General features: G+C 59.7%; 49 protein-coding genes (1 of these 49 running past the window's edge). 35 read left to right on the top strand and 14 right to left on the bottom strand.

The window, feature by feature from the left end:
* Positions 1 to 983 carry the 3' portion of a tRNA uridine-5-carboxymethylaminomethyl(34) synthesis GTPase MnmE gene (gene mnmE / locus ACOYXG_RS27105; RefSeq protein ID WP_414888661.1) on the top strand. It extends 388 nt beyond the left edge of the window, so the window shows 983 of its 1,371 coding nt (coding positions 389-1,371); its start codon lies off the left edge, out of view; the stop codon is at positions 981 to 983.
* Between the two features lie 41 nt (positions 984 to 1,024).
* On the opposite strand, the gene ACOYXG_RS27100 is transcribed toward mnmE, so the two are convergent.
* From ACOYXG_RS27100 to ACOYXG_RS27090, 3 genes are all read right to left on the bottom strand, one after another.
* Positions 1,025 to 3,460 carry a TonB-dependent siderophore receptor gene (locus tag ACOYXG_RS27100; protein WP_460355040.1) on the bottom strand — a complete coding sequence of 812 codons (2,436 nt, stop codon included), beginning with the start codon at positions 3,458 to 3,460 and terminating at the stop codon, positions 1,025 to 1,027.
* 117 nt (positions 3,461 to 3,577) lie between these two features.
* Positions 3,578 to 4,525, bottom strand: coding sequence for a FecR domain-containing protein (locus tag ACOYXG_RS27095; protein WP_460355037.1), 948 nt, complete (start codon positions 4,523 to 4,525; stop codon positions 3,578 to 3,580).
* Positions 4,525 to 5,031, bottom strand: a complete 507-nt coding sequence (locus ACOYXG_RS27090; RefSeq protein WP_097090232.1) for a sigma-70 family RNA polymerase sigma factor — start codon at positions 5,029 to 5,031, stop codon at positions 4,525 to 4,527. The genes ACOYXG_RS27095 and ACOYXG_RS27090 overlap by 1 nt, the downstream gene beginning before the upstream one ends.
* Positions 5,032 to 5,599: 568 nt before the next feature.
* On the opposite strand from ACOYXG_RS27090, the gene mnmG reads away from it, so the two are divergent.
* The 22 genes from mnmG (at position 5,600) to ACOYXG_RS26980 (ending at position 28,018) form a co-directional block, all read left to right on the top strand.
* Positions 5,600 to 7,498, top strand: coding sequence for a tRNA uridine-5-carboxymethylaminomethyl(34) synthesis enzyme MnmG (gene mnmG / locus ACOYXG_RS27085; protein WP_007960775.1), 1,899 nt, complete (start codon positions 5,600 to 5,602; stop codon positions 7,496 to 7,498).
* A complete protein-coding gene (gene rsmG / locus ACOYXG_RS27080; RefSeq protein WP_097090233.1) occupies positions 7,495 to 8,139 on the top strand; it encodes a 16S rRNA (guanine(527)-N(7))-methyltransferase RsmG in 645 nt (214 codons plus the stop codon). Before mnmG ends, rsmG begins: the two co-directional genes overlap by 4 nt.
* A gap of 18 nt (positions 8,140 to 8,157) precedes the next feature.
* Positions 8,158 to 8,955: a ParA family protein gene (locus ACOYXG_RS27075; protein WP_003229787.1), complete on the top strand. Its 798-nt coding sequence runs from the start codon at positions 8,158 to 8,160 to the stop codon at positions 8,953 to 8,955.
* A gap of 9 nt (positions 8,956 to 8,964) precedes the next feature.
* On the top strand, positions 8,965 to 9,837 hold the full coding sequence (locus ACOYXG_RS27070) for a ParB/RepB/Spo0J family partition protein (RefSeq protein WP_007960777.1): 873 nt from the start codon (positions 8,965 to 8,967) through the stop codon (positions 9,835 to 9,837).
* A gap of 148 nt (positions 9,838 to 9,985) precedes the next feature.
* Complete coding sequence (locus ACOYXG_RS27065) at positions 9,986 to 10,393, top strand: F0F1 ATP synthase subunit I (protein WP_003229783.1); 408 nt, start codon at positions 9,986 to 9,988, stop codon at positions 10,391 to 10,393.
* A gap of 16 nt (positions 10,394 to 10,409) precedes the next feature.
* Positions 10,410 to 11,279: a F0F1 ATP synthase subunit A gene (atpB, locus tag ACOYXG_RS27060; RefSeq protein ID WP_007960779.1), complete on the top strand. Its 870-nt coding sequence runs from the start codon at positions 10,410 to 10,412 to the stop codon at positions 11,277 to 11,279.
* A gap of 133 nt (positions 11,280 to 11,412) precedes the next feature.
* Positions 11,413 to 11,670 carry a F0F1 ATP synthase subunit C gene (gene atpE / locus ACOYXG_RS27055; protein WP_003097235.1) on the top strand — a complete coding sequence of 86 codons (258 nt, stop codon included), beginning with the start codon at positions 11,413 to 11,415 and terminating at the stop codon, positions 11,668 to 11,670.
* A 59-nt stretch (positions 11,671 to 11,729) separates the two neighbouring features.
* Positions 11,730 to 12,200, top strand: coding sequence for a F0F1 ATP synthase subunit B (locus tag ACOYXG_RS27050; RefSeq protein WP_011336718.1), 471 nt, complete (start codon positions 11,730 to 11,732; stop codon positions 12,198 to 12,200).
* A gap of 12 nt (positions 12,201 to 12,212) precedes the next feature.
* A complete protein-coding gene (locus ACOYXG_RS27045; protein WP_007911956.1) occupies positions 12,213 to 12,749 on the top strand; it encodes a F0F1 ATP synthase subunit delta in 537 nt (178 codons plus the stop codon).
* Positions 12,750 to 12,770: 21 nt separating this feature from the next.
* Entirely contained in the window at positions 12,771 to 14,315 is a 1,545-nt protein-coding gene (gene atpA / locus ACOYXG_RS27040) for a F0F1 ATP synthase subunit alpha (protein WP_047596971.1), read from the top strand.
* 50 nt (positions 14,316 to 14,365) lie between these two features.
* Positions 14,366 to 15,226 (top strand): F0F1 ATP synthase subunit gamma, encoded by an 861-nt coding sequence (gene atpG, locus ACOYXG_RS27035; protein WP_010565870.1) that lies wholly within the window; start codon positions 14,366 to 14,368, stop codon positions 15,224 to 15,226.
* Positions 15,227 to 15,253: 27 nt separating this feature from the next.
* Positions 15,254 to 16,633, top strand: coding sequence for a F0F1 ATP synthase subunit beta (atpD, locus tag ACOYXG_RS27030; protein WP_027610292.1), 1,380 nt, complete (start codon positions 15,254 to 15,256; stop codon positions 16,631 to 16,633).
* A 45-nt stretch (positions 16,634 to 16,678) separates the two neighbouring features.
* Entirely contained in the window at positions 16,679 to 17,104 is a 426-nt protein-coding gene (locus ACOYXG_RS27025; RefSeq protein WP_007954164.1) for a F0F1 ATP synthase subunit epsilon, read from the top strand.
* A gap of 116 nt (positions 17,105 to 17,220) precedes the next feature.
* Positions 17,221 to 18,588 (top strand): bifunctional UDP-N-acetylglucosamine diphosphorylase/glucosamine-1-phosphate N-acetyltransferase GlmU, encoded by a 1,368-nt coding sequence (gene glmU / locus ACOYXG_RS27020; RefSeq protein WP_460355028.1) that lies wholly within the window; start codon positions 17,221 to 17,223, stop codon positions 18,586 to 18,588.
* Positions 18,589 to 18,811: 223 nt separating this feature from the next.
* Entirely contained in the window at positions 18,812 to 19,591 is a 780-nt protein-coding gene (locus tag ACOYXG_RS27015; protein WP_460358564.1) for a DeoR/GlpR family DNA-binding transcription regulator, read from the top strand.
* A gap of 2 nt (positions 19,592 to 19,593) precedes the next feature.
* Positions 19,594 to 21,426, top strand: coding sequence for a glutamine--fructose-6-phosphate transaminase (isomerizing) (glmS, locus tag ACOYXG_RS27010; RefSeq protein ID WP_414888664.1), 1,833 nt, complete (start codon positions 19,594 to 19,596; stop codon positions 21,424 to 21,426).
* 287 nt (positions 21,427 to 21,713) lie between these two features.
* Positions 21,714 to 21,974, top strand: coding sequence for a hypothetical protein (locus ACOYXG_RS27005; protein WP_027610296.1), 261 nt, complete (start codon positions 21,714 to 21,716; stop codon positions 21,972 to 21,974).
* Positions 21,975 to 22,358: 384 nt separating this feature from the next.
* Complete coding sequence (locus ACOYXG_RS27000) at positions 22,359 to 22,586, top strand: hypothetical protein (RefSeq protein ID WP_081730173.1); 228 nt, start codon at positions 22,359 to 22,361, stop codon at positions 22,584 to 22,586.
* A 12-nt stretch (positions 22,587 to 22,598) separates the two neighbouring features.
* On the top strand, positions 22,599 to 23,588 hold the full coding sequence (locus ACOYXG_RS26995) for a hypothetical protein (RefSeq protein WP_097090236.1): 990 nt from the start codon (positions 22,599 to 22,601) through the stop codon (positions 23,586 to 23,588).
* 683 nt (positions 23,589 to 24,271) lie between these two features.
* Entirely contained in the window at positions 24,272 to 25,198 is a 927-nt protein-coding gene (locus ACOYXG_RS26990; RefSeq protein WP_027610298.1) for a LysR family transcriptional regulator, read from the top strand.
* A 102-nt stretch (positions 25,199 to 25,300) separates the two neighbouring features.
* Entirely contained in the window at positions 25,301 to 25,927 is a 627-nt protein-coding gene (locus tag ACOYXG_RS26985; protein ID WP_460355024.1) for a glutathione S-transferase family protein, read from the top strand.
* A 60-nt stretch (positions 25,928 to 25,987) separates the two neighbouring features.
* Positions 25,988 to 28,018: a pyridoxamine 5'-phosphate oxidase family protein gene (locus tag ACOYXG_RS26980; protein WP_027610300.1), complete on the top strand. Its 2,031-nt coding sequence runs from the start codon at positions 25,988 to 25,990 to the stop codon at positions 28,016 to 28,018.
* 142 nt (positions 28,019 to 28,160) lie between these two features.
* On the opposite strand, the gene ACOYXG_RS26975 is transcribed toward ACOYXG_RS26980, so the two are convergent.
* From ACOYXG_RS26975 to ACOYXG_RS26940, 8 genes are read right to left on the bottom strand one after another with little or no spacing between them, the layout of a single operon-like run.
* The gene (locus ACOYXG_RS26975; protein ID WP_027610301.1) at positions 28,161 to 29,291 is read right to left on the bottom strand and encodes a glycosyltransferase family 4 protein; all 1,131 of its coding nucleotides are present in this window, start codon (positions 29,289 to 29,291) and stop codon (positions 28,161 to 28,163) included.
* Entirely contained in the window at positions 29,292 to 30,422 is a 1,131-nt protein-coding gene (locus ACOYXG_RS26970; protein ID WP_460355021.1) for a glycosyltransferase family 4 protein, read from the bottom strand.
* A complete protein-coding gene (locus ACOYXG_RS26965; protein WP_223007067.1) occupies positions 30,406 to 31,773 on the bottom strand; it encodes a glycosyltransferase family 4 protein in 1,368 nt (455 codons plus the stop codon). The genes ACOYXG_RS26970 and ACOYXG_RS26965 overlap by 17 nt, the downstream gene beginning before the upstream one ends.
* On the bottom strand, positions 31,770 to 33,023 hold the full coding sequence (locus tag ACOYXG_RS26960; RefSeq protein ID WP_134785058.1) for an ABC transporter ATP-binding protein: 1,254 nt from the start codon (positions 33,021 to 33,023) through the stop codon (positions 31,770 to 31,772). Before ACOYXG_RS26960 ends, ACOYXG_RS26965 begins: the two co-directional genes overlap by 4 nt.
* Positions 33,023 to 33,820: an ABC transporter permease gene (locus ACOYXG_RS26955; protein WP_027610305.1), complete on the bottom strand. Its 798-nt coding sequence runs from the start codon at positions 33,818 to 33,820 to the stop codon at positions 33,023 to 33,025. Before ACOYXG_RS26955 ends, ACOYXG_RS26960 begins: the two co-directional genes overlap by 1 nt.
* Positions 33,820 to 35,262 (bottom strand): mannose-1-phosphate guanylyltransferase/mannose-6-phosphate isomerase, encoded by a 1,443-nt coding sequence (locus ACOYXG_RS26950; RefSeq protein WP_460355016.1) that lies wholly within the window; start codon positions 35,260 to 35,262, stop codon positions 33,820 to 33,822. Before ACOYXG_RS26950 ends, ACOYXG_RS26955 begins: the two co-directional genes overlap by 1 nt.
* Before the next feature lie 3 nt (positions 35,263 to 35,265).
* Positions 35,266 to 36,234: a GDP-mannose 4,6-dehydratase gene (gmd, locus tag ACOYXG_RS26945; protein WP_027610307.1), complete on the bottom strand. Its 969-nt coding sequence runs from the start codon at positions 36,232 to 36,234 to the stop codon at positions 35,266 to 35,268.
* Positions 36,231 to 37,145 carry a GDP-mannose 4,6-dehydratase gene (locus ACOYXG_RS26940; protein WP_096795454.1) on the bottom strand — a complete coding sequence of 305 codons (915 nt, stop codon included), beginning with the start codon at positions 37,143 to 37,145 and terminating at the stop codon, positions 36,231 to 36,233. The genes gmd and ACOYXG_RS26940 overlap by 4 nt, the downstream gene beginning before the upstream one ends.
* A 417-nt stretch (positions 37,146 to 37,562) precedes the next feature.
* Here ACOYXG_RS26940 and ACOYXG_RS26935 point away from each other — a divergent pair, with 417 nt between their 5' ends.
* From ACOYXG_RS26935 to ACOYXG_RS26910, 6 genes are read left to right on the top strand one after another with little or no spacing between them, the layout of a single operon-like run.
* The gene (locus ACOYXG_RS26935) at positions 37,563 to 39,122 is read left to right on the top strand and encodes a glycosyltransferase (protein WP_460355012.1); all 1,560 of its coding nucleotides are present in this window, start codon (positions 37,563 to 37,565) and stop codon (positions 39,120 to 39,122) included.
* Positions 39,116 to 40,420: a glycosyltransferase gene (locus ACOYXG_RS26930; protein WP_460355010.1), complete on the top strand. Its 1,305-nt coding sequence runs from the start codon at positions 39,116 to 39,118 to the stop codon at positions 40,418 to 40,420. Before ACOYXG_RS26935 ends, ACOYXG_RS26930 begins: the two co-directional genes overlap by 7 nt.
* Positions 40,417 to 41,571 (top strand): acyltransferase family protein, encoded by a 1,155-nt coding sequence (locus ACOYXG_RS26925; protein ID WP_460355007.1) that lies wholly within the window; start codon positions 40,417 to 40,419, stop codon positions 41,569 to 41,571. Before ACOYXG_RS26930 ends, ACOYXG_RS26925 begins: the two co-directional genes overlap by 4 nt.
* Positions 41,565 to 42,383, top strand: a complete 819-nt coding sequence (locus ACOYXG_RS26920) for a class I SAM-dependent methyltransferase (protein ID WP_027610312.1) — start codon at positions 41,565 to 41,567, stop codon at positions 42,381 to 42,383. Before ACOYXG_RS26925 ends, ACOYXG_RS26920 begins: the two co-directional genes overlap by 7 nt.
* A gap of 48 nt (positions 42,384 to 42,431) precedes the next feature.
* A complete protein-coding gene (locus ACOYXG_RS26915) occupies positions 42,432 to 43,625 on the top strand; it encodes a DUF3142 domain-containing protein (RefSeq protein WP_460355004.1) in 1,194 nt (397 codons plus the stop codon).
* Positions 43,612 to 45,744, top strand: coding sequence for a hypothetical protein (locus ACOYXG_RS26910; RefSeq protein WP_103367957.1), 2,133 nt, complete (start codon positions 43,612 to 43,614; stop codon positions 45,742 to 45,744). Before ACOYXG_RS26915 ends, ACOYXG_RS26910 begins: the two co-directional genes overlap by 14 nt.
* Here ACOYXG_RS26910 and ACOYXG_RS26905 read toward each other — a convergent pair.
* On the bottom strand, positions 45,741 to 46,370 hold the full coding sequence (locus ACOYXG_RS26905) for a LysE family translocator (protein WP_097090246.1): 630 nt from the start codon (positions 46,368 to 46,370) through the stop codon (positions 45,741 to 45,743). The genes ACOYXG_RS26910 and ACOYXG_RS26905 overlap by 4 nt on opposite strands.
* Before the next feature lie 144 nt (positions 46,371 to 46,514).
* Here ACOYXG_RS26905 and ACOYXG_RS26900 point away from each other — a divergent pair, with 144 nt between their 5' ends.
* Positions 46,515 to 46,988 carry an Lrp/AsnC family transcriptional regulator gene (locus ACOYXG_RS26900; RefSeq protein ID WP_027610316.1) on the top strand — a complete coding sequence of 158 codons (474 nt, stop codon included), beginning with the start codon at positions 46,515 to 46,517 and terminating at the stop codon, positions 46,986 to 46,988.
* Positions 46,989 to 47,145: 157 nt separating this feature from the next.
* Here the strand turns inward: ACOYXG_RS26900 and lpdA are convergent, their stop codons facing one another.
* The gene (gene lpdA / locus ACOYXG_RS26895) at positions 47,146 to 48,546 is read right to left on the bottom strand and encodes a dihydrolipoyl dehydrogenase (protein WP_096795446.1); all 1,401 of its coding nucleotides are present in this window, start codon (positions 48,544 to 48,546) and stop codon (positions 47,146 to 47,148) included.
* A gap of 210 nt (positions 48,547 to 48,756) precedes the next feature.
* On the opposite strand from lpdA, the gene hflK (ACOYXG_RS26890) reads away from it, so the two are divergent.
* From hflK (ACOYXG_RS26890) to cfaB, 5 genes are all read left to right on the top strand, one after another.
* Positions 48,757 to 50,721 (top strand): protease modulator HflK, encoded by a 1,965-nt coding sequence (hflK, locus tag ACOYXG_RS26890; protein WP_460358561.1) that lies wholly within the window; start codon positions 48,757 to 48,759, stop codon positions 50,719 to 50,721.
* On the top strand, positions 50,718 to 51,764 hold the full coding sequence (gene hflC, locus ACOYXG_RS26885) for a protease modulator HflC (RefSeq protein WP_460354997.1): 1,047 nt from the start codon (positions 50,718 to 50,720) through the stop codon (positions 51,762 to 51,764). Before hflK (ACOYXG_RS26890) ends, hflC begins: the two co-directional genes overlap by 4 nt.
* Positions 51,761 to 52,822 carry a protease modulator HflK gene (gene hflK / locus ACOYXG_RS26880; RefSeq protein ID WP_460354994.1) on the top strand — a complete coding sequence of 354 codons (1,062 nt, stop codon included), beginning with the start codon at positions 51,761 to 51,763 and terminating at the stop codon, positions 52,820 to 52,822. The genes hflC and hflK (ACOYXG_RS26880) overlap by 4 nt, the downstream gene beginning before the upstream one ends.
* Complete coding sequence (locus ACOYXG_RS26875; RefSeq protein WP_460354991.1) at positions 52,819 to 54,726, top strand: heavy metal translocating P-type ATPase; 1,908 nt, start codon at positions 52,819 to 52,821, stop codon at positions 54,724 to 54,726. Before hflK (ACOYXG_RS26880) ends, ACOYXG_RS26875 begins: the two co-directional genes overlap by 4 nt.
* A 211-nt stretch (positions 54,727 to 54,937) precedes the next feature.
* Positions 54,938 to 56,125 (top strand): C17 cyclopropane fatty acid synthase CfaB, encoded by a 1,188-nt coding sequence (gene cfaB / locus ACOYXG_RS26870; protein ID WP_460354988.1) that lies wholly within the window; start codon positions 54,938 to 54,940, stop codon positions 56,123 to 56,125.
* A gap of 38 nt (positions 56,126 to 56,163) precedes the next feature.
* Here the strand turns inward: cfaB and cls are convergent, their stop codons facing one another.
* Entirely contained in the window at positions 56,164 to 57,603 is a 1,440-nt protein-coding gene (cls, locus tag ACOYXG_RS26865) for a cardiolipin synthase (RefSeq protein WP_027610323.1), read from the bottom strand.
* Positions 57,604 to 57,671: the final 68 nt, after the last annotated feature.

The raw sequence follows: 57,671 nt of genomic DNA, 5'->3' as shown, positions 1-57,671 counted from the left end.
CCGACCTGATCGAAGCCAGTTCTGCACAGGCTGCTCGCAATGCCTTGCGCTCCCTGCAGGGGGCGTTTTCCCAGCGTGTGCATAATCTCACCGAACAACTGATCGGCCTGCGCATCTACGTCGAAGCCGCCATCGACTTCCCGGAAGAGGAAATCGATTTTCTGGCCGATGGCCACGTACTGAGCATGCTCGACAAGGTACGTGAAGAGTTATCCACCGTGCTGCGTGAAGCCGGACAGGGTGCCTTGTTGCGTGATGGCATGACGGTGGTGATCGCCGGTCGTCCGAATGCCGGCAAGTCCAGCCTGTTGAATGCCCTGGCTGGCCGCGAAGCCGCGATCGTGACCGAAATTGCCGGTACCACCCGGGATATCCTGCGCGAACATATCCACATCGACGGCATGCCGCTGCATGTTGTCGATACGGCAGGTCTGCGTGATACCGATGATCAGGTGGAAAAGATCGGCGTCGAGCGTGCGTTGAAAGCCATTACTGAAGCGGATCGGGTGCTGCTGGTAGTCGATGCCACCGCGCCGGAAGCTGCAGACCCGTTTGCCCTTTGGCCGGAATTCCTCGAAACCCGTCCGGATCCGGCCAAAGTCACCTTGATTCGCAACAAGGCTGACCTGACGGGTGAAGCAATCGCTCTGGAAGTCAGCGACGATGGCCACGTGACCATCAGCCTCAGCGCCAAATCCGCTGGCGAAGGGCTGGAATTGCTGCGCGAACACCTCAAGGCCTGCATGGGCTATGAGCAAACCTCGGAAAGCAGCTTCAGTGCCCGTCGCCGTCATCTGGAGGCTCTGCGCCATGCCAGTGCAGCGCTGGAACATGGTCGCGCACAGCTGACGTTGGCCGGTGCCGGTGAGCTGCTGGCCGAGGATTTACGTCAGGCCCAGCACTCTCTGGGAGAAATCACCGGGGCATTCAGTTCCGATGACCTGCTTGGCCGGATCTTCTCCAGCTTCTGCATCGGTAAATGACCAAATGGGCTGTGGACAATTTATCCACAGCCCCTTTGGGTTCACCAGTTGTAAGACACCGTACCGAGTAAGGTGCGATCTTCGCCCCAGTAGCAACGGCCAGCATCGTTGCATCCCGACACATATTCCTTGTTGAACAGGTTCTTCGCATTCAGGTCGACGCTCCAGTGCGTGTCGATCTGATAACCGATGGCCGCATCCACCAATGTGACATCGCCGGCATCCAGCTTGCCGTATAGCGAAGGCGAGGTGTAGGCGAAGGCACTGTCGAAGTAACGCACGCCGCCACCCACGTACAAACCTTTCAAATCGCCATCGAGGAAACGGTACTTGGTCCAGACCGACGCTTGATTACGTGGCACGCCGGTCATCTGGTGGCCTTTGACCAACGAGGTCGCCGCGTCTTTGGTAATCCGCGCGTCGGTGTAGGTGTACGCCGCAGTCACATTGAGGTTCTGGGTCAGATTGCTGTTGAGTTCCAGCTCCACGCCTTTGGAACGGCTTTCGCCGACCTGGCGATAGGTCGATGTGGTCGAGTCGAAGTAGGTGTCGTCCTTTTTGCGCAAGTCATATACCGACGCGGTGAACGCGGTATCCCAGCCGATCGGTTCGTACTTGAGGCCCACTTCGTATTGGCTGCTGGTGATCGGATCGAGCGGCGCGCCGGCATTGGATATCTGCTGCACCGGCACGAACGAGGTGGAATAGCTGACATAGGGCGTCATGCCGTTGTCGAACTGGTACATCACGCCGCCCTGGTAGGTGAACTTCTTGTCCTCGGAACTGATGTTGCTGCCCTTGGCCACTTTGTCGCGGAAATCACTGTCGACCCAGTCCTGGCGCCCGCCGAGCAAGAACAACCAGTGGTCATATTTGCTCTGGATCTGGGCATAAACACCTTTCATCTGTTGTTCGAGCAAGGTGTTCTGCACCGCAATCGGTGTAGTCGGATCGCGCAAATAAACCGGGTTGTAGATATTGATCGGCCCGACGATGCCGGCATTCCAGTCCTGATTGAACGAAGTGCGGTCGTAGCTGGCGCCGAACAGCACGGTGTTTTCCAGCTCGCCGACCTGGAATTTGCCTTCCAGTTGGTTATCCAGCGAATACACCATGGATTTGTTGAAGCGATCGTACGCGGTCATGTTCAGGCGCGTGCCGAACCCGGCGTTGTTCAGGTTGCCGGGCCAGGTCTCGTGGCGGGTGATTCGCGACTGCATGTAGCGCGAATTCTGGCGGAACTGCCAGTCATCGTTGAAGGAATGGCTGAACTCATAACCGGTGCTCCAGGTTTCCCGTTCGAAGGTGTTCCAGTCCGGATCGCCAAGCATGGTGCCTTTGGATAGCTTGCCGTTGGGATTGCTCAGCAATGTGCCGGCCGCCGGCAGACCCAGTTCCATATTGGTGTGATCTTTCTGGTAGTTGGCCAGCAGGGTAAGGGTGTTGAAGTCGTCGAAATTCAGGGTCAGCGACGGGGCGATGTAAATGCGGTCATCCGGTACGTGATCGGTCTGGGTGTCTGACTTGCGTCCGAGCATCACCACTCGTCCCAACACATTGCCGCTGTCGTTGAGTGGCCCGGACACATCGATGCCAATCTGCCGGCGATTATTCGAGCCATAACCCAGTTGCACTTCGCCGCGTGGAGCTGCGGTCGGCCGCTTGCTCACCAGATTCACCAGGCCGCCCGGTGCGTTTTCCCCATAGAGCAAGGACGATGGTCCGCGGAAAATTTCCACGCGCTCCAAACCGTAAGGTTCGGTGCTGGTGTCATAACGGTTGCCTTGCACGCGAAGTCCATCGCGCAACAGGCCGTAGCCGTAATCGGTGGCGTTGAAACCACGAATGAAAAACAGATCGCCGGCCAGGCTGTCGCCCGCTGCAAACGGTGGGGCGAAGATGCCGGGAACGTAGCCGAGTACCTCGGTGAGCGTCTGAGATTTCTGATCTTTCATGCGCTGTGCGGTGACGACTGACACAGAACGTGGTGTTTCCGACAACGGCGTGCTGGTTTTCGTACCGATCCGGCTGTTCTGCGCCCTATAGCCGACGTCGGCGGCGTAATCCAGATCCATCGGATTGGCCAATTGCCCGTTGATGTTGGTCGGGGCCAGCTCCAGCAAATCACCATTGGGCAGCGCCTGCAGAATGTAGCTACCCGGCGCTTGAGGTACGGCTTGCAAACCTGAGCCTTGCAGCAGTTGGGCGAATCCCTGTTCGACGGTGAAGTTGCCGTTCAGTCCGGTACTGCGTAAACGGTTGGTCTGCTGCGGCGAGAACGACAGAATCACGTTTGCAGTGGAGGCGAATTGGCTCAAAGCATTGTCCAGCGGGCCGGCAGCAATGGTGTAGCGCTGCGCGACCGTTGCCGCGAAGGCGTTATTGGTCATTGCCAGGCAGGACGCGGCACTGGTCATCAGTAGGCTGTAGGCAATGCAGTGGTGGGAAAAACGCTGACGGAACGTGGGAAGACGCATGTGTGGATAAGCCCTGAAGGTGGCGAAGAGCCGCGTTTATCGCGATTACCTGTAGGGCCGGGTCAGGACAAAAAAAGATAACCCTGCTTTCGATTTTTTTCCCCAGGAGATTTTCAATCAGACGCTATGGCTGATCGAGACCCAGTAACGGGTGAAGTAGCGGACGTTGATCGGTAACGAGGCCTGAAGATTGGCCAGCACGGCATCGGTGGAATCGAGCCGAAAGGTGCCGGATACGCGTAGATCCCGGGCACGACTATCGCAGTGCATAACACCGCTGCGATAACGCCCCAGCTCTTCGATTACCGCACCCAGCCGCGCATCGAGCACAATCAGCTGGCCGTTGGTCCAGGCCACTGCCGAGGATTTAAAGGGGTAAAGGACCCCGATATGCCGACTATCGAAATCCGCACCTTCGCCTGCTTTCAGGATCATCGCGCTCGTTGATCGATCAGCGGGTTGCACGCTGACCCGATCTTCCAACACGCCGACCCGCGTTGAGCCCGACAACTTATGCACAGAAAAACGGGTACCCAACGCTTGAATTCGGCCATCCGCGGTTTCGACCAAAAACGGCCGCTGATCGCCGAGCTTGCCGGTCTGAATGAGGATTTCACCCGAGCGCAAACGAATCAGCCGTTGCGTTGCGTCGAAAGATACATCGATGGCCGTATCGGTATTGATCTGAATCTGGCTGCCATCGGCCAATGAGATGTTGCGACGCTGACCAACGCCGGTTTTGTAATCAGCCCAGGCATTTCCAAGGGAGGTATGTTGTTGGGCGTTCCAGCCAAGGATCCCCGTCCCTGTCGCGAGCAGTAATAATTTCAGGATCTGGCGCCTTTGTTGGCCGGTATTCAGTGCGCGACGTTTCAAATCAAGCGGCAAAGTGCCGAGCTGACGCTGCAGTTGTTCCATCTGGTTCCAGGCCGCCAGATGCGCTGGATCGCTATCTATCCACAGCTGCCAGGCTTTTTGATCGGCGAGGGTCGGCGGATCGGCCTGAAACTGCACGAACCAACTGGCAGCCGCTTCGAAAACCTTGCGGTTCGGTGCAGTGGGCATCAACGCTGCGCCATGATCAGGGCACATTCCGTCAGGGCGCGGATCATGTGCTTCTTTACTGTGGTCAGGGAAACCTGCAACTGCGCAGCGATCTGTTGATAAGTCAAACCGTCGATCTGCGAAAGCATGAAGATCTTCTGGGTTCGCGCGCCCAGACCGGCCAAGGCTTTATCCACAGCGATCAGGGTTTCGATGATCAGCGCCTTGTCTTCTTCGCTGATGGCGGTGGCTTCTGGTCGAGCAGCCAAGGTCTGCAAGTAGGCAACTTCGATGGCCTGTCTTCGATAGCGATCAATGACGAGGCCGCGTGCAATGGTCGCCAGATAATCCCGCGGTTCGCGAATCTGCGACGCATTACGTGCCGCGAGGATCCGCACAAAAGTGTCATGCGCGACATCGGCAGCATCGCAGGCGTCGTGCAGTTTGCCCTTGAGCCATCCATACAGCCACGAATGGTGTTGCTCGTAGATTTGCTCGATCGCAGCATGATGGGCGGGTAGGGACATGGGAGAAACTGACGAGTTAATGATAATGGCTATTATTAGCCTCTGTTACGTTCTCTCACAATAGCCCTGTCACATCCCACTATCGACTTCATGCTCGTCTCCGATCTCTCGGTGGCGTTTTACTGCGTCCTGAAAAAACCGTCTGGTTGAATTTCTGTGGATTAAGCCCTGTGAATAACTGCCAATGAGGTCAGTTGATAACAGGGCGTGAAAACTGGATATAACTGCCTCTGTGGATAACCACCCCATTCATCCACAGGCTTAAACCGGTTATCCAAGGGCCTCCTGAGGACCTGATAACAGGGTTTTGAAACTCTGTACACATTGAATAATAAGGCCTGTAGCAATCTATCCACAGAAAGGTCGGTCAGTAAGAATAAGCATTAAAACAAAGGTTTTATAAATTTCTCTCTTTTTTATTCTTTTAACCTCGAGTTCTCCACAGCTGGTTAAATTTTGTGCAAAGGGTTCTTTAGGGAGGGCGAAGTCCCTATACTTGTCGACCAGGTCCAGAAACCTGATCTCAAACTATTCCTGAATACCTACTTAAGCAGGCACGAGGTGCGTGGTGGATTTCCCTTCCCGTTTTGAAGTGATCGTCATCGGCGGCGGTCATGCCGGTACCGAGGCAGCACTGGCCTCAGCACGTATGGGGGCAAAAACCCTGTTGCTGACGCATAACGTGGAAACCCTCGGTGCCATGAGCTGCAACCCGGCCATCGGTGGCATTGGCAAAAGCCATTTGGTCAAGGAAATTGACGCCCTCGGCGGCGCGATGGCCATGGCTACCGATCTGGGCGGCATCCAGTTTCGCGTATTGAACAGCCGCAAAGGTCCGGCCGTACGAGCGACCCGTGCGCAAGCCGACCGTATTCTGTACAAGGCCGCTGTCCGCGAAATTCTGGAAAACCAACCGAACCTGTGGATATTTCAACAGGCCGCTGACGACCTGATCGTCGAGCAGGACCAGGTACGCGGTGTTGTCACGCAAATGGGTCTGCGGTTCTTCGCCGATTCCGTGGTGTTGACCACTGGTACGTTCCTCGGTGGACTTATCCACATCGGTTTGCAGAATTTCTCCGGCGGTCGTGCCGGTGACCCGCCGTCGATTGCCCTGGCACATCGTCTGCGTGAACTGCCGCTGCGTGTCGGTCGCCTGAAAACCGGTACGCCACCGCGCATCGATGGCAAATCTGTGGATTTCTCGGTCATGACCGAGCAACCGGGCGATACGCCGATCCCGGTCATGTCGTTCATGGGCAACAAGGAACAACATCCGCGCCAGGTCAGTTGCTGGATTACCCATACCAACGCCCGCACCCACGAAATCATCGCGGCGAACCTCGATCGTTCGCCGATGTATTCCGCTGCCGGCGAAATCGAAGGCATCGGTCCGCGCTACTGCCCGTCGATCGAAGACAAGATTCATCGCTTTGCTGACAAGGAAAGCCATCAGGTGTTCATCGAGCCGGAAGGCCTGACCACCCATGAGCTGTACCCGAACGGGATATCCACAAGCTTGCCGTTCGACGTGCAATTGCAGATCGTGCAATCGATCCGCGGCATGGAAAACGCGCACATCGTGCGTCCGGGTTATGCGATCGAGTACGACTACTTCGACCCGCGTGACCTGAAATACAGCCTGGAAACCAAAGTCATCGGCGGTCTGTTCTTCGCTGGTCAGATCAACGGCACCACCGGTTACGAAGAAGCTGGTGCGCAAGGTTTGCTCGCCGGGGCCAACGCCGCGCTGCGTGCCAAGGGCAAAGAAGCCTGGTGCCCGCGTCGCGATGAAGCGTACATCGGCGTGCTGGTCGACGACCTGATCACCCTCGGTACCCAAGAGCCGTACCGCATGTTCACTTCCCGTGCCGAGTACCGCCTGATTCTGCGCGAGGACAACGCCGACCTGCGTTTGACCGAAAAAGGTCGTGAACTGGGTCTGGTCGATGACGCGCGTTGGGCGGCCTTCTGCAAGAAACGCGAAAGCATCGAACTCGAAGAGCAGCGCCTGAAGAGCACCTGGGTTCGCCCGGGCACCCAGCAGGGCGATGCGATTGCGGAAAAATTCGGCACGCCGCTGACTCACGAATACAACTTGCTCAACCTCTTGAGCCGTCCGGAAATCGACTACGCTGGTCTGGTCGAAGTGACCGGGCAGGGCGCCGAAGATCCACAGGTCGCCGAACAGGTTGAAATCAAGACCAAATACGCCGGTTACATCGACCGTCAACAGGACGAAATCGCCCGTCTGCGCGCCAGTGAAGACACGAAATTGCCTGTGGATATCGATTACACCAACATTTCCGGTCTCTCCAAGGAGATTCAGAGCAAGCTCGGTGCGACGCGTCCGGAGACGCTCGGCCAGGCTTCGCGGATCCCGGGCGTGACCCCGGCAGCGATTTCGCTGTTGATGATTCATTTGAAAAAACGCGGCGCGGGCCGTCAGTTGGAGCAAAGCGCTTGAGTTCTAAGGTCACTTCGCAACACGCCGAAGAGTTATCCACAGGAGCCCGCGAGCTCGGTGTCAATCTCAGCGCGGCCCAGCACGAATTGCTGCTGGGCTACCTGGCCCTGTTGATCAAATGGAACCAGGCCTACAACCTGACTGCAGTTCGCGATCCTGACGAAATGGTTTCGCGGCATTTGCTCGATAGCTTGAGCGTGATGTCGTTCATCGAAAACGGCCGCTGGCTCGATGTCGGCAGTGGCGGCGGCATGCCCGGCATTCCGCTGGCGATCCTGTATCCGGACTCGCAAGTGACCTGTCTGGACAGCAACGGCAAGAAAACCCGCTTCCTGACTCAGGTCAAACTCGAACTCAAACTGGATAACCTGCAAGTTACCCACAGTCGCGTCGAAGCCTTCCAGCCTGCCCAGCCATTCAACGGGATCATTTCCCGGGCTTTCAGCAGTATGGAGAACTTCACCAACTGGACTCGCCACCTCGGCGATGCCGACACGCGCTGGCTGGCAATGAAGGGCGTTCATCCGGCCGATGAGCTGGTAGCATTGCCGGCAGACTTCAAACTCGATAGCGAACACGCCCTGGCCGTACCCGGTTGCCAAGGCCAACGCCATCTGCTGATACTGCGCCGCACGGCATGATTGGGAACACAAGCAAGAATGGCTAAGGTATTCGCGATAGCGAACCAGAAGGGTGGTGTGGGCAAGACCACCACCTGCATCAACCTCGCAGCATCCCTGGTCGCGACCAAGCGCCGGGTGCTGTTGATCGATCTCGATCCACAGGGCAACGCCACCATGGGTAGCGGTGTGGATAAACATGGCCTGGAAAACTCGGTCTACGACCTGCTGATCGGCGAATGCGATCTGGCCCAGGCCATGCACTACTCCGAGCACGGCGGTTATCAACTGCTGCCGGCCAACCGCGACCTGACCGCGGCTGAAGTGGTGCTGCTGGAAATGCAGATGAAGGAAAGCCGTCTGCGCAGCGCGCTGGCGCCGATCCGTGAAAACTACGATTACATTTTGATCGACTGCCCGCCGTCGCTGTCGATGCTTACGCTGAACGCATTGGTTGCCGCCGATGGGGTGATTATCCCCATGCAGTGCGAATACTTTGCGCTCGAAGGCTTGAGCGACCTTGTGGATAACATCAAACGCATTGCCGAACTGCTGAACCCCAACCTCAAGGTCGAAGGTCTGCTGCGCACCATGTACGACCCGCGGCTGAGCCTGATGAACGATGTTTCGGCGCAGCTGAAGGAACACTTTGGCGAGCAGCTGTACGACACGGTGATCCCGCGCAACATCCGCCTGGCCGAAGCACCGAGCTACGGTATGCCGGCACTGGCCTACGACAAGCAATCGCGCGGCGCGCTGGCCTATTTGGCACTGGCGGGCGAGATGGTTCGCCGTCAGCGCAAAAATTCACGCATCGCCGCTGCCCAGCCAACTTAAGGAATCCCCATGGCCGTCAAGAAACGAGGTCTCGGACGTGGACTGGATGCACTGCTGAGTGGTCCGACCGTCAGCGCGCTGGAAGAACAGGCGGCGCAGGCCGATACCCGTGAACTGCAACATCTGCCGCTGGACCTGCTGCAGCGTGGCAAATACCAGCCACGCCGCGACATGGACCCGCAGGCGCTGGAAGAGCTGGCGCAGTCGATCAAGGCGCAAGGCGTGATGCAGCCGATCGTGGTGCGCCCGATTGGCGGTGGCCGCTTCGAAATCATCGCCGGTGAACGCCGCTGGCGCGCCAGCCAGCAGGCCGGCCAGGAAACCATCCCGGCGATGGTCCGTGATGTGCCGGATGAAACCGCGATCGCCATTGCGCTGATCGAGAACATCCAGCGTGAAGACCTGAACCCGATCGAGGAAGCCGTCGCCTTGCAGCGACTGCAGCAGGAATTCCAGCTCACTCAACAGCAGGTGGCCGAGGCTGTGGGTAAGTCCCGCGTGACTGTGGCTAACCTGTTGCGACTTATTGCACTGCCTGAAGTCATCAAGACCATGCTGTCCCACGGTGACCTGGAAATGGGTCATGCCCGTGCTTTGCTCGGTCTGCCGGACAATCAGCAGGTGGAAGGGGCGCGACATGTTGTCGCACGCGGCCTGACTGTGCGCCAAACCGAGGCACTGGTTCGTCAGTGGTTGAGTGGCAAACCGGAGCCTGTGGAAGCGGCCAAACCCGACCCGGATATCGCCCGGCTCGAACAGCGTCTGGCCGAGCGCCTAGGCTCTGCGGTGCAGATTCGCCACGGCAAGAAGGGAAAAGGTCAGCTGGTGATCGGTTACAACTCACTCGATGAGCTTCAAGGTGTGCTCGCACACATCCGCTGAAACATTTCCTCATGTAGCGCGCAGTCGGAAATCACTACCTGACAGTTGAATAGGGGCAGAACCGCCCCTATACTCTGCGCGCATTTTGTCGGCACAAATTATGCCAAGTTATTGAATTCTGGCAGCCGACCATTGGAGAGCAAACGTGATGGAAACCCGCAAGCCAAACCGCCTGCCGTTCCATCGCCTGGCGGTTTTTCCGGTGTTGATGGCTCAATTTGTCATTTTGCTCATTGCCGCTTTGGCGCTCTGGCAATGGCACGGAGTCGTTGCCGGATACTCGGGACTTTGCGGAGGCCTGATAGCCTTGCTGCCCAATGTTTATTTCGCTCACAAGGCATTTCGGTTTTCCGGCGCCCGAGCAGCCCAGTCCATCGTCCGGTCATTTTATGCCGGCGAGGCAGGCAAACTGATTTTGACGGCAGTGCTGTTTGCACTGGTGTTTGCAGGTGTGAAGCCATTGGCGCCGATCGCAGTATTCGGCGCTTTCGTGCTGACTCAGTCGGTCAGCTGGTTCGCTCCCCTGCTGATGAGAACAAGACTTTCGAGACCTTAGGGCGTTTGAGGCAACCATGGCAGAAACAACCGCTTCGGGCTATATCCAGCACCACTTGCAGAACCTGACCTTCGGTCAGCTACCTAACGGCGGCTGGGGCTTTGCCCATACCGCAGCAGAAGCCAAGGAAATGGGCTTCTGGGCTTTCCACGTCGATACCCTCGGCTGGTCGGTCGCGCTGGGTCTGATCTTCGTTTTCCTTTTCCGCATGGCGGCAAAGAAAGCAACATCGGGTCAGCCAGGTGCTTTGCAGAACTTCGTTGAAGTATTGGTCGAATTCGTCGATGGCAGCGTGAAAGACAGCTTCCATGGCCGTAGCCCGGTGATCGCACCGCTGGCACTGACCATCTTCGTCTGGGTGTTCCTGATGAACGCCGTCGACCTGGTACCGGTCGACTGGATTCCTCAGCTGGCCATCCTGATCACCGGCGACCACCACATCCCGTTCCGTGCCGTGTCGACCACCGACCCGAACGCGACCCTGGGCATGGCGTTCTCGGTTTTCGCACTGATCATTTTCTATAGCATCAAGGTCAAGGGCATCGGCGGCTTCATCGGCGAACTGACCCTGCACCCGTTCGGCAGCAAGAACATCTTCGTTCAGGCCCTGCTGATCCCGGTGAACTTCCTGCTGGAATTCGTGACCCTGATCGCCAAGCCGATCTCTCTGGCCCTGCGTCTGTTCGGCAACATGTATGCCGGCGAGCTGGTGTTCATTCTGATCGCTGTGATGTTCGGCAGCGGCCTGCTCTGGCTGAGTGGCCTGGGCGTTGTTCTGCAGTGGGCGTGGGCTGTGTTCCACATCCTGATCATCACCCTGCAGGCGTTCATCTTCATGATGCTGACCATCGTCTACCTGTCGATGGCGCACGAAGAAAACCATTAAGAGCAGCCTCGGCTGATCTGATGTCCCTCCCGGTCAAACGGGAGGGGGCTCTTAACCGGGCCTCTGAAACGATTTGTTTTACCGCTTTAATCTAAAAAACCTAAACCATACGACGTAAAAGTCGGGAGGAAAGATGGAAACTGTAGTTGGTCTAACCGCTATCGCTGTTGCACTGTTGATCGGCCTGGGCGCACTGGGTACCGCAATTGGTTTCGGCCTGCTGGGCGGCAAGTTCCTGGAAGGCGCAGCGCGTCAGCCAGAAATGGTTCCAATGCTGCAAGTTAAAATGTTCATCGTTGCCGGTCTGCTCGACGCCGTAACCATGATCGGTGTTGGTATCGCTCTGTTCTTCACCTTTGCGAACCCGTTCGTTGGTCAGATCGCTGGCTAATTACCCGGATTCTTCCGAGTAATTTGGTGTGATGGACAACGTAACTGCGAGGTGTTGGCGTGAACATTAATGCGACCCTGATTGGCCAGTCCGTTGCGTTCCTGATTTTTGTACTGTTCTGCATGAAGTTCGTATGGCCTCCGGTCATCGCTGCTCTGCACGAACGTCAAAAGAAGATCGCTGATGGTCTGGACGCTGCCAGCCGTGCAGCTCGCGACCTGGAGTTGGCCCAAGAGAAAGCGGGTCAGCAACTGCGCGAAGCGAAAGCTCAGGCAGCTGAAATCATCGAGCAAGCCAAGAAACGCGGTAACCAGATCGTTGAAGAGGCTGTTGAAAAAGCCCGTATCGACGCTGACCGTGTGAAGGTTCAGGCTCAAGCCGAGATCGAACAGGAACTGAACAGTGTCAAAGACAAGCTGCGCGCCCAAGTGGGCTTGCTGGCTGTCGGCGGCGCCGAGAAGATCCTGGGTGCCACAATCGATCAAAACGCGCACGCAGAGCTGGTTAACCAACTGGCTGCTGAAATCTAAGCGAGGGCGATCATGGCAGAACTGACCACGTTGGCCCGACCTTACGCTAAGGCGGCCTTCGAGCACGCTCAGGCCCACCAGCAACTGGCCAATTGGTCAGCCATGCTCGGCCTGGCTGCAGCGGTGTCGCAAGACGACACCATGCAGCGCGTGCTCAAGGCCCCGCGACTGACGAGCGCAGAAAAGGCCGCCACGTTCATTGACGTGTGCGGCGACAAGTTTGATGCCAAGGCACAGAACTTCATCAATGTCGTTGCCGAAAACGACCGTCTCCCGCTTCTGCCGGAGATCGCCGCTCTGTTCGACCTGTACAAGGCCGAACAAGAGAAGTCGGTAGACGTTGAAGTGACCAGTGCTTTCGCATTGAACCAAGAACAGCAAGACAAACTCGCCAAGGTTCTCAGTGCACGACTCAACCGGGAAGTGCGCCTGCAAGTTGCGGAGGATGCTGCCCTTATAGGGGGTGTCGTTATCCGCGCCGGCGACCTGGTTATCGATGGCTCGATTCGCGGCAAAATCGCGAAACTTGCCGAAGCATTGAAATCTTGAGTTTGAAGGGGCAGCAGAGCAATGCAGCAACTCAATCCTTCCGAAATAAGTGAAATTATCAAGGGCCGCATCGACAAGCTCGATGTGACCTCCCAAGCCCGTAACGAAGGCACTGTCGTCAGCGTATCTGACGGCATCGTGCGGATTCACGGTCTGGCCGACGTCATGTACGGCGAGATGATCGAGTTTCCGGGCGGCGTCTACGGTATGGCCCTCAACCTGGAGCAAGACTCCGTAGGTGCCGTTGTACTGGGCGCATACACCAGTCTGGCTGAAGGCATGAGCGCCAAGTGCACCGGCCGCATCCTCGAAGTTCCGGTTGGTAAGGAACTGCTGGGTCGCGTAGTCGATGCACTGGGTAACCCTGTTGACGGCAAAGGTCCACTGGGCAACACCTTGACCGACGCGGTCGAGAAAGTTGCACCGGGCGTGATCTGGCGTAAGTCGGTAGACCAGCCTGTACAGACTGGCTACAAGGCTGTCGATGCCATGATCCCTGTCGGCCGTGGCCAGCGTGAGCTGATCATCGGTGACCGTCAGATCGGTAAAACCGCTCTGGCGATCGACGCGATCATCAACCAGAAAGACAGCGGCATTTTCTGCGTCTATGTAGCGATCGGTCAGAAGCAATCGACCATCGCCAACGTGGTTCGCAAGCTGGAAGAAAACGGCGCCCTGGCCAACACGATCATCGTGGCTGCCAGTGCTTCGGAATCTCCTGCGCTGCAATTCCTGGCACCGTACTCCGGTTGCACCATGGGTGAATTCTTCCGCGACCGCGGTGAAGACGCGCTGATCGTTTATGACGATCTGTCCAAGCAAGCAGTGGCTTACCGCCAGATTTCCCTGCTGCTGCGCCGTCCACCAGGCCGTGAAGCTTACCCAGGCGACGTGTTCTATCTCCACTCCCGTCTGCTGGAGCGCGCATCCCGCGTTTCGGAAGAATACGTAGAGAAGTTCACCAACGGCGCAGTGACCGGCAAAACCGGTTCCCTGACCGCACTGCCGATCATCGAAACCCAGGCTGGCGACGTTTCCGCGTTCGTTCCGACCAACGTGATTTCCATCACCGACGGTCAGATCTTCCTGGAATCGGCCATGTTCAACTCGGGCATCCGCCCTGCAGTGAACGCCGGTGTTTCGGTATCCCGTGTGGGTGGTGCCGCTCAGACCAAGATCATCAAGAAGCTGTCCGGTGGTATCCGTACCGCTCTGGCTCAGTACCGTGAACTGGCGGCATTCGCCCAGTTCGCTTCTGACCTGGACGAAGCGACCCGTAAGCAACTTGAGCATGGTCAGCGCGTTACCGAGCTGATGAAGCAGAAGCAATACGCACCAATGTCGATCGCTGACATGGCGCTGTCGCTGTATGCCGCTGAGCGTGGGTTCCTGACTGACATTGAAATCGCCAAGATCGGCAGCTTCGAACAAGCGCTGATTGCTTTCTTCAACCGCGATCACGCCGATTTGATGGCCAAGATCAACGTTAAAGGTGACTTCAATGACGAAATCGACGCTGGCATGAAAGCCGGTATCGAGAAGTTCAAGGCCACCCAAACCTGGTAAGCCGCAGCGGGAGCCGCAAGGCTCCCGCTTGCTAACCTGATAGGTGTTACATGGCAGGCGCAAAAGAGATTCGCAGTAAGATTGCGAGCATCAAAAGCACGCAAAAAATTACCAGCGCCATGGAAAAAGTGGCGGTGAGCAAAATGCGCAAGGCACAAATGCGCATGGCAGCCAGCCGTCCTTATGCGGAGCGTATCCGCCAGGTAATTGGGCATCTGGCCAACGCCAACCCGGAATACCGCCACCCGTTCATGATCGACCGTGAAGTAAAGCGCGTCGGTTATGTCGTGGTGAGCAGTGACCGTGGTTTGTGCGGCGGCTTGAACACCAACCTGTTCAAGGCCCTGGTCAAGGACATGGCGGTAAACCGCGAAAACGGCGTCGAGATTGATCTGTGTGTAGTCGGTAGCAAGGGTGCGGCCTTTTTCCGCAACTTCGGCGGTAACGTCGTTGCAGCTATCAGCCACCTGGGTGAAGAGCCGTCGATCAATGATTTGATCGGCAGCGTCAAGGTGATGCTGGATGCCTACCTGGAGGGCCGTATCGATCGCCTGTCCGTGGTATCCAACAAGTTCATCAACACCATGACACAACAGCCTACCGTGGAGCAGTTGATTCCACTGGTGGCAACCCCGGATCAAGAACTCAAGCACCACTGGGACTACCTCTACGAACCAGACGCCAAAGAGCTGCTTGACGGCTTGATGGTGCGCTACGTGGAGTCGCAGGTGTACCAGGCGGTGGTCGAGAACAACGCGGCTGAACAAGCTGCGCGGATGATCGCGATGAAGAACGCTACCGACAACGCCGGTGATTTGATCAGCGATTTGCAGCTGATCTACAACAAGGCGCGTCAGGCTGCGATCACCCAAGAGATCTCGGAAATCGTCGGCGGCGCTGCCGCGGTTTAACGGTTCAAATATTCAGAGGATCCAGCTATGAGTAGCGGACGTATCGTTCAAATCATCGGCGCCGTTATCGACGTGGAATTTCCACGCGACAGCGTACCGAGCATCTACAACGCGCTGAAAGTAGTCAGTGCGGCCGAAACCACTCTGGAAGTTCAGCAACAGCTGGGCGACGGCGTGGTTCGTACCATTGCGATGGGTTCCACCGAGGGCTTGAAGCGCGGTCTGGAAGTTACCGATTCCGGCGCAGCCATCTCCGTACCGGTCGGTAAAGCGACTCTGGGCCGGATCATGGACGTTCTGGGTAACCCGATCGACGAAGCTGGTCCAATCGACACCGAAGAGCGCTGGGGCATTCACCGCGCAGCACCTTCGTTCGCTGAGCAAGCAGGCGGCAACGACCTGCTGGAAACCGGCATCAAGGTTATCGACCTGGTTTGCCCGTTCGCCAAAGGCGGTAAAGTCGGTCTGTTCGGTGGTGCCGGTGTAGGCAAAACCGTAAACATGATGGAACTGATCCGTAACATCGCCATCGAGCACAGCGGTTATTCCGTGTTCGCCGGTGTGGGTGAGCGTACTCGTGAGGGTAACGACTTCTACCACGAGATGAAGGACTCCAACGTTCTGGACAAAGTGGCACTGGTTTACGGTCAGATGAACGAGCCGCCGGGAAACCGTCTGCGCGTGGCCCTGACCGGCCTGACCATGGCCGAGAAGTTCCGTGACGAAGGTAACGACGTTCTGCTGTTCGTCGACAACATCTACCGTTACACCCTGGCCGGTACTGAAGTATCCGCACTGCTGGGCCGTATGCCTTCGGCAGTAGGTTACCAGCCGACCCTGGCTGAAGAGATGGGCGTTCTGCAAGAACGTATCACTTCGACCAAAGAAGGTTCGATCACCTCGATCCAGGCGGTATACGTACCTGCGGATGACTTGACCGACCCGTCGCCAGCGACCACCTTCGCCCACTTGGACGCCACCGTCGTTCTGTCCCGTGACATCGCTTCCCTGGGTATCTACCCAGCGGTAGATCCACTGGATTCGACTTCGCGCCAGCTGGATCCGAACGTAATCGGTCAGGACCACTACGACACCGCTCGCGGCGTTCAGTACGTTCTGCAACGTTACAAAGAGCTGAAAGACATCATCGCGATCCTGGGTATGGACGAGCTGTCGGAAGCCGACAAACAGTTGGTTAACCGTGCTCGTAAGATCCAGCGCTTCTTGTCGCAGCCGTTCTTCGTGGCTGAAGTCTTCACCGGTGCTTCGGGTAAATACGTTTCCCTGAAAGACACCATTGCTGGCTTCAAAGGCATCCTCAACGGTGACTACGACCACCTGCCAGAACAAGCGTTCTACATGGTTGGCGGCATCGAAGAAGCGATCGAGAAAGCCAAGAAACTGTAATCCCGGCGCCCGGCAACGGGCGCTAATTTAGGTTGAGGCAATCAGATGGCTATGACAGTCCATTGCGATATCGTCAGCGCGGAAGGGGAAATCTTTTCCGGCCTGGTCGAGATGGTGATTGCGCACGGTGCACTGGGTGATCTTGGTATCGCTCTGGGTCACGCGCCGCTGATCACTAATCTGAAGCCAGGTCCGATCCGCCTGATCAAGCAAGGCGGGGAAGCCGAGGTGTTCTACATCTCCGGTGGTTTCCTCGAGGTTCAGCCGAACATGGTCAAGGTGCTTGCCGATACCGTGCAACGTGCCGCCGACCTGGATGAAGCTCAGGCTCAAGCAGCTCTCAAGGCTGCCGAAGCTGCTCTGCACGAGAAGAGCGCAGATTTCGACTACGGAGCTGCGTCCGCACGTCTGGCCGAGGCTGCAGCTCAGCTGCGCACCGTCCAGCAGATCCGCAAGAAGTTTGGTGGTTAATCCGTCAGCCACTTGTTGTGCGATTGATAAAAAAGGGTAGCCTCGGCTACCCTTTTTTCTTTCCGATTTTTACAACCCGGTCGCAGTTGCTGACCACCCAGGATTGGTAGCCAGTCATGTCTCTCGAAATCGTTATCCTCGCGGCCGGTCAAGGCACCCGTATGCGTTCGGCGTTGCCGAAAGTGCTGCACCCGGTAGCCGGCAATTCCATGCTTGGGCATGTTATCCACAGCGCACGGCAGCTCGATCCACAGCGCATTCATGTGGTGATCGGCCACGGTGCCGATGTGGTGCGTGAGCGTCTGGCGGCTGACGATTTGAATTTCGTGCTGCAGGACAAGCAATTGGGCACTGGTCATGCAACGGCTCAGGCTGTGCCGTTCATCAGCGCCGACACGGTGTTGATCCTCTACGGTGACGTGCCGTTGATCGAAGTTGAAACCCTGCAGCGCCTGCTTAAACATGTCGTACCGGGCCAGATGGGACTGCTGACCGTCGAGCTGGAAGATCCGACCGGTTACGGTCGCATCGTGCGCAACGCTGACGGCAAGGTCGCTGCCATCGTTGAGCATAAAGATGCCAGCGAAGCCCAGCGCGCAATCACCGAAGGCAATACCGGCATTCTCGCCGTCCCGGCCAATCGCCTGGCCGACTGGATGAGCCGCCTGTCGAACAACAATGCCCAGGGCGAGTACTACTTGACCGACGTGATCGAAATGGCGGTCAGCGATGGTTTGGTGGTGGCCACTGAACAACCGCACGACCCGATGGAAGTGCAGGGCGCCAATGATCGTAAGCAACTGGCGGAACTGGAGCGGCATTACCAGCTGCGCGCCGGCCGCCGGCTGATGGCGCAAGGCGTGACCCTGCGTGACCCGGCGCGTTTCGATGTGCGTGGCGAAGTCACCGTCGGTCGCGATGTGCTGATCGACATCAACGTGATTCTCGAAGGTAATGTTGTCATCGAGGACGACGTGGTGATCGGCCCGAACTGCGTGATCAAGGACAGCACCCTGCGCAAAGGCGTGGTGATCAAGGCCAACAGCCACATCGAAGGCGCCATTCTTGGTGAAGGCAGTGATGCCGGTCCGTTCGCCCGTCTGCGTCCGGGCACAGTGCTAGAAGCGCGCGCGCATGTGGGTAACTTTGTCGAACTGAAAAACGCGCGCATGGGTGAGGGCGCCAAGGCCGGGCATCTGACCTATCTGGGCGACGCGGAAATCGGCGCCCGCACCAACATTGGCGCGGGCACCATTACCTGCAACTACGATGGCGCCAACAAGTGGAAAACCGTGTTGGGCGAAGATGTGTTCATCGGCTCCAACAACTCGTTGGTCGCACCTGTGGATATCTCGTCCGGGGCAACTACCGCGGCTGGTTCGACCATCACCCAGAATGTGGATAACGCCCAGTTGGCCGTTGGTCGGGCGCGGCAGAAAAATATCGACGGCTGGAAGCGGCCGGAGAAGATCAAGAAAAGCTGAGTTATCCACAGCTGCACTTAATGCTTGAATCCAAATGTGGGAGCGGGCTTGCTCGCGAATGCGGTGTTTCAGTTTCACATTTCAGTGACTGACCCTTCGCATTCGCGAGCAAGGGCTCCCATATTCGTCTGTATCGTTTCTAAAATTTTCGATCTGTCGCTTGACGATTTATGGCTGATAGGTTTTGATTGCTTCCGTTATCTTTCGAATCGAAACTTAGACCATCATGTCGAAACGCAATACACCTCAGCGCCGACACAATATCCTCGCCTTGCTCAATGACCAGGGCGAAGTCAGTGTGGATGAACTGGCCAAGCGCTTCGAAACTTCTGAAGTTACGATTCGCAAGGATCTGGCCGCACTGGAAAGCCATGGTCTGTTGCTGCGCCGTTACGGCGGGGCGATCACCATGCCGCAGGAATTGGTCGCTGAACCGGGCCAAAGCGTTTCAAAGTACAAACAGGCGATTGCCCGCGCCGCCGTCAAACGTATCCGCGAGCACGCCCGCATCATCATCGACAGTGGCAGCACCACTGCGGCGATGATTCCCGAGCTTGGCCAGCAGCCGGGTCTGGTGGTGATGACCAACTCCCTGCACGTGGCCAACGCCTTGAGCGAACTCGAACACGAACCGGTGCTGTTGATGACCGGCGGCACCTGGGATCCGCATTCGGAGTCCTTCCAGGGCCAGGTGGCCGAGCAGGTACTACGCTCTTACGACTTCGACCAGTTGTTTATCGGCGCCGATGGCATCGATCTGGTGCGCGGTACCACCACGTTCAACGAGTTGCTTGGCCTGAGCCGGGTGATGGCCGACGTGGCGCGTGAAGTCATCGTGATGGTCGAGGCCGACAAGATCGGTCGCAAGATTCCCAACCTGGAGCTGCCGTGGAGCAGCGTCCATACCCTCATTACCGATGATCGCCTGCCTGAAGATGCGCGCGATCAGATTCAGGCCCGCGGTATCAGCGTGATTTGCGCGGCTGTCAGTCAGGAGAAATAAGCATGTGTGGAATTGTCGGCGCAGTTGCTGAACGTAATATCACCGCCATCCTGCTCGAAGGCCTCAAGCGCCTTGAATACCGCGGCTATGACAGCGCCGGTGTGGCAGTTTTCACCAACGATGAAAAGCTCGAGCGCATGCGCCGTCCGGGCAAGGTCAGCGAGCTGGAAGCGGCGCTGGCCGCACAGCCGCTGGTCGGCCGTCTCGGTATCGCCCACACCCGTTGGGCGACCCACGGTGCACCTTGCGAGCGTAACGCGCACCCGCATTTCTCCGGTGATATCGCCGTGGTGCACAACGGCATCATCGAGAACCACGAAGCCCTGCGTGAGCAACTGAAAGCGCTGGGTTACGTGTTCACTTCGGACACCGACACCGAAGTCATCGCGCACCTGCTGAGCCACAAACTCAAGGATCAGCCTGACCTGACCGTCGCGCTGAAAGCCACCGTCAAGGAACTGCACGGCGCCTACGGTCTGGCCGTGATCAACGCACAACAGCCGGATCGTCTGGTTGCCGCACGCAGTGGCAGCCCGTTGGTGATCGGTCTGGGCCTGGGTGAGAACTTCCTCGCGTCCGACCAATTGGCCCTGCGTCAGGTCACTGACCGCTTCATGTACCTGGAAGAAGGCGATATCGCCGAAATTCGCCGCGACAGCGTGCAGATCTGGGATGTAAACGGTCAAACCGTCGAGCGCCAGACCGTGCAGTACAGCGATGGTGCCGAAGCCGCTGACAAGGGCGAGTTCCGTCATTACATGCTAAAGGAAATCCACGAACAGCCCGTCGTGGTGCAACGTACCCTAGAAGGTCGCCTGAGCAACAATCAGGTGCTGGTGCAGGCCTTCGGTCCACAGGCTGCCGAACTGTTCGCCAAAGTGCGCAATGTGCAGATTGTCGCCTGCGGTACCAGCTACCACGCCGGTATGGTCGCGCGTTACTGGCTCGAAGAACTGGCCGGTATCCCGTGCCAGGTCGAAGTCGCCAGCGAATTCCGCTACCGCAAGGTGGTGGTGCAGCCGGATACCCTGTTCGTCACCATCTCGCAGTCCGGCGAAACCGCCGACACCCTGGCCGCGCTGCGCAACGCCAAAGAGCTGGGCTTCCTCGCCAGCCTGGCGATCTGCAACGTCGGCATCAGCTCGCTGGTGCGTGAATCCGACCTGACGCTGCTGACCCAGGCCGGTCGCGAAATCGGCGTAGCCTCGACCAAGGCGTTCACCACGCAACTGGTCGGCCTGTTGCTGCTGACCCTGTCGCTGGGTCAGGTACGCGGCACGCTCGGCAAAGGCGTTGAAGCCACGCTGGTGGAAGAGTTGCGTCGCCTGCCGACCCGTCTCGGCGAAGCGCTGGCGATGGACAGCACCGTGGAAAAAATCGCCGAGCTGTTCGCCGAGAAGAACCACACCCTGTTCCTCGGCCGTGGCGCGCAGTTCCCGGTCGCAATGGAGGGCGCCTTGAAGCTCAAGGAAATCTCCTACATCCACGCCGAAGCCTATCCGGCTGGGGAACTGAAGCACGGCCCGCTGGCGCTTGTGGATAACGACATGCCGGTGGTTACCGTGGCGCCAAACAACGAACTGCTGGAGAAGCTCAAGTCCAACCTGCAGGAAGTCCGCGCCCGTGGTGGTGAACTGATCGTATTCGCTGACGAGAAAGCCGGGATGACCAACGGCGAAGGCACCCATGTGGTGCAGATGCCGCACATCCACGACATTCTTTCGCCGATCCTCTACACCATCCCTCTGCAGTTGCTGTCGTACTACGTCGCCGTGCTCAAGGGCACCGACGTCGACCAGCCGCGCAACCTGGCGAAGTCGGTGACGGTGGAATAAGTTATCCACAGCTGACATTGACCTGGTTTTAGACAATAAAAACTGTCGCTGAACAATAAAGACTGTCGCAGAGGAGGATTTCCTCCTCTGCCGATCTTGAACGCTAGGTCTCTCGTAGCGCAGCTGCATATTCTATGGTCTTGCGAATCCAACCTGGCACTGGATTCAGGGTTGGGCCTCGGTGCATGCTGGTCGGAGCTTAATGCTGGCAGCCGCTAATCATCGGCATTAGACGTTGCCAGAGCTAGCCGCTAACATTATGCGACATCAATACAAATGAGGCGCCTATGATTGGCCGATCCATTCACGAATGTGTTGATCTTGTTTTGCTTGGAGATGCAGCCAATACAATTCTGGAGAGTACCAAGGAACGTCTAGCTCGCGCTGGCGGAGATCTCAAAATCGAGGAAGCCGCCAGCAAATGCCTTGAAAGCCTTGATCTTGCGAGCTCAGCCGGAGACTGTTCGCTGGATGATGTCAGGACTGTCAAGCGGGAGCTCAAGATTGCAGTGCGCGATCGGCGCTTCGAGCTGAATCCTTTCGACTAATGTGCAGTCATTGTCGTTTGCTTTACTTGTTCCTTAGCTTAAGAAGCACGACAGGCGATCAATCAGCCTTCCCTGGCCTTCATGCCCATCCCGCTGACGCCCAGCGCGCCCACCATTCGACCACTTTGCTGCAGACCTCTCTCACTGGCCTCATGCTCCTCCGGCTAAGAAAGGCTACGCATCCGTATACACCCTGGAGGCTATGCACTTTTTCCACCAAGTCTGCTTTTGTGGTTGACCTTTCTGTGCTTTTTAGCTAAGTTTTCGATACGGCTTTATTCGTGGCCGGCGAAAGCAAGTTACGGATTCTCTTTTTCACTAATTTTAAATAGTGAGAGGTGGATCTTTGCATTCGCGAAACTGCCTCTTACTCTGGAGGCAATTATGTCAGAAATCTTACCTTCTCCTCTCCCTGTTCCCGAATTTCGCAAGAAGAAGGGACGTGCACTTGCACGCCTTGATCGCGAGCAAAAAATGCTGGAGTCCGGTCCGCTTGGCGCCGAGCGCTTACTTCTCAATATTGCAGTGGACTATATGGAACGTCACCCAAATATGTCTTGGGACCAGGCTCTCTTCGCGGCTCGAGCTTATCTTGATCGAGCACATGATTAAGCAAGGACAGCCATGATGAAGAAAATGACAGCTATCTCACATAACAATGTAACGTATGAAATCAGGTTCGGAAGCTGGTTTCAGCACCTTCACGGAAAGGCCTCGGAAGCACTTCGTGAGGTACATACAGATGACATTATACTTCCTACTGAAAAAACAGTAGCGATCTACAAGGCAGAAAAGAGGGCTGAGTACAATGCCCAACCACGCAGTCCTCGTTCATCAGCGAAACAATACCTCAACGACTGCTCGCTGAGTGATTTTGGGCTAAACTGGGATAAATTAATTGAGTTGCTCAAGAAAAGAATAAATGACGCCTGTATACCCTTACTTTTGAAGTATCAGCACTCTGATAACGAAAGCTATGAGTTAGCTAAAGCGGCGTCCAACGGGCATATCAGCGCCATGTACCGGATCGGAGCCTCGCTTGGGGGGGGGCGGAGTGATGATTGTCTACTCTGGTTATCGATGGCTCATAACAGAGGTCATCTCGGGGCGTGCTACGAAATGGCAATGCACCTTGCAGCCAAGGAAAATCACATCGACTCTCTACGTTGCTTGATAATATCTGCCGATGGAGGTTCCGATATTGCCTATATGTCTATCTTTCAGATAACCAATCTGAAAAATATGTTAAAAATCCAAGCTGAACCACTTGAAAGCATGTTAAATGAGCTCGCAGAGGCAACACATGCATCAAGCGCTAATTACTTTAAAGGCATACTAAAACTTTTTTCAAATAACCCCGCCGCCGGAATGGCCATTTTAAAAAACTTCCTGAAGGAGCCGAAGAAAAAGCCTTCTGAAAATGATACTGGTGAAGTTTATTACAATCAGGTCAATATTGTTAGTAGCTTCATTGAGGGTGTATTGGCGGACATCCAATCAGGAGTACCTCCACTGATATCCATCTCGACTCGTGGCGAACAGGCTGGTTTCTGCAGCTTCTCGGATTACACTGAGTTTTTCGAAATAGTTCAAAACTTACAGAAAGCCGAGTAAACGGCTATCGATTAACGCAGAAAGACGACAGAGCAGCGACCAAGTAACCAAAAACAGGCGAAGAATCTCAGATTAGTCAATCTAAGTGAGTGTTCCGAGCCTGTCTTCATCAATCACGATTCAATTGCTCGGAAGCTAAATCTCACAGCGTTTCTCGCAACTCGTTATTTCTCACGGTGCAAGGTATGGGCATCCGATGATGGTGGCGAAAACCGCCTATGCCGCAAAAAATTGGACAATGCAGCACGAGACACATTCAAGGATTTCTCGGGCTGGTTTACAGGGAAGGGAGCGACGGTGCTGCCAGGTTGGCCTAATATATTTGCGACACGATGTGGAACGTGCTTTTCTAAATAGATGCATGTCCTGAGCGTCAGACTGCATAGGGTTGGCAGGTTCTTGTTGCTGGTGCGACTTTGATCCAGTCGTAAAGAGGCCAGAGAGTAAGTGTAGCCGTCAGCTATCCGCGGAGCAGCAGCTCTGATTGGCTGGGGCAGTTTTAATTCTCTAGCGCTTGAGTCCGTATCAGCATCTGGGCCTTCTGCGACAGTTTTGCGATTTCTTCGCAGCCAGCTGGAAGCCCCGAAATCCGCCTCATACTGCGACAGCTTTAATTCTCAAAATCCAGACCCGCAAAAATCGCAGCCTCGGCTGCGATTTTTGTATCTGAATCGAGGACCTCCATGGACCGCTTCCAGGAAATGCAGATCTTCGCCACCGTGGCCCAGGAGCAGGGCTTCTCGGCAGCGGCGCGGCGTCTTGGCTTGTCCGCGGCCAGTGTCACCCGCGCCGTGGCGGCGCTAGAGCAGCGCATTGGTACACAGTTGCTGATTCGCACGACACGCACTGTGCACCTCAGCGAGGCCGGTCAGCGTTATCTGGAAGATTGTCGGAGAATTCTCGCCGAGGTGCAGGAAGCCGAGGATTCGGCGGCCGGCAGTCACGCCCAGCCCCGTGGGCAATTGACGGTGACTGCGCCGGTGTTGTTCGGTGAGTTGTTTGTCACGCCCCTGATGACCAGTTATCTGACGCAGTATCCAGATGTTTCGATCAATGCGCTGTTGGTCGATCGGGTGGTGAGCATGGTCGAGGAGGGCATCGATGTCGCGGTGCGCATTGGTGAGTTGCCGGACAGCAATCAGCATGCAATCCGGGTCGGCGAAGTGCGGCGGGTGATCTGTGGTTCGCCGGACTATCTGGCTCGACACGGCCGTCCCGCGCATCCGCAGGCACTGGCCGGTGCGCCGGTGGTGACGACGTCGGCCATCGGCCAGTTGCGCAACTGGCCGTTTGTGGATCAGGGCGAAGCGCTTAGCGTGCGACCCGAGCCTCGGCTGGTGGTCACCGCCAACCAGGCGGCGATTACTGCGGCTTGCCTGGGCTTGGGGCTGACCCGGGTGTTGTCCTATCAGGTCGCCGGCAAGGTGGCTTCCGGTGAACTGGAAATTGTCCTCGCCGATTTCGAACTGCCGCCGCTGCCGATTCATGTGGTGTATCAGGGCGGACGCAAGGCACCGGCGCGGGTGCGCAGTTTTGTCGACCACGCGGTGAAGGTGCTGCGAGAACATCCGGCGCTGCAGAACGCGGCGTTATTTCATCCAGTGAAATAATTGATTGCGATTGCTGGTGATTCTGTTGATTTGAAGATGGGTGGAAGATGGCCTCCATCGGCGCTGCCATCCCGAACGGCGCCCCCTCCAGCGGAGTCGACCATGCAAGCGATCAAACTCTACAACTTCCCGCGTTCCGGCCACGCCCATCGGGTAGAGCTGATGTTGTCCCTGCTGCAACTGCCGACTGAACTGATCCTGGTCGATCTGGCCAAGGGTGAGCACAAGCAGGCGCCGTATCTGGCGATCAACAGTTTCGGTCAGGTGCCGGCGATCGACGATGACGGTGTGGTGCTGGCCGACTCCAACGCGATTCTGGTGTATCTGGCGCTCAAGTACGGCAATGGCCGCTGGCTGCCGACCGATCCGGTCGCTGCAGCACGGGTGCAGCGCTGGTTGTCGGCCGCTGCAGGGCCGATTGCTTTCGGACCTGCTGCTGCACGATTGGTGACGGTGTTTGGCGCACAGTTGAATGCTGAAGAAGCGATTACCCGTGCGCACAACCTGCTCAAAGTGATGGAGGTGGAACTGGGCAAGACCACTTACCTGGCCGGCAGCGAACCCACCATCGCCGACGTGTCCGCCTACAGCTACATCGCCCATGCGCCAGAAGGCAACGTGTCGCTGGACGACTACACCAACGTGCGTGCCTGGCTGGCGCGTGTCGAAGCCTTGCCCGGTTTTGTCGGCATGCCGCGCACGGTCGCCGGTCTGCAAAAGACTGCCTAAGGGGGCGGCCCGATCTGATCGAGTTAACCACAATGCGCCGGCGGCGCGGGGAGATGCGTGATGGAACGTTCACCGTGGCACGCTGGCGAGCAACAACTGCAGGCCCATGTCGGCGTTGCCGAGCGCATGGAGGCCTTCGGTCGAAAAGTGATTCGCGACTGGATGCCGGATCAGCACCGCGCCTTTTATGAGCAGTTACCGTTCATGCTGTACGGCGCGGTCGATGCTGACGGGCGCCCATGGGCCAGCGTGATCGAAGGCGCGCCGGGGTTTGCGCATTCGCCTGATCCCGAGCATCTGCATTTCGCCAGCCAACCCGCTGCCGATGATCCGGCGCAATTGCGCAATGGCGAGCCGATCGGGTTGCTCGGCATTGAGTTGCATACCCGCCGCCGCAATCGCCTCAACGGTCATGTCGACAATCTGACCGTGCAGGGTTTCGAGGTGAGCGTGGATCAGGCTTTCGGCAACTGTCCGCAATACATTCAACTGCGCCAGTTCCAGCGCGTGCCGCTGAGCGATCCGCAGACGCGGCCAGCGCAGCACGACGACGGTCTTGATGACGCAGCCAGAGCCATGATCGAAGGCGCCGATACCTTCTTTGTCGCCAGTTACGTCGATGTGGACGGACAACGTGCGGTGGATGTTTCCCATCGTGGCGGGCAGGCCGGGTTTGTCCGGGTTGAAGGTAATCGTCTGACCATCCCGGATTTTGCCGGCAACCTGCACTTCAACACGCTCGGCAACCTGCTGCTCAATCCCAAGGCCGGCCTGCTGTTCATCGACTTTTCCACAGGCGATGTGCTGCAACTGAGCGGGCGGACCGAAATCATCCTCGACGGGCCGCAGATCGAAGCGTTCCAAGGCGCCGAGCGCCTCTGGACATTCGAGGTAGAGAGACTGGTGCGGCGCCCGGCGGCACTGGCCCTGCGCTGGCGCTTCGACGGCATGTCGCCCACCAGTCTGCTGACCGGCACCTGGGCCCAGGCCGATGCACGCTTGCAGGCCAAAGCGCTGGGTGACCGCTGGCGGCCGCTGCGGGTGACCCGCATCGAAAGGGAGAGCCAGCACATCCGCTCGATCTATCTGCAACCGGACGATGGCGCAGGGATGCCGGTGTTTCAGGCTGGCCAGCATCTGCCGTTGCGCTTCACTCTGGATGGTGAAACGCATATTCGCACTTATAGCCTGTCGAGTGCGCCATCGGATGATTTCCTGCGCATCAGTGTGAAACGCGAGGGCCTGGTTTCAGGCCATTTGCACCAGCAGATCCGGGTCGGCGATGTTCTTGAGGCACGGGCGCCACAGGGGCACTTCACGGTGGCACCGCTGGAACACCGGCCGCTGGTGCTGCTGGCGGCGGGGGTTGGCATCACGCCGTTGCTGTCGATGCTGCGCGAGGTGGTGTATCAAGGCCTGCGCACCCGCAGGATCCGGCCGACGTGGTTGCTGCAGAGTTCTCGCAGCCTGGCCGATCAGCCGTTTCGCGAGGAACTCGATCGCTTGCTGGAAAGTGCTGGCGACGCGGTACGGGTGATTCGCCTGCTCAGCCAGCCGGAAGCCGATGTGCACGAGGGCGAAGATTTCGACCGCCATGGGCGCATTGATGGGGCACTGCTGCGCGATTTGCTGGAGGTCGAGGATTACGACCAGATCGATTTTGCCGTCTGTGGCCCCGGCGCTTTTACCCAAAGTGTCTACGACAGTCTGCGCGAGCTGGACATTCGCGACGCGCGGATCCATGCCGAGACCTTCGGCCCGTCGACGCTCAAGCGCCAGCCGGACCCGGATGCGGCGGTCATCGAGCAACCACCGGCCGCCATCACGTCAGTGCCGGTGATGTTCGAGCGTTCTGCCAAAGAGGCGCGCTGGCAGCCGGACGGCGGCAGTCTGCTGGAGCTCGCAGAAAGCCGTGGCCTGCGCCCCGAGTTCAGTTGCCGGGGAGGTTCGTGCGGCACCTGCAAGACACGTCTGGTCAGTGGCGCGGTGAATTATCCACAGCCCCCGGCAGACCTGCCGGAAGCGGGGCAGGTGCTGATTTGTTGCGCGGTGCCGGCGCAGAGTGAGCAGTTGTTGGTGCTGGATCTCTAACGGCTCATTTGAAATCACTACACCCCCCTGTGGGAGCGGGCTTGCTCGCGAAGGCGTCAGATCAGTCGACATCATTGTTTACTGAAAGACCGCTTTCGCGAGCAAGCCCGCTCCCACAGGGTGATGTGTTTCAGCAACGGGATCAGGCGTAAGACAGGTCTTTCTCCTCCAGCAGCTCCTGATACAGCTCGGTCCACTTGCGGCCCATCTCGTCGGCGGTAAACAACTGCCGGTAACGCGCCTCGGCCTTTATGCCCATGGCTGCTGCGCGTTCGGGGTTTTCCCAGAGGCTGCGCATTGCCTCGCGAAACGCCTGAGGGTTGCTCGGTGGCACCACCAGCCCGGTTTCGTTGTGGATGTTGATGTAGCTGGTGCCGGTACCGATTTCGCTGGAGATCATTGGTTTGCCGTACATCGCGCCTTCGAGCAGCGAAATGCCGAACGCTTCGGAACGCAGGTGCGACGGAAACACGATGGCGTAGCTCAGTTGCAGCAGGGCGACCTTGTCTTCATCGCCCAGGCGCCCGAGGAAGTGGATGTTACGCAGCCCCAGCGCAGCAGCCTGGGCGTGCAACTCCAGTTCCAGCGGCCCGGCACCGACGATCACCACCGGGTAGTCCACGTCCTTCAAGGCGTCGAGCAGGATGTGCAGACCTTTGTAATAACGCATGACCCCGACGAACAGGAAAAACTTATCCCCAAGCTGCTGGCGCCAGCGATTCATCCGTTCGCTGTCGGCCTGTGGATAACCGGCCTTGTTCAAACCGTATGGAATCACCCGGGTCTTGTTCTGAAACTGCTGCAGCACGTCGCTGGTGTGCAGGTAGTTCGGCGAGGCCGCGACAATCCGGTCGGCGCTGGCGAGGAAGCGGTTCATCAGCGGTCGGTAGAGTTTGAGCAGATGCTTCTGACGAATAATGTCCGAGTGGTAGGTCACCACGCTCGGTTTGTTCATGCCGCTGGCAAAGTGCACCAGGTCCATGAACGGCCACGGAAAGTGATAGTTGACCACATCGGCTTCGGCGGCCAGCTCGCGAAACTGTTTGAACACGCTCCAGGAAAACCCGGTGGAGGCGAACTGGATGTCGAGTCTGGCGCGATGCACTTCGTGTTGACCCAGTTGCACCACCGGCGGGGTCGGGTCGGCGCTGAGTGTCAGCACCTGGCCGTCGATACCGTGATGCGCACCGCTTTCGCACAGCTGAAATATCACCTGCTCGATACCGCCGACCGAGTCAGGCAAGTAGGTTTTGAAAAAATGAAGAACTCGCATTCAACCTCCCATGGCCTGGCGGTAGGCACCGGCCGTGGCCTGTGCGCAGCGCTGCCAGGAAAAAAGCCGCGCCCGCTGCAATCCGGCTTCTCGGCATGCTTGCCAATGCACCTGATCGTCGAGCAGACGGATCAGCGCGTCGCGCAAGCCGTCTGCATTGTCAGGTTCAATATAGTTGCCCGCGTCGCCCGCGACTTCCGGCATGGCCGAAGCGCGGGTGAGTAGCACCGGCGTACCGCTGGCCATCGCCTCCAACACCGGCAGGCCAAAGCCTTCGTATAACGAAGGAAAAATCAGCGCCCGGGCACCGGCCAACAGCTGGGCCAGGTGTTCATCGGGCAAGTAGCCGAGCAGGCACACATGCCCGCTTGCCAATGCCTGACGCAGTTCGGCGCTGAACTGTTCGCGCTGCCAGCCAGCCATGCCGACGATCAGCAGCGGAAAGCGTTGGCGCACGGCCTCCGGCAGCAAGGCATGGGCGCGCAGGGCCAGCCGCAGATTCTTGCGTGGCTCCAGCGTCCCGACACAGAGGAAATACTCCCGCGCCGTAACGGCATGGGCCTTGAGTACCGGGTCGATGGTGTGTGCGTCACGCGGATGAAAGCGCTCGGCTACGCCCAAGGGAGCGACCACGAAACGTTCAGCGGGCAGGCCGAAACAGCTTTGAGCTTCGTCGGCGATCGCTTGTGAATCGGTGAGGATCACTTGTGCCTGCCGTACGCCGGTAGCCAGTCGGCGCTCGATCTCTTGCAAACGTGCCGGCGGCTGAGTTTCGGGGTAATGCAGGTGCGTCAGGTCGTGCAGGGTGATCACGGTCGGGCCGTCGAAGGCCAGTGGCCACAGACTCGGTTCGTGATACAGATCGATGCCATGCGCGCGCGCCTGATCGAAACGCTTTTGTTCCAGCCAGCGCCGCGCCTGATAAGCCCCGGGGATCTGCCGCAGCAGTGGCGTCAGGCGCGAATAACCGGGCATCGCCGCCTCCGGCAAGGCCGAACTCCAGCCCCAGCCGTGGAACAACTCAATTTCGATATCGGTATCGCTGCGCAACGCATTCACCAACTCGGCGACGTAATGGCCGATGCCGGTGCGCGGTGCCTGCAGGATCCGGGCATTAAGGGCAATGCGCATGCGGCCTCGCTGGCGCCAATGGCGCTTGCACTGCATTGCGTACGGTGCGCTCGGCCAGTTGCGCACTCGCCTCGTGCCAGTCGATCCAGCGCCAGTCCGCCACATCGCGAGCAGCGGGGAATTGGCCACTCTGCAGGAACCGCATGATCAAGTCAGCGAGGCTTTGCGGATCCTGCAAATCGAAATACGCCATGAATTCGCCGCCGATTTCGCGGAACACCGCAATGTCGCTGCCCATCGCCGGCAAGCCACGCTGCATGGCTTCCACCAGCGGCAGGCCAAAGCCTTCGACAAACGAAGGGAATACCAGCGCACTGGCGTGGGCGTAGGCATGTTCGAGGCTGGTGTCGCTCAAGTCGTTGAACATGAACAGGCGGCGATTCAGTTCGGGATGACTGCGCACCCGGGCGAGCAGGGCGTCGCACTTCCAGCCGATGCGCCCGGCGATGCACAGACGCGCCGGGGAGCCGGCGGTCCAGGCCCGTTCGAAGGCATCGAGCAGGTATGCGTGGTTCTTGCGCGGCTCAATGGTACTGACCATCAGGAACAGCGGCTCCGGTGTATTGAACAGCTGTTGCAGGCGCGGTTCGACGGTTTCCCCGGCGCTGTGCAGATCCAGTTCGGAACCGAGGTGAAAATAATCGAACCAGCGTTTTTCGGCCTGTACCGTGCCGATCCGTTGCTGCAGTTCGGCGCGCACCTGATCGCGTACCGTGGCGGAAATGGCCAGGTAGCCGTCGGCCGTGCGGGTGATCCAGTCGAACCATTCACTGAAGACCTGCACCAGCCGCGTGTCGTAGAACTGCGGGTGGGTCAGCGGTATCAAGTCGTAGATGACCGCGACAATACCGACACCCTCGCGCTTGAGCTGTTCGGCGTGGGAGAAAAAGTCCGAGTGCCAGGACGAATCCAGCAGCACCAGTTGGTCTCCGGGCTGATGCTGCAAGGGGGCACAGCGTTTTGGCAGTTGCTGGCGGTTGATCCGCTCGATCAGCCGCAGGGGTACGCCAAATGCCGCGAAAGCGCTCAGCCGATAGCCGACGTACAACAGGCGTCGTGGGGTTTTTGCCTGCAGGCGGCTGTCGAGGCGCTGATGCCATTGCCAGAAACGGTGCGCAAGGCGTTCCAGTCGTTCGCCGAATGTCGCAATGGCGTTGAACAGCGGCGCGTCCAGCGGGGCCAGGCGCGTGACCCGATACAGCCGGCCCCTCAGCGAAATGACCGGCAGGCACTCGACATCACCCACCCGCTCCGGCAATTGCTTGATGACGTTGCGCACCACGCGTTGAATACCGGAGTTGATCTTCGGGTGTTTGAAGACGTGGGTGCACTCGACCAAGAGGCGGGTCATGGCGCACGCTCGGTCAGCGCTGCCTCGGTGTGAGGGGTGATCGTCGTCTTGGCATTGAGCCAGGAACAGCCGACGAAATCTTCCTGGCGGTTGTTGATCACGTGAAACACCAGACCGTAATCGCGCCATTCGAAGTTGCGGTCCAGATGCGAGTCCAGGCGCGACAGGCTCAACGATACCGAATAGTTGCCCTTGCCCAGCCCCATGACGAAGGCGAAGCGGTAAGTGAAGCGTTCGCCGGCGCGCAGATCGGTCAGGGCCTTGTTCAGGCGATGGGTGTTGATGCCATACATCATCTGGCCCAGACGATCCTTGAGGATGAAGCCGAGCACCAGCCGTTCAATGTCGCGGCGAACTTCGACCTGCACTTCCAGTACCACTGGCTGGCCGACCTCGGCAGCGTCGATGGCGCGATCGTGTTCGTCCAGCAGGCGCACACTCAGAATGCCTGCCTCGCCGGTGCCGGACACGGTCTGCACTTCGCCGCCGGCGAGCATTTCCTGACGCACGATCTGCCCTTCGCGTTCGGCCATCAGGGCGTTGTAATAGTCGAGCACCACTTCCGGCTTGTCGTACATGGCCATGTGGCCATCCTTGAGCAGGATCGCCGAATCGCAGATCGACTGGATGGCCGAGCGGTCGTGGGAGACGATCAGCAGGGTCGTGCCGGCCTTGCGGAAGCTGCGAATGCGTTCAAAGCTCTTGTGCTGAAAGTAGGCGTCGCCCACCGACAGGGCCTCGTCGACGATCAGAATGTCCGGACGCCGCGCGGTGGCGACGCTGAAGGCCAGGCGCATCTGCATGCCGCTGGAGTAGGTGCGCACGGGGTGGTCGATGGCTTCGCCGATTTCTGCGAAGTGTTCGATGTCAGGCATCAGCGCTTCGATTTCGCCAACCTGCAGGCCCAGCAACTGTCCGGCCATGATCGCGTTCTGGCGCCCGGTAAAGTCCGGGTGAAAACCCATGCCCAGCTCCAGCAATGCCGCTACGCGCCCTTCAATCTCGATTTTGCCGCAGGTGGGTTGAGTGGTACCGGTGATCATCTTCAGCAAAGTGCTTTTGCCCGCACCGTTGGCGCCGACGATACCCACGGCCTCGCCGGGGGCAATCTCGAAAGCGACATCCTGCAGCACCCAATGCTCGCGGTGGCGCACCGGGGAAAATGGGATCAGCCATTCCGCCAGACGGCTCCAGCGTGTCGGATACTGTTTATAAGCCTTGCCCAGGCCCGTTACGCGTATAAGTCCCATCAGAGTTCATCCACCATTTCACCGACGCGCTGGCGGAACAACCGCAGGGCGATCAGACACATCACCACCGCGACGATGAACACCGGTAAAAGCGAGTTCCAGACCGGCCACTGCCCATACAGGAACAGGTTCTGATAGCTGCCGATCAGGCTGGTCATCGGGTTGAGTTGCAGCAGCCGCTGGACCCACTCCGGGAGGATGGTGATCGGATACACGATCGGCGTCAGCCAGAACCAGAACTGCAGGCAGATGGCGAAGAGCTGGCCGACATCGCGAAAGAATACATTCAACACGCCGAGGATCATGCCCAGACCAGCGCAGAACAGCATTTGCAGCGCAATCAGGGGAATCAGCGCCAGGAGCGCCATACCGGGCCAACGCCCGCTGATCAATAGAAATCCAAGGAACAGGCCGATGATGATGGCGAAATTGATCGCCGCATTGCACAGCACGATCACCGGCAGGCAGATGCGGGGGAAGCTGATTTTCTTCAGCAGGTTGGCGTTATCCAGAAACATGGTCTGGCTGCGCAGGGTGATTTCCGAAAACATTCCCCAGGCGAGCAGCCCGGCGCAGAGATAGACACTGTAGGCCATGCTGTCATCCACACCCGGCAGGCGGGCGCGCATGATGTGCGAAAAGATCACGGTGTAGACGATGATCATCGACAGTGGATTGAACACGGGCCACAAGGCGCCGAGCAGCGAATTGCGATAACGCGCTTGAAACTCTCGCTGTACGCTGCCGAGGATGAATCCTCGATAGCTGTAAAGCGAGCGGTACAGGGAAAGCAGCATCAAACCGTCCTGCCGTATTGGTCTTCGAAGCGCACGATATCGTCTTCACCCAGGTATTCGCCGCTTTGCACTTCGATGATCACCAGGTCGATCACGCCGGGGTTTTCCAGGCGATGGCGATGGCCGGCGGCAATGAACGTCGATTCGTTCTTGGCCACCAGGTGAGTGCCGGTACCGTTGTTGGTGACCTTGGCCATGCCTTCGACCACCACCCAGTGTTCGTTGCGGTGATGATGCATTTGCAGCGACAGCTTGCCGCCGGGCTTGACCACGATGCGCTTGATCTTGAAGCGCGGGCCTTCCTCGAGCACGGTGTAGGTGCCCCACGGACGGCTGACCGTGCGATGCAGGCGGTAGGCTTCGTGGGATTTGTCCTTGAGCTGTTTGGCAACGCGTCGCACATCCTGGGCGCGATCGGCATGGGCCACCAGCACCGCGTCGGCGGTGTCGACGATGATCAGGTTATCCACACCCACGGCGGCCACCAGCCGGCCTTCGCTCTGCACGAAGTTGTTGTGACTGTCGATGAACACCGCTTCGCCGCTGGCGCGATTGTTGTCGGCATCGGCCGGTACCAGCGCTGCCACGGCACCCCACGAACCGATGTCGCTCCAGTCGAAACCGGCGGGCACCACCACGACTTTCTCCGAGCGCTCCATCAAGGCGTAATCGATGGAGATGTCGGTGATTTCAGCAAACAGTGCCGGTGACAGTTCCTGTTGCAGGCAGCCGATGGTTTCCACCGCGGCGCTGGCCTGCATGCAGGCGCGGGTCTGTTCCAGCAACTCTGGCGCGTGCAATTGCAGTTCGTTGATCAGGGTCGCGGTGGTGAAGCAGAACATGCCCGAGTTCCACAGGAAGTTGCCGCTTTCCAGGTAATGGGTGGCGGTTTGCAGGTCGGGCTTTTCCACGAAACGCTGCACTTTCGCTGCGCCTTTGGCATCCAGTGGTGCGCCGGTTTCGATGTAGCCGAAGCCGGTTTCCGGGGCGGTCGGCAGCACACCGAAGGTCACCAGATAACCGTCCTTCGCCAGATTGACCGCGTGTTCGACGGCACTCTTGAGTGCGTCCTGGTTGACGATCAAATGGTCGGCGGGCATCACCACCATGATCGCGTTGTCGCCGTGCAGCGCCTGCAGCGACAGGGCGGCGGCGGCAATCGCCGGGGCGGTGTTGCGCCCGGTCGGCTCCAGCAGGAAATGCCCACGATGGCGCGACACATGAGCGGCGCAATAGTGATCCTTGCTCTGGAAGTAGTACTCGCGGTTGGTCACCGTGACGATGTCGCCCCAGCCGTCCAGCAATGCGGCGGCACGCTGATAGGTCTTGCCGAGCAGCGACTGCCCGTCGGGCAGGGTCATGAACGGTTTGGGATGGCCCTCGCGGGACACCGGCCACAGACGCGTACCGGCACCGCCGGACAGAATCACGGGGATCAGCATGACCTACTCCTTGGCGACGCGTTTCATATCCGCATCCATCATCATGCGGATCAGGGTGTCCAGGTCGGTTTTCGGTTTCCAGCCCAGCACACGCTGCGCCTTGGCCGGGTTGCCGAGCAGCACTTCGACTTCGGCCGGGCGGAAGAACGCCGGGTCGATCTTCACGTAGTCGCGGTAGTTCAGGCCGACGTGATCGAAGGCGATGCGGCACATCTCGCGCACGGTGGTGGTGACGCCAGTGGCGACCACGAAATCGTCAGGCTTGTCCTGTTGCAGCATCAGCCACATGGCTTCGACGTAGTCGCCGGCAAAGCCCCAGTCGCGCTTGGCGTCGATGTTGCCCAGGGCCAGTTCCTGCTGCTTGCCCTGTTTGATGCGGGCGGCGGCGTCGGTGACCTTGCGGGTGACGAACTCGATGCCGCGCAGCGGCGACTCGTGGTTGAAGAGGATGCCGCTGCTGGCGTGCAGGTCGAAACTTTCACGGTAGTTGACGGTGATCCAGTGACCGTAGAGTTTGGCCACGCCGTAGGGGCTGCGCGGATAGAACGGGGTGTTCTCGTCCTGTTGTTCGGCCTGAATCAGACCGAACATTTCGCTGGTGGAGGCCTGATAGAAACGTGTGTGCGGGCTGAACTGGCGGATCGCTTCGAGCAAGTGGGTGACGCCCAGGCCATCGACGATGCCGGTGGTCACCGGCTGATTCCAGGAAGCGGCAACGAAGCTTTGTGCAGCGAGGTTGTAGACCTCGTCCGGCGCCGACTGAATGACTGCACGTTGTACCGAGCAGGCATCGGCCATGTCACCGTCCAGGTAGACGATGTCGCCTTCGACGCCCATCTCGCGCAAGCGCCAGCGCGAATCGCTGCTACGGCGTGCTACCAGGCCGTGAACCTTGTAACCCTTGTCGAGCAGCAACCTGGCCAGATATGCGCCGTCCTGGCCGGTGATCCCCGTGATCAGTGCACTTTTCATTGTTGTTTTACTCGCTGCTCCCAGTCGGACAGGATCGCCCGCAGGGATTGTTGTGTGGTGATTGCCGGTGCCCAGCCCGTGGTCTGGACCAGCTTTGCGTGACTGCCGCAAACGCGACGCTGATCGGCGCGCCGCATGCGTGCCGGATCCTGCACCAGTTGCACTTCGACCTGCGCCAGATCGCCCAACTGCTCGATCAGACTGCGGATGCTTTGTTCGCGGCCCGAGCAGATGTTGTAGACCTGCCCGGGTGTGCCTTTTTCCAGAAGGGCGAAATAAGCCGCGATCACATCGCCGACATCGAGGAAGTCGCGCGTGACGTCAATGTCGCCGACTTCCAGTCGTGCTGCCTGCAAGCCTTGCTTGATGCGGTTGATCTGGCGTGCGGCGCTGGCGATGACGAAGCTGTCTTTCTGTCCGGCGCCGATATGGTTGAACGGCCGCGCCACCAGCACCGGCCAGCCCTCACTCAGGCCCCATTGCAGGCTGAGAAACTCGGCCGAGAGCTTGCTCACCGCATAGGGGTTGCGCGGGCAGGGCGGTTGCAGTTCGGTGATGGGCAGGGCGCTCTCGTCGACTTGCCCATAGACGTCGCCAGAGCTGACATACAGGAAGGTCCCCCGAAATCCGCGGGCCTTGAGGGCCTGCAACAGATTGAGGGTACCCAGCAGATTGATCTCGAGCGTACGGGCCGGGTCACGGAAGGCTTCGGGAACGAAGGTCTGACCAGCGAGGTGAATCACCGCGTCGGGCAATTGTGGCCACAGGTCGACGAGGCTCGCCGCTGACGTGAGATCGTAGGGTGCGATGGCAGGCAGCAGTTCCCACGTCGAGTCAGACTGGGACAGACGCGACTGGATATGTTGTCCCACGAACCCACTGAGGCCCGTGACGAACAGACGCTTTTTCAAACAGCGACCCCTTGGTCTTTAACATTCGCCACTTTCCCACAGGCTTTGAGGGGAAGTCTGTCAGGCCGCATGAAAAAGGCCGACAGGACGACAGGCGAAGTCGTTGTTGTAGTTGTTTGTTACCAATCTGTGCCAAATGCTTGGCAATTTCAACAGTGCAAACCGTGACTGGTCAGTTCTCGTCAGAGTAGACGGATTTATTCTCGCCGGGCGGTTCACGAATCCGCGACGGATGTGTTTAGAATGCCCCTCGTCGCGTTCAACAGGGGTTGTTCAGCCCCAGTCAGACCGACCACTAAAAACAAGAACAAAGACGGGCTGGAAGATGCAGGACGAGTGTCGGCATGCCGACCACGATTCAGCGCTTCGCCGTCATGGATTGAAGCAGCCGGGATGGCGGCTTCATCGTGGGATGCCATGAACTTCATTCTTTACTCGGACGTCAACGACCGTTCCATCAGCCAGAGTCTCGGACGTCCCGAATACAGTTACTACTTCGTGCTCAAGGCCTATCGCCCGGTGCTGGAAAGCCTTGGGCGGGTGCATGTGGTGTCCGCCATCACCGAGGTTGATCCGCTCTTTCGCCAATTGAGCGAGGTGGGCGAAGACAGCCTGTTTCTCTCCTTCACCCCGCCGCAAAATACGCCGACCGATCTTGAGTGTCCGACCCTGTGTGTGGTTGCCTGGGAGTTCGATTCGATCCCGGACGAGATCTGGGACAACGATCCGCGCCACGACTGGACGCAGATGCTGGCCCGACAAGGGCGGGTGATTACTCTGTCCAGCCATACTGCCCGGGCGATTCGCCGGGCGCTGGGCGAGGACTTTCCGGTACTGGTGTTGCCGACACCGTTGTGGGAGAACTTTGCGGCGATTCGTCAGCAGCAAGTTCCGGCGCCGGTCAATCCAGGCACGCCGCTGGCGATCAAGGGCTGCACTTTCGACAGCCGTACGCTGGCGCTCTCAGCCGATGACCTGCTGCCCAAACCACTGACCGCCGAGCAACTGGCCGCGATCGAGGCACAGCGACCTCCTCCGCTGACCTTCAAACGGCGCCTGGTCATCGCCCGGCACTACCTGCGCCAGTGGCGCCTGGATGCAGGCCGCGAACAGCAACAGCCGCGGGTGAAGTTTCTGCATCACTGGTATTGGGAGGGACTGCGTGATCTTTTCTCACGCAGGGCGCATGCCTGGCTGGAGCGACAGCTGCCGAGTATCGCCGGTCCACAGGCGGTGGCAGTGGTCGAACCGCCGCCGCTGGATCTGCCGGACACCACGTCGGTGGTCGACACCACGGTCGACGGTGTGGTCTACGTCACCGTATTCAACCCCAAAGATGGCCGCAAGAACTGGCATCAACTGATCACCGCGTTTTGCTGGGCGTTTCGGGAAACGGCCGATGCGACGCTGGTATTGAAAATCACCCAGAACGACCTGGCGTCTTACTACAGCGAATTAATGACGCTGTTGGCGCAGCTCTCACCCTTTGCCTGCAGGGTGGTGGTGATGCACGGTTATCTGGATGACGCCCAGTACACCCGGCTTTACGCCGCTGCCAGTTACTACGTCAACGCCTCGCGCTGTGAGGGCCTGTGTCTGCCGTTGATGGAGTTCATGTCCAGTGGCAAACCGGTAATCGCCCCGGACCACACGGCCATGGAAGACTACATCGACGACAGCGTCGCCTTCGTGATCAAGTCCAGCGAAGAACCCGCCATCTGGCCGCAGGACTCGCGGCTGATTTACCGCACCCTGCGCCACCGCCCGGATTGGGCTTCGCTGAAACAAGCCTACGAGGACAGCTACCGCATGGCCAAAGACCAGCCGGAGCGGTACCGGCAGATGTCGGCGGCAGTGGTCGAGCGCATGCATGACTACTGCGCTTTTGCCCCCGTGCAAACGCGCATGGCGGAATTTTTCGGGCTTGCACCGCATCCCGCCAATGCTGCGTCAGTGACGGAAAACGCCTCATGCTGATCATCATTCATTCGGAAACCAACCAGCACACCATTGCACAGAATCTGGGGCGCTCGGAGTACAGCTATTACTTCGTGCTCAAGGAATATCGCCCGGTACTCGAGCGTCTCGGACGCGTGGTGGAAGTGGCCGATCCGCTGACCGAAGTCGACGCGCTTTACGAGGAATGCCGGGCCAGTGGCGAGCCGTGCGTCTTCCTGTCGTTCTCGCCGCCCCATCGCACGCCGGTACACCTGATGTGTCCGACTTTGCCGGTGTTTGCGTGGGAGTTCAGCACCATCCCCAATGAGCCGTTTGCCGGTGAGCCGCGCAACGACTGGCGCACGGTGCTGCAGGCTTGCGGAGCGGCGATCACCCATTCCAGCTACACCGTTAACGCGGTGCGCGAGGCAATGGACAGCGATTACCCGATCGTCGCGGTGCCTGCGCCGGTATGGGATCGCTTTGCCGCCCGCGGTGCGCCGTTGCAGGGCCAGTCACCGAATGGACCGGTACGGTTGAAGATCAAGGGATTGGTGGCCGACAGTCGCAAACTTGACTTGAACGCATTCGCCCCCCGGCCTTTGCGCACGGGCAAGGGACTCGATTTCCATGCGCCGGTCAGGGAGCAGGAGTTGCTGCTCGACGGCGTGGTCTACACCTCAGTGTTCAATCCCGGCGATGGGCGCAAGAACTGGGAGGACATGCTCAGTGCATTCTGCGTGACGTTCCGCGAGGTCGAGGACGCAACGCTCGTGCTGAAACTGACGCACCACGATGCCGAAGAAGCGCTGAGCGACATCCTCCACCACCTGTACAAGAATCAGTCCTACCGCTGCCGGATCGTGCTGATCTACGGCTACCTCGCGGACGCCGATTATGAGCGCCTGGTGCAGGCGACCCGCTATGTGGTCAACACGTCCTACGGCGAGGGCCAGTGCCTGCCGTTGATGGAATTCATGTCCTGCGGCAAACCGGCGGTGGCGCCGCGTACGACGGCAATGATCGATTACCTGAGTGCCGACAACGCCTTTCTGATCGACTCCACCGACGAGCTCACGGCCTGGCCGCATGACCCGCGCAAGGCCTTCCGCACCCTGCGTTATGTGACCAACTGGACGTCGTTGTGCACGGCCTATCGCGCCAGCTATGCGGTCGCCAAAGACGATCCGCAACGTTATGCACAGATGGCCGCTCAGGCGGTGAGCAGCCTGCAGGATTTCTGCAGTCAGGCAGTGGCCGAGCAGCGGTTGCAGGTGTTTCTGGGGCAGTTGTTCGAACGCCGGTTCGCCTCAGACCCCGAGATGCGCGGGGCATGAACAGCAAACGGATCATGGACATCGAGGTACTGCGCGCGATCGCGGTGCTCGGTGTGCTGTTTCATCACCTGCAGGGCAGCCTGTTCACCGACACCGTGCCGCTGCTGCAAACAGTCCACCATTGGGCGCAGTCCTGGTGGGGCGTCGACCTGTTTTTTGCGATCTCCGGATTTGTCATCGCCCGCAGCCTGATCCCCGCTCTGCAAGGCTGCACGAGCCGTCGGCAGTGCTGGGAGCAGACACGCAATTTCTGGCTGCGCCGGGCCTTTCGTTTATTGCCCTCGGCCTGGCTGTGGCTGGCGCTGATGTTGCTGGCCTGTGTCTTGCTCAATCGCTCAGGTGCGTTCGGCACGCTGCACGCCAACCTGCAGGCAACGCTGGCCGGGGTGTTGCAGTACGCCAATTTCCGTTTTGCCGACAGTTTCTTTCAATACGAATACGGCAGCAGTTTCGTCTACTGGAGCCTGGCGCTGGAGGAGCAGTTCTACTTGCTGTTCCCGCTGCTGATTGTCGTGTGTCGCCGACATCTGGTCTGGGTATTGCTGGCGCTGGTCGCGGTGCAACTGTTCACGTTGCGCACGCCCTTGCTGATGGTGGTGCGCACCGATGCCCTGGCCCTCGGCGTATTGCTGGCGATGTGGAGCGCGCAGCCAGGTTATTCCCGTTGGGAACCGAGGTTCCTGCGGCGGCCGTGGGCCGGCGTTTCGGTACTGACTGTGCTGGCGTTGCTGCTGAGTTACATGGCCACCGACCGCTTCACGTTCGCCTCTTACCGCATCGGCTCGATCGCCGTGCTCAGCGCGCTGCTGGTGTGGATTGCCTCGTACAACCGCGATTACCTGCTGCCGCGCGGAAGGTTGCAACGGCTGATGGCGTGGATCGGCAGCCGTTCCTACGGCATCTACCTGATCCATATTCCGGCCTATCTGCTGGTCCGTGAATTGATCTTCCGCTTCCAGGACGCGGGGCTGCCCAGTCCGGCCGGGCACCCGATTCTCACGGTGCTGATCGCCGGCGGTCTGATCGCGCTGCTCAGCGAATTGAATTACCGATTCATCGAAATGCCGATGCGCAATCGCGGCGCTGCGCTGGTGCGCCGCCTCGGTACGTCGCGAACCGCCGTCCCATCCTCTGGAGCTACCTCATGCTGAGCCTTTTGAAGAAACTCACGGCAACGTCTCCCGCACCGGTTGCTGTGCCATCTGCCGCCGACAAGGTTGATCCGTACATGCTCGGCCTGTACGACGCAAAGCTCAGTGGCTGGTTCAATCAGGAGACCGACGAGCTGTTCACAGGCTTTCGGGTGAGCGCCGATGACACGTTGCTCGATGTCGGCTGTGGCGACGGCGGTAATGTGCACTTCTGCGGCATGCGCGGGGCGAAGATCATCATTGCCGACATCGACGCGGCCAAAGTCGAGGCCACCCGCCAGCGTCTGAGCGATACCCCGGCACGCAGCGTCGAATGCCACGTGACCGACTGCAACCCGCTGCCGATTGCCGATGCCACCGCCACCCGCGTGGTCTCCACCGAAGTCATCGAGCATGTCGACGATCCGGCGCAATTTCTCGCCGAACTGGTGCGGGTCGGCAAGCCGGGAGCGCTGTACCTGCTGAGCGTGCCGCATCCCAGCTCGGAAGATTTGCAGAAAGACATTGCCTCGCCGGATTATTTCCAGAAACCCAACCACATTCGCATCATCAGCGAAGAGCAGTTCAAGGCGATGGTCAGTGACGCCGGGCTGGAGATCATCAGCCACAGTCAATACGGCTTTTACTGGTCGATGTGGATGCTGTTGTTCTGGGAAGCCAAGGTCGAATTCAGTAACCCCGATCACCCGTTGCTCGAGCATTGGGCCAATACCTGGCAAGCGGTGCTCGATTCGCCCCGTGGTGCACAGATCAAGCAGGCGCTGGACGCGGTGGTGGCGAAGAGTCAGGTGATCATTGCCCGCAAGCCCTGAGTGCTTTTGTGTACCCTTGCAGCCTGATGTCTCAGGGATCTGCAAGGTATGCGCGTTATCGTCGGGTTGTCGGCCATGCTGGCGGTGTTGTTGCTCTGTGCTTGTGAACGACAGGACGCAGCGCCACTCGATCAGCAACTCTACGTCTGGCAACGCCAATGGACGTCCGCCCATGAGCTCGCGCTGAAAGACAGCCGCAGCGACTTTTCGACCCTGCGCGTGTTGGCCTTGCAGGTATTCCCCAGTGACGGCTGGCATCGGGCGCGGATCGATGCGCCGTTGCTCAAGCACGATGGCCGGCCTCTGATCGCGGTGATTCGTCTCGACGGTCAGCTCAAAAGTCTGGATCAGTCGCAGGTCACGGCGCAGATTCTTCAGGTTGTCGCCGACTGGCAGGCGCAGGGACTGACCCTGAGTGGCGTCGAGATTGATCATGACGCGGGTAATGCGCGTCTGCCGGAATACATCGAGTTCCTCACACATCTGCGTTCCGCGTTGCCCGCATCGTTGCCGCTGAGCATCACCGCGCTGCCGGCGTGGCTCGGCAGTTCACAGCTGCCGGCGTTGTTGGCCACAGTCGACAGCAGCGTGCTGCAGGTGCACGCCGTCAGCGATCCGCGACGCGGCTTGTTCGACCCCGAGCAGGCTCGGCGCTGGGCCAGCGCCTGGGGCAAAATCAGCAGCAAATCGTTCTATCTGGCGCTGCCGGCCTATGGCGTGGCGCTGCTGCCGGATGCCGACGGTGCCCCGGTGGTGGAAAGCGAAGTACCGATCGAACGTGAAGGGCAACGCCGGGAACTGCTCGCCGATCCGTTGCAACTGAGCCGACTTGCAAAAGCGCTGCGCGAGGACCCGCCGGAACATCTGGCCGGGCTGATCTGGTTTCGCCTGCCGCTGGCCAATGATCGTCGGGCCTGGAGCCTGACCACGTTGCGCGCCGTGGCCCGCGGCGATGCGTTGAGCAGCCAACTCGGTCTGGCGTTCAGCGACCACGCTGGCCTGCAGGACATCGCCCTGCGCAATGTCGGAAACCTCGACAGTGCCTGGCCCGCACGGATCATCGTCAAGGCCAGCGCTTGCGAAGGCGCCGATGCGCTCGCCGGTTACTCGTTGCAACAGAGCGCGGATCTGCTTACCTTCACCCGCCTGCGCGACGGTCGTTTGCCGGCGGGTGGACAACGCGCCATCGGTTGGGCGCGCTGTGCATTTATTGATCAAGGAGGTTCGCATGTTGACCCGTAACTGGCCCCGCCATCTGCTCTGCCTGAGCCTCAGCCTGCCGCTGGGTTCGGCGTTGGCCTGCGGCCCGGACTTCCCGATGCGCCTGCTCGACAATCGCGGGCAAACCCTGGCCGATTTTCCGGAGGGCAACTTCAACTTCGAGATCAGCCGCCTCGGCAAGACCATTGCCGGGCTGAAGAACGTCACCGCTGCGACGCACAATCCCGACGACATGTACGGCGACGCAAGCGAGCCTGCTGCGCTGCGCGAAAAAGCCGAGCAGGTCGGTCTGAGCGCCGAACAACAGGCGCTGGTCAAGCAACTGCGTGGCCTGAGCGATGCGCGTCAGGTCGAGGCGCAGGGCGCCAGCCTGCCAGCGGAAATTCGCTTGTACGTGGCCGGCGCGGTGGCGTTTGCCACTGGCGATCATCCGCTGGCGATCGAATACTTCAACAAAGTGCTGGCACTGCCGGCCGATCAGCGCCCGCTGCGCAGCACCTGGGCGGCGTATTCCCTGGGCCGTGCCTGGTTTGCCACGAGTGCCGAGGCGGGCGATGTCATCGAAGTGCTGGAGGACGCACGTGGGGCCTTCCGTCAGGCTCGACAACTGAGCATCGATGGCTTCAGTGATCCGCTGGAACTCGGTGTGGCCAGCCTCGGTGAAGAGGCGCGGGTGCTGCGCAACGCCGGCGACTGGAACGGCGCCATCGAACTGTATGAAGCGCAGAACCTGCACGGTTCGGCCGTGGGTTACACCTCGCTGAAACAACTGATGAATGAGCTGGCCGAACTGCCCGAGCCGCAACTGGCCAAGTTGCTGGAGCGCAAAGCCGTGCAGCAACTGGTTACCGCTTCGTTGATCAGCCGCATGGGTTGGTCATTCGACGAGCAACCGCCGAATGAGAAGAAACTCATCAAGCTGCTGCAGGACAGCACCCGTGGCAGCCTGGAAAACGCCGATCGGCTGGCGGCGATGAACTATCAACAGGGTGATTACGCCAGCGCCAAGGCCTTCCTTGAAAACGCCGGTGACGGCGGATTGGCGTGGTGGCTGCGGGCCAAGCTGGCAGTGCGTGACGGCGATAAAAATGCCGCGGCTGCCGCCTATGCCAAAGCCGCGCAGGCGTTCCCGCAGAGCGAAGATTGGGGCTACCGGCGCACCCCTGACTGGGACTTCGAAACCGTCCAGCCGAAATGCCGGGTCGAGGGCGAAAGTGCGATTCTGGCGCTGCAACGTGGCGAATACCTGCAAGCGTTTGTGCAGTTGTATCGCAGCAACAGCATTTACTGGTTCGACGCGGCGACGGTGGCCGAGCGCGTGCTGACGGTCGATGAGCTCAAACGCTATGTCGATGACAACGTGCCGGCGCCCCCAGCGCTGACCCAGCAGCAGCGCGACAACTACGTGCCGCTGCCGGTCGCCGCCAGCCTGCGCAATCTGCTGGGGCGACGCTTGCTGCGTGAAGGGCATTACGAGGAAGCGGTCGGCTATTTCGACAATCCCGATCTGCAGCACAAGGCCCGTCTGTACGGCGAGCAACGGATGAAGGCTGACGCTGCGTGGTGGCCGAGCAAACGCGCCAGTGCCTTGTACAACGCGGCGTGGACCGCGCGTGAATGGGGCATGGACATTCTCGGCTACGAGATGGCGCCGGACTACGCCACGTTTGGCGGCAACTACAGCCTGGAAAACACCGAGCTGAAGGTCGGGCCGCTGGTGGCCGAGGCTGAAGTGCAGCGCCAGAAGGCTAGTGAAGCGCAGCCGGATGAGCGTTATCACTACCGTTTTGTCGCCACCGCGCTGGCCAGTCGGGCCGCGGATAATTTGCCGCACACCAGTCAGGCGTTTGCGGCGGTGTTGTGTAACGCTGCGGGTTTCAACAGCAGCCTGGAAGAGCAGAGCGCGCTGTATCGACGCTACGTCAATGAAGGCCCGTACGTGCCGTGGGCGGTGGACTTCGGTAATCAGTGCCCCTATCCGGATTTCGAAAACGCCGACAAGCGTTACGTCACCCAAGTGACCGACGCTGTGCGCAATTCGTTGCGTCCGTACAAGTGGCCGGTGGTCGGTGTCCTGCTGTTAATCAGTGCTGGCGTGCTGGTGTTGTTCAGTCGTCGGCGCAAGTCCCGCAAACCCTAGGCCTGCTGGATAAACGTCAGGCGTACGGCGAAGCCGATCAGCAGGCTGCCGAACAGCCATTGCTGAACGCGTTGGGCGGTTGGACTGTGTTGCAGCCAACGGCCCAGCGCCGCGCCGGTCAGGGCATAGGCACTGTCGAACAGCAGCCCGATGCCCACCAGCAACGCGCCGAGGGTGGCAAACTGGGTCAGCACTGCTGCGCCGTCATTGACGATGAATTGTGGCAACAGCACCGAGCAGAACAGCAAGGCCTTGGGATTGAGCAGATTGGTCAGCAGGCCACGGCGAATCGCCTCGCGCCATTGTCCTTGGGTGTCAGTCACGGCAGCCGTATTCAGGTTCGGCAGCAAGCTGCTGCGCAAGCATTGAATGCCGATCCACAGCAAGTACGCCGCACCGGCCAGGCGCACCAGATCAAACGTCCACGGCGCCGCCTTGAACAGCGCCGCCAGACCCAATGCCGCCAATGCCACGTGACAGCCCCGGGCGATCGCCAGGCCAACGGCGGTTGCCAGCGCCGCACCGCGACCCTGGCGGGCACCGGTTTGCAGCAACAGAATCATGTCCGGGCCGGGCAACAGGAAGACCACCGCCAATGCCAGAAAAAACAGCCAGAAACTCGTCATGTCGCAGCCCTTTCGTTATCGATTCGGTGAGCAAAGTCTATGGCGCAAGGGCGGGGCAGGTGCTTGCGAAGTCAACTTCAAAAACCCTTGGGATTGGCATAACCTGCTTTCTTTTTGTGCCTTGACCAGCAGGATCTGCCAAACATGAAACTTGACGCTTTTGATCGCAAGATTCTCGCTGCCTTGCAGCGCAACGGACGGCTGAGCAATGTCGAGCTGGCGGACGAGATCGGCCTGTCGGCGTCACCTTGCTTGCGCCGGGTGCGGATGCTGGAGGAGGCCGGGGTGATTCGTGGCTACCAGGCCAACCTCGATCGCGATGAAGTGGGACTGGGGCTGACGGTGTTTGTCGGCGTCAAGGTCGAGCGCCACAACGATGAGCAGGCCGAAGTCTTTTACGCGGCAGTCACCGCCCTGCCGGAGGTGATCTCGGCGTTTCTGGTATCGGGGGAGTCGGACTTTCTGTTGCAGGTGGTGGTGCCGGATTTGCGCGCATACGACCGTTTTCTCAGCGGCTGCCTGCTGAAGCTGCCGGGGGTGAGTGACATTCGCAGCAACTTTGCGATTCACACGGTGAAGACGCCGGGGGCGTTGCCGTTGGGGCATCTGCCGCTGTAGAGCGGGTTGCTCCCACATTCGACCGCAATCCTCCAGCAGGAACACGGTCAACTGTGGGAGCTGGCTTGCCAGCGATAGCGGTGTGTCAGCGACCGCAACGGTTAAAGGACTGACGCCATCGCTGGCAAGCCAGCTCCCACAGGGTTCGGGTGACCATCTACATCTGCGTCGCCATCCCCTCGACATTCATCGCCGCCTGACGCAGCGCCTCGGAGCGGGTCGGGTGCGGATGGCAAGTCAGCGCGATATCTTCGGCAGACGCACTGAACTCCATGGCCACGCAGTATTCACCGATCATTTCACTGACGCTCGGTCCGACCAGGTGCACGCCGAGGATCTCGTCCGTGCGTTCGTCGGCGAGGACTTTGGCGAAGCCTTCGGTCTCATGGTTGATCTTGGCCCGGCTGTTGGCGGTGAACGGAAACTTGCCGACCTTGTAAGCGCGCCCTTCAGCCTTGAGCTGCTCTTCGGTCTTGCCGACGCTGGCCAGCTCGGGCCGGGTGTAGATGACGTTGGGAATCAAGTCGTAATTGACCTCGCCGGCCTTGCCGACGATCTGTTCCACGCAGGCCATCGCTTCGTCTTCGGCCTTATGTGCAAGCATCGGGCCGGATGTCACGTCGCCGATCACCCACACGCCGGTTGCCTCGGTACGGTGCTGGCGGTTGGCGAGCATGCCGCGCTTGTCGGTGCTCAGGCCGACGTTCTCCAGGCCCAGGCCTTTGGTGTACGGGCGCCGGCCGATCGCGACCAGCACGTAGTCGGCTTCCAGTAACTCGGCGCTGCCACCGGCGGCGGGTTCGACGCTGAGCTGCACACCGTTGACCGAGGGGGTGGCGCTGGTGACCTTCGAGCTCAATTTGAAGCTGATGCCTTGCTTGCTCAGCGCACGCTGCAGGGTTTTGCCGGCCTCGCCATCAACACCCGGGCAGATGCGGTCGAGGTATTCGACCACGGTCACCTGGGCGCCGAGACGCCGCCAGACCGAGCCCAGTTCCAGGCCGATCACCCCCGCGCCGATGACCACCAGATGCTTGGGCACTTCACCCAGCGACAGCGCGCCGGTGGAGTCGAGGATGCGTTGATTGTCGATCTCGACGCCGGGCAGGGGCGTGGGTTCGGAGCCGGTGGCGATGATGATGTCCTTGGCGCTCAATTCGGTCTTGTTGCCTTGATCGTCGGTCACGCTGACTTTGCCCGGGCCATCGATGTGGCCCCAGCCCTTGATCCAGTCGACCTTGTTCTTGCGAAACAGAAACTCGATGCCTTTGGTCAGGCCGCTCACGCTTTCGTCTTTCTGTTTCATCATTTGCGCGAGGTTGAGCGTGGGTTTGACCTCGATCCCGAGGTTGGCGAATTCCGCACCCATGGCCGCGTCGTACAGCTCCGAAGCATGCAGCAAGGCCTTCGACGGCATGCAACCGACGTTCAGGCAGGTGCCGCCGAGGGTGGCGCGGCCTTCCACGCAGGCTGCCTTCAGGCCCAGCTGGCCGGCGCGGATCGCCGCGTTATAACCACCGGGGCCGCCGCCCAGAATGACCACGTCGTAGTTGCTCATGCTGTTGTTCCTCGTTGGGGATGCGGATCGCTAAAAGTAGCCGGTCGATAAAATTACGAACGTAATATGTGCGTTTCCGGACATTTCGGTCAAGGCTTCAGGCAAGCGACAGGTTGCGCATCTTTAGATAAGCGAATTTGTGTACGAATATTTCACGCTTTTCGTTATATCGTAACGATAAGACCGGTGAATCAATGGCTTTGGGGTGATATGCAAGTCGATCTGAATGTCGATGGCACGCAAGTGACCGGGTTGCCGCGCTTTCAACAAGCGTCCACGCAGGGGCGACGTTTGCGTCGTCTGGCCATCGGTCTCGGCGCATTGGCCGGGGCAGGGTGGGTGCTGGCGATGTTTGTCGGGTTGTTTGCCGCGCAATCGATATGGCCGGCATTGCTGGTGAATCTGGGCGCGGCGTTGCTGGTGCTGGTCGCCGGCCTGCAGTCGGCGTGGTGGTTGACGCAATGGCGTGCAGGGGTGATTGACCCGCCGATATCGGTGGCGCTGACCGAGGAGCTGAAGCCAGTAGCGCCGGATGGCTGGTACGAACGGCTGCTGGAGCGGTTGAGTCAGTGCGGCCTGCACCTGCTCGGTCAGATTGGCGCGACCACGTTGTGGCTGGGCGGCTGGTCAGTACTGGTGGTGCTCGCCGTCGGGCAGGTGTGGAATCTGGCATTGCCTGCCGCTGCGGTCGGGTTATCGGCCACGGTGGGCGCGGCGCTGATGTTGCTGCTGGGTTTCGGCCTGCTGGTGCTGGAGCGGCAACTGGCTCAGGAGAGTCCGGCGCAATGGCCGGAAGCCGGGTCCCTCGCGCAACTGGCGCGAGTGGCGATCATCAGCCTGGTGCTGGGCGCGTTGTGCCTGCTGTTCGCCAGCGAGGCGTCGGTGTGGCCAGTACGGCTTGCGGTGTTGATCGGGATCTTGCCGGCATTCGTCGCGATCGAGTTGCTATTGCGCGCATTTCTATCGGTGTTCAGCCCTCGACGCGAGCAGCTCGAACCGACCCTGCTGGCGCGCAGTTTTGTTGCCGATATGCTGCGCTGGCCACCGCAGCCGTTGCTCGCCTTGCAGCATGAATTGCACAACCGTTTCGGCATCGATCTGCGCCAGATCTGGGCGTTCAGCTATATGCGCCGGGCCTTCCTGCCGGTACTGGCGCTGGTCGCTGCGGTCGGCTGGTTGCTGACCGGTATCCACGAAATCCCGCTGCAAGGGCGCGGTATCTACGAGCGCTTCGGCAAGCCGGTGCAAGTGTTCGGTCCGGGATTGCACGCCGGTCTGCCGTGGCCGTTGGGCCGTGTATTGAGCGTCGAGAACGGCGTGGTGCACGAGTTGGCAACCAGCGTCGGCGATGCTCCGGCGCCGACACAGGCTGACCCCGCCGAAGGCCCGGCGCCGATGACCGCCAACCGCTTGTGGGATGCCAGCCACGTCAACGACAAATCCCAGGTGATCGCCAGCAGCCGTGGCGATCAGCAGAGCTTTCAGATCGTCAACATGGACGTGCGCTTCGTTTATCGCATTGGTCTGCGTGATCAGGATGCCTTGGCCGCCACTTACAACAACGCTGATGTGCCGACGCTGATTCGCAGCACCGCGAGCCGGATTCTGGTGCACGATTTTGCCTCGCGCACCCTCGACGGTTTGCTCGGCGCTGACCGGGTAGGGCTGGGCGAAGAAATCGGCCGCGCAGTGCAAGGTGATCTACAGAAACTCGACAGCGGTGTGGAGATTCTCGCCACCGTGGTCGAAGCGATTCACCCGCCAGCCGGTGCCGCCAACGCTTATCACGGCGTGCAAGCCGCGCAGATCGGCGCGCAGGCGTTGATCTCCCGTGAGCGCGGTGCTGCGGCAGAGGCGAGTAACCAGGCGCAGTTGCAGGCCAGTCTCGCCCGCGATCAGGCGAGTGCCAGCGCCCGTGAAATCAACGCCACCGCGCAGGCGGCGGATCTGAAATTCAAGGCTGAGCAGAAAGCCTATTCCAGCGCTGGCCAGGCGTTCGTGCTTGAGCAATATCTGAATCAGCTCAGCCTGGGTCTGAACAAGGCCAAATTGTTAATACTCGACCACCGTTTAGGCGGCAGCAGCAATGCGCCGACCATCGATCTGCGTACGTTTACGCTGCCGGCTGATCCGACGCCTGCGCGCACCACCGCTCAACCAGGAGTTGCCCCTTGAGCCAGTCGCACTCTCACGATTCCCATGACCACAGCGGCCACGATCATGGCCACGCCGGGCATCACCATCATCATGGGCATCATCACCATCACCACGGAGCGCCGGAAGAGGCGGGGCCGCTCCCGTGGCGGCGCATGGGCTGGGCGCTGTTGCTGGTGGGGTTTGCCATCGCGGCGGCAAGCCTGGTTCAGGTGCGCTCGGGCGAGGCCACCGTCATCACCCGTTTCGGTAATCCGTCGCGGGTGCTGCTTGAGCCGGGTTTGAGCTGGCGCTGGCCGGCGCCGTTCGAAGCGGCGATCCCGGTGGATCTGCGCCTGCGTACCACCTCGAGTGGTTTGCAGGATGTCGGCACCCGCGACGGTTTGCGCATCATCGTTCAGGCCTACGTGGCGTGGCAGGTGCAGGGCGACCCGGACAATGTGCAGCGTTTCATGCGCGCGGTGCAGAACCAGCCGGACGAAGCGGCGCGGCAGATTCGCACCTTTGTCGGTTCGGCGCTGGAAACCACCGCCAGCAGTATCGACCTGGCGGATCTGGTGAATACCGATGCCAGCAAAGTGCGTATCGCCGATTTCGAAGCGCAACTGCGTCAGCAGATCGACCAGCAGTTGCTGGCCACCTACGGCGTGCGTGTGGTTCAGGTGGGCATCGAACGCCTGACCTTGCCTTCGGTCACGCTCACGGCCACGGTTGATCGGATGCGCGCCGAGCGTGAAACAATCGCCACCGAACGCACCGCCATCGGCAAGCGAGAAGCCGCGCAGATCCGTTCTGCGGCCGAGCGCGATGCGCGAATTGTCCAGGCCGATGCCACGGTGAAGGCCGCAGAAATCGAAGCACAGTCGCGGGTCGAAGCCGCGCAAATCTACGGCCGTGCCTATGCTGGCTCGCCGCAGCTGTACAACCTGCTGCGCTCACTCGATACCCTTGGCACCATCGTTACGCCGGACACCAAGCTGATCCTGCGCACCGACGCCGCGCCATTCCGCGTGCTGGTGGACGGCCCGCCGACTGTTGAAAACAAATCCGGATCGCAGCCATGAGTGATGAAGTTCCACGTGGAACACATTCGTTGAGCAGTCCGTGGATTCAGGCCGGACGCCTGGCGTTTTTCGCCTTATATGCGGTAACGGTATTGGCTGCGTTGGCGTGGGCGTTTTCCAACGTGCGGCAGATTGATCCGCAAAATCGCGCGGTGGTCTTGCACTTTGGCGCACTGCAACGCCTCCAGAATGCCGGGCTGTTGCTGGCCTGGCCGCAGCCGTTCGAGCAGGTGGTTTTGCTGCCGGCAGCGGATCGGGTCATCGAGCGCCGAGTGGAAAACCTGCTGCGTAGCAGTGAGGCGATCAAGGCTGATCGTGTAGCAACCTTCGCCACGCCACTGAGCGATGCACTGGCCGGTTCCGGCTATTTACTGACCGGCGACGCCGGCGTGGTGCAACTGGATGTGCGGGTGTTTTACAAAGTCAGCGATCCCTATGACTTCGTGCTGCAGGGTGATCATGTGCTGCCAGCACTGGATCGGCTGGTCACCCGCAGCGCTGTGGCCCTGACCGCCGCACGGGATCTGGATACGATTCTGGTCGCTCGGCCGGAGTTGATCGGCGCCGACAATCAAGCGGCTGAACGTCGTGAGCGACTGCGCGGTGATCTGGTGCAAGGCATCAACAAGCGCTTGGCTGAATTGAAGACGAGCGGGCAGGGCATCGGCATCGAAGTGGCGCGGGTCGACGTTCAGTCGAGTCTGCCGGATCCGGCGGTCAGTGCTTTTAATGCGGTACTGACCGCCAGTCAGCAAGCCGACAAAGCCGTCGCCAATGCACGCACCGAGGCGGAAAAACTCACCCAGACTGCGAATGAGCAAGCCGACCGTACTCTGCAAGTGGCCCATGCTCAGGCCGGCGAACGGCTGGCAAAAGCCTCTGCCGACACTGCCACGGTGATGAGCCTGGCCAAGGCGCAACAACAGGGCACCGACCCGCAGATGCTCCTGCGTCTGTACCGCGAACGCATGCCGAAAATTCTTGGTCAGGCCGGGTCAGTGACCACGGTCGATCCGAAAGACGATTCCCGCCTGATCATTCAGGGAGCCAGTAAATGACTGCGACCACCGCTGCACCGAGCCTGTTGTCCTCGGCCGAACAGCGCCGCGCTGCGCGCCAATTGACTTTGGCAATGCTCGCCTTGGGCTTGCTCGGCCTCGGTTTGATCTGGCGCTGGGTGGTGCCGGAGCAAACTGGTGTCAGTCAGTTGCTGCTGGGTTTCGCCTCCTTATTAGTAGCGGTGCCGGTGATGCGCTCTGCTTGGTACAGCTTGCGTTATCCGAGCCTGCACGGCATCACCGATCAACTGATTGCTTTGGCGATGCTCGGTGCGTGGGCGACTGGCGATCTGCTGACCGCCGCGTTGCTGCCGATCATCATGATCTTCGGCCACGTGCTGGAAGAGCGCAGCGTGATCGGTTCGCAGGAAGCGATCCACGCCCTCGGCCAATTGACCCGCAGCCACGCCCGCAAGATTCAAGCGGACGGCTTGATCATTGAAGTCGACAACGGCACCCTCCAACCCGGTGACACGGTCGAGGTGCGCGCCGGGGATCGTGTGCCCGCGGATGGTCGGGTGTTGTTCGGCCAAGCCAGCCTCGACACGGCGTCGATTACCGGCGAGTCGGTGCCAGTGGAAACGGCAGTGGGCATGACGGTGTTTGGCGGCGCGATCAACCTCGATGGCTTGCTGCGCATTGAGGTGACCCGCACCGGTGATCAATCGACGCTGGGCAAAGTCATCGCGCTGATGCAGAACGCCGAGCGTTCGAAGCCGCCGATCACCCGTCTGCTTGAACGCTATGCCGGCAGCTACATGGTGCTGGTGTTGCTGTTGGCGGCGGTGACCTGGTTTGTCACCCATGACGCGCAAGCGATGCTCGCGGTGCTGGTAGCCGCATGTCCTTGCGCTTTGGTGCTGTCGGCACCGGCCACGGCAATTGCCGGAGTGGCGGTGGCGGCGCGCCATGGCATTCTAATTCGCAGTTCGGCGTTTCTTGAGGAGTTGGCAGATCTCACTTCACTGGTGGTCGACAAGACCGGCACGCTGACTTACGGCACCTTGCGTTTGCAATCGATCAGCAGCCCGCGTCTGGATCAGGCCTCGGTGATGGCGCTGGCCGCCAGTCTCGGTGCGGCCAGCAGTCATCCTGTCAGCCGGGCGTTGGCGGGGCTGGTCAGTCAGGAGCAGAGCCTGCCGCTGACGGACATTCACGAGCGTCAGGGCCTCGGGGTCGTGGCCATGACCGCGCAAGGCGAGGCGGCGCTGGGACGTCCCGAACTGTTCGCGCAACTGGGCATCGTCACTACCATCGTTCCCGAGCACGACGGGCCGATTGCCGGATTGGCACTGAACGGCGAATTTGTCGCCTGGCTGTTGCTGGCCGACAGCGTCAAACCAGAAGCGCGCTTTGCCCTCGCTGAATTGCGCGAACTGGGGCTAGGTCGCCAGTTGCTGTTGACCGGCGACCGCCAGAGTGTTGCGCAGACCCTGTCCCGCGAGGTCGGCCTGCAAGAGGTGGAAGCGCAGGCGCTGCCTGAGGACAAGCTCAACCGCGTGCTCAAGGAAATCGACAACGGTTTCCGGCCGATGGTGGTGGGCGACGGCATCAATGATTCGCTGGCGCTCAAGGCCGGGGTGGTGGGTGTGGCGATGGGCGCCGGCGGTGCCGACATCGCGCTGGCCTCGGCGGATATCGTGTTGATCGGCAGTGATTTGCGGCGCCTCGGCACCTGTGTGCGACTCAGTCGCCAGTGCCGCCGGACCTTGCAGGTCAACGTGATCATCGGTCTGGGCTGGACCCTGGCGATCGTGGTGTTTGCGGCATTCGGCTGGCTCGGCGCGGCCGGAGCGATGATCGCCGCGCTGCTGCACAACCTCAGCACGCTGCTGGTGTTGGGCAATGCCGGACGGCTGCTGCGGTTTCAGGAGCCATTGCTCAAGCTCAAGGATGATCACTGAAGTGAGTTTCAGCGAACTGTGCGCCGAATAGGCAGTCATCTATGGAGAGGGCGCACACTTCACGCCGTTACCTGGGCTAAAGCAGTAGTGGGTGCATGACGGCATGTAGGAGCGCCTGGAACGATAGTCTCGGCTAATTAAATCGATAGCCTGCTATTTTTCAAGGATGGTCTACCCTCAGATCTGACGTCTGAAACAAGGGGGATTTTCCATGCTCGCGCAACTTCCACCGGCCTTACAGAATCTGCAGCTTCCGCTTCGCTTGCGACTCTGGGATGGCCATGAGTTTAACCTGGGGCCGACGCCCAGCGTCACCATTGTGGTCAAGGACCCGACGATGGTCACCCAGTTCACCCATCCGAGTCTCGACGCGCTGGGGGCGGCGTTTGTCGAAGGCAGGCTGGAACTGGAGGGCTCGATCAGCGAGGTCATCCGGGTCTGCGACGAATTGAGCAGCGCCTTGCTCGATGAAGACGAAAGCGCGCAGCCAGTGCGTGCGGTGCACGACAAGGAAACCGACGCCAAAGCCATTTCCTATCACTATGACCTGTCCAACGCGTTCTATCAGCTGTGGCTGGACAGCGACATGGCGTATTCCTGCGCGTATTTCGAAACCGGCAGCGAAACTCTGGAACAGGCACAGCAGGCCAAGTTCCGACATCTGTGCCGCAAGCTGCGTTTGCAGCCGGGCGATTACCTGCTGGATGTCGGTTGCGGCTGGGGTGGTCTGGCGCGTTACGCGGCACGTGAATTCGGCGCCAAAGTGTTCGGCATCACCTTGAGCAAGGAACAGCTGGAACTGGCCCGGGAGCGGGTCAAGACCGAGGGCCTGGAAGATCAGGTTGAGCTGCAATTGCTCGACTACCGCGATCTGCCGCAGGACGGGCGTTTCGACAAGGTAGTCAGCGTCGGCATGTTCGAACACGTCGGTCACGCCAACCTCGCCGAGTACTGCAAGGTCCTGTTCGGCGCGGTGAAGGAGGGCGGTCTGGTGATGAACCACGGCATCACCGCCAAACACACCGACGGCCGTCCGGTGGGACGCGGTGCTGGCGACTTCATCGAGAAATACGTGTTCCCCAACGGTGAGCTGCCGCACCTGGCGATGATCTCGGCCGAGATCAGCGAAGCCGGGCTGGAGATTGTCGACGTCGAAAGCCTGCGTCTGCATTACGCGCGCACGCTGGATCACTGGAGCGAGCGGCTGGAGGACAACCTCGAAGCGGCCGGGAAACTGGTACCGGATCAGGCATTGCGCATCTGGCGGCTGTATCTGGCCGGGTGTGCCTATGCGTTCGCGCGTGGCTGGATCAACCTGCACCAGATTCTTGCGGTGAAAGCGCATCCGGATGGCAGCCATGAACTGCCTTGGACCCGTGACGACATTTATCACCCCTGAGGCTTGACGACCGTTCGCTCGTTCGAGCGAGCGGCCGGTCAAAGAATCGGTGAAATAAGCCGGGCGATCCGCATGCCGAGCTGTTGCAGGCGGTGGATCTCCCGGCTTTCTTCTTTGGCGACTTCATAAGCCTGCTCGAAATCATCGTTGAGCATGCGTTCCACGTGGGCGGCGAATTCGCTGTCGACGGTCAGCAGCATCACTTCGAAATTCAGCCGGAACGAACGGTTGTCCAGATTGGCGCTGCCGATGGCGCTGATTTCGCTGTCGATCAGCACCACTTTCTGATGCAGGAACCCCGGCTCGTAGCGGAATACCCGTACGCCGGCGCGTACTGCTTCGAACGCGTAGAGACTGGAAGCAGCGTAGACGATGCGGTGATCAGGGCGTGAGGGCAGCAGCAGGCGCACGTCGACGCCGCGCAGCACCGCCAGGCGCAACGCGGCGAACACGGCTTCATCGGGAATGAAGTAGGGGCTGGTGATCCACACTCGTTCCGTCGCCGCGTGGATGGCTTCGACGAAGAACAGTGAACAGGTTTCGTAGGCATCCGCCGGGCCGCTCGCCAGCAATTGGCAGAGCACGCCATCTTCCGGGTAGACATCCGGCAGGATCAGCGGTGGCAACGTCCGTGCTGCCCAGAACCAGTCCTCGGCAAACGACTCCTGCATGCAGGCCACCACCGGCCCGCGCACCTGAACATGGGTATCGCGCCACGGCGCCAGGGGCGGTTTCTCGCCCATGTATTCATCGCCGACGTTATGCCCGCCGACGAAACCGAGTACGCCATCGACCACGACGATTTTGCGGTGGTTGCGGAAATTCACCTGGAAGCGATTGAGCCAGCCGCTGCGTGTGGCGAAGGCTTTGACCTCGACACCGCCATCGCGCAGCGCCTGCACATAACTGTGGGGCAGGGCGTGGCTGCCGATGCGGTCGTAGAGCAGATGAATTGCCACACCTTCCGCGGCCTTCTTCAGTAACAGGTCGCGCAGGCGCTGCCCGAGGCGGTCGTCATGAATGATGAAAAACTGCACCAGTACGGCTTCGCGCGCTTGATCGATGGCGTGGAAGATCGCCTCGAAGGTCGCGTGGCCATTCACCAGCAGTTGCACTTGGTTGTTCGCCAGGCACGGCATGCGCCCCAGTTTGGGCATGGCGCGCAGCGAGGCGTAGGCCTTCGAGGCGCGAGCGGTGAGGGCTTCTTCGACCCATGGGCGCCAGTTCAACTCGGAGATCGCCTGACGCATCTGTTCGTTGGCTTGACGCCGCGCCTTGATATAGCCGTCGAAGGTGCTGCGACCGAAAACCAGATAAGGGATGAGCGTCAGGTAGGGAATGAAAATAAGCGACAATGCCCAGGCGATCGAGCCTTGGGCGGTGCGTACGGTCAGCACCGCATGGATCGCGGCGATCAAGCCGAGGCTATGTATCAGGGCGATCAGATAACCGAAAATGTGCGGTCCAAAATAATCCATGGGGCAGCCTTGCTCCTGAAGACTCAATGCGTAACAGACCATGTTCCGAGGCGAATGTCGCTATTTAA

Source organism: Pseudomonas sp. G3-39, from assembly GCF_054790485.1.
This window is presented reverse-complemented; position numbering and strand designations above follow the sequence as displayed.

Bases quoted from the DNA above. Each gene is read 5' to 3' on its own strand.
- ACOYXG_RS26935 (WP_460355012.1), top strand. From the start codon at position 37,563: ATGAACTTCATTCTTTACTCGGACGTCAACGACCGTTCCATCAGCCAG.
- ACOYXG_RS26965 (WP_223007067.1), bottom strand. From the start codon at position 31,773: ATGACCCGCCTCTTGGTCGAGTGCACCCACGTCTTCAAACACCCGAAG.
- atpD (WP_027610292.1), top strand. From the start codon at position 15,254: ATGAGTAGCGGACGTATCGTTCAAATCATCGGCGCCGTTATCGACGTG.
- ACOYXG_RS26980 (WP_027610300.1), top strand. From the start codon at position 25,988: ATGGAACGTTCACCGTGGCACGCTGGCGAGCAACAACTGCAGGCCCAT.
- ACOYXG_RS26990 (WP_027610298.1), top strand. From the start codon at position 24,272: ATGGACCGCTTCCAGGAAATGCAGATCTTCGCCACCGTGGCCCAGGAG.
- ACOYXG_RS27045 (WP_007911956.1), top strand. From the start codon at position 12,213: ATGGCAGAACTGACCACGTTGGCCCGACCTTACGCTAAGGCGGCCTTC.
- ACOYXG_RS26985 (WP_460355024.1), top strand. From the start codon at position 25,301: ATGCAAGCGATCAAACTCTACAACTTCCCGCGTTCCGGCCACGCCCAT.
- ACOYXG_RS26920 (WP_027610312.1), top strand. From the start codon at position 41,565: ATGCTGAGCCTTTTGAAGAAACTCACGGCAACGTCTCCCGCACCGGTT.
- ACOYXG_RS27025 (WP_007954164.1), top strand. From the start codon at position 16,679: ATGGCTATGACAGTCCATTGCGATATCGTCAGCGCGGAAGGGGAAATC.
- ACOYXG_RS26975 (WP_027610301.1), bottom strand. From the start codon at position 29,291: ATGCGAGTTCTTCATTTTTTCAAAACCTACTTGCCTGACTCGGTCGGC.
- ACOYXG_RS27005 (WP_027610296.1), top strand. From the start codon at position 21,714: ATGATTGGCCGATCCATTCACGAATGTGTTGATCTTGTTTTGCTTGGA.
- atpE (WP_003097235.1), top strand. From the start codon at position 11,413: ATGGAAACTGTAGTTGGTCTAACCGCTATCGCTGTTGCACTGTTGATC.
- ACOYXG_RS26995 (WP_097090236.1), top strand. From the start codon at position 22,599: ATGATGAAGAAAATGACAGCTATCTCACATAACAATGTAACGTATGAA.
- ACOYXG_RS26970 (WP_460355021.1), bottom strand. From the start codon at position 30,422: ATGCGCATTGCCCTTAATGCCCGGATCCTGCAGGCACCGCGCACCGGC.
- lpdA (WP_096795446.1), bottom strand. From the start codon at position 48,546: ATGAGCAACTACGACGTGGTCATTCTGGGCGGCGGCCCCGGTGGTTAT.
- ACOYXG_RS26875 (WP_460354991.1), top strand. From the start codon at position 52,819: ATGACTGCGACCACCGCTGCACCGAGCCTGTTGTCCTCGGCCGAACAG.
- ACOYXG_RS26925 (WP_460355007.1), top strand. From the start codon at position 40,417: ATGAACAGCAAACGGATCATGGACATCGAGGTACTGCGCGCGATCGCG.
- ACOYXG_RS27000 (WP_081730173.1), top strand. From the start codon at position 22,359: ATGTCAGAAATCTTACCTTCTCCTCTCCCTGTTCCCGAATTTCGCAAG.
- ACOYXG_RS26915 (WP_460355004.1), top strand. From the start codon at position 42,432: ATGCGCGTTATCGTCGGGTTGTCGGCCATGCTGGCGGTGTTGTTGCTC.
- ACOYXG_RS27065 (WP_003229783.1), top strand. From the start codon at position 9,986: ATGGAAACCCGCAAGCCAAACCGCCTGCCGTTCCATCGCCTGGCGGTT.
- atpB (WP_007960779.1), top strand. From the start codon at position 10,410: ATGGCAGAAACAACCGCTTCGGGCTATATCCAGCACCACTTGCAGAAC.
- ACOYXG_RS26955 (WP_027610305.1), bottom strand. From the start codon at position 33,820: ATGCTGCTTTCCCTGTACCGCTCGCTTTACAGCTATCGAGGATTCATC.
- ACOYXG_RS26960 (WP_134785058.1), bottom strand. From the start codon at position 33,023: ATGGGACTTATACGCGTAACGGGCCTGGGCAAGGCTTATAAACAGTAT.
- cls (WP_027610323.1), bottom strand. From the start codon at position 57,603: ATGGATTATTTTGGACCGCACATTTTCGGTTATCTGATCGCCCTGATA.
- glmU (WP_460355028.1), top strand. From the start codon at position 17,221: ATGTCTCTCGAAATCGTTATCCTCGCGGCCGGTCAAGGCACCCGTATG.
- ACOYXG_RS27095 (WP_460355037.1), bottom strand. From the start codon at position 4,525: ATGCCCACTGCACCGAACCGCAAGGTTTTCGAAGCGGCTGCCAGTTGG.
- ACOYXG_RS27100 (WP_460355040.1), bottom strand. From the start codon at position 3,460: ATGCGTCTTCCCACGTTCCGTCAGCGTTTTTCCCACCACTGCATTGCC.
- ACOYXG_RS26910 (WP_103367957.1), top strand. From the start codon at position 43,612: ATGTTGACCCGTAACTGGCCCCGCCATCTGCTCTGCCTGAGCCTCAGC.
- atpA (WP_047596971.1), top strand. From the start codon at position 12,771: ATGCAGCAACTCAATCCTTCCGAAATAAGTGAAATTATCAAGGGCCGC.
- cfaB (WP_460354988.1), top strand. From the start codon at position 54,938: ATGCTCGCGCAACTTCCACCGGCCTTACAGAATCTGCAGCTTCCGCTT.
- hflK (WP_460354994.1), top strand. From the start codon at position 51,761: ATGAGTGATGAAGTTCCACGTGGAACACATTCGTTGAGCAGTCCGTGG.
- ACOYXG_RS26950 (WP_460355016.1), bottom strand. From the start codon at position 35,262: ATGCTGATCCCCGTGATTCTGTCCGGCGGTGCCGGTACGCGTCTGTGG.
- ACOYXG_RS26930 (WP_460355010.1), top strand. From the start codon at position 39,116: ATGCTGATCATCATTCATTCGGAAACCAACCAGCACACCATTGCACAG.
- gmd (WP_027610307.1), bottom strand. From the start codon at position 36,234: ATGAAAAGTGCACTGATCACGGGGATCACCGGCCAGGACGGCGCATAT.
- ACOYXG_RS26905 (WP_097090246.1), bottom strand. From the start codon at position 46,370: ATGACGAGTTTCTGGCTGTTTTTTCTGGCATTGGCGGTGGTCTTCCTG.
- atpG (WP_010565870.1), top strand. From the start codon at position 14,366: ATGGCAGGCGCAAAAGAGATTCGCAGTAAGATTGCGAGCATCAAAAGC.
- ACOYXG_RS26900 (WP_027610316.1), top strand. From the start codon at position 46,515: ATGAAACTTGACGCTTTTGATCGCAAGATTCTCGCTGCCTTGCAGCGC.
- ACOYXG_RS27075 (WP_003229787.1), top strand. From the start codon at position 8,158: ATGGCTAAGGTATTCGCGATAGCGAACCAGAAGGGTGGTGTGGGCAAG.
- glmS (WP_414888664.1), top strand. From the start codon at position 19,594: ATGTGTGGAATTGTCGGCGCAGTTGCTGAACGTAATATCACCGCCATC.
- ACOYXG_RS27070 (WP_007960777.1), top strand. From the start codon at position 8,965: ATGGCCGTCAAGAAACGAGGTCTCGGACGTGGACTGGATGCACTGCTG.
- hflK (WP_460358561.1), top strand. From the start codon at position 48,757: ATGCAAGTCGATCTGAATGTCGATGGCACGCAAGTGACCGGGTTGCCG.
- ACOYXG_RS27090 (WP_097090232.1), bottom strand. From the start codon at position 5,031: ATGTCCCTACCCGCCCATCATGCTGCGATCGAGCAAATCTACGAGCAA.